Origin of the sequence: Flavobacterium sp. NRK F7 (assembly GCF_024054195.1) — a bacterium.
Taxonomy (GTDB): domain Bacteria; phylum Bacteroidota; class Bacteroidia; order Flavobacteriales; family Flavobacteriaceae; genus Flavobacterium.
Genome location: NZ_JAMXLB010000001.1, coordinates 1,428,292 through 1,485,962, shown reverse-complemented (window position 1 = coordinate 1,485,962; position 57,671 = coordinate 1,428,292). Strand labels below are relative to the sequence as shown.

At 32.8% G+C, this 57,671-nt stretch carries 48 protein-coding genes and 2 tRNA genes (1 of these 50 running past the window's edge); 35 read left to right on the top strand and 15 right to left on the bottom strand.

Annotation, left to right across the window (positions count from 1 at the left end):
- Both NHF47_RS06380 and NHF47_RS06375 read left to right on the top strand, forming a co-directional pair.
- Positions 1–3,036: the 3' portion of a GEVED domain-containing protein gene (locus NHF47_RS06380; protein ID WP_252764145.1), read on the top strand. The gene continues 1,932 nt to the left of window position 1, outside the view; 3,036 of the gene's 4,968 nt are visible here — the last part of the coding sequence; its start codon lies beyond the left edge, outside the window; the stop codon is at positions 3,034–3,036.
- Positions 3,037–3,208: 172 nt separating this feature from the next.
- Positions 3,209–4,609, top strand: coding sequence for a hypothetical protein (locus tag NHF47_RS06375; RefSeq protein WP_252764144.1), 1,401 nt, complete (start codon positions 3,209–3,211; stop codon positions 4,607–4,609).
- Here NHF47_RS06375 and NHF47_RS06370 read toward each other — a convergent pair.
- Entirely contained in the window at positions 4,606–4,932 is a 327-nt protein-coding gene (locus NHF47_RS06370; RefSeq protein ID WP_252764143.1) for a hypothetical protein, read from the bottom strand. The two genes, NHF47_RS06375 and NHF47_RS06370, sit on opposite strands and share 4 nt — an antisense overlap.
- Before the next feature lie 116 nt (positions 4,933–5,048).
- On the opposite strand from NHF47_RS06370, the gene NHF47_RS06365 reads away from it, so the two are divergent.
- The 11 genes from NHF47_RS06365 (at position 5,049) to NHF47_RS06315 (ending at position 19,974) form a co-directional block, all read left to right on the top strand.
- Positions 5,049–5,225, top strand: a complete 177-nt coding sequence (locus NHF47_RS06365; RefSeq protein ID WP_159780654.1) for a DUF5522 domain-containing protein — start codon at positions 5,049–5,051, stop codon at positions 5,223–5,225.
- Between the two features lie 187 nt (positions 5,226–5,412).
- A complete protein-coding gene (locus NHF47_RS06360; protein ID WP_252764142.1) occupies positions 5,413–7,398 on the top strand; it encodes a urocanate hydratase in 1,986 nt (661 codons plus the stop codon).
- Positions 7,399–7,489: 91 nt separating this feature from the next.
- Positions 7,490–8,020: a DUF4136 domain-containing protein gene (locus NHF47_RS06355; RefSeq protein ID WP_252764141.1), complete on the top strand. Its 531-nt coding sequence runs from the start codon at positions 7,490–7,492 to the stop codon at positions 8,018–8,020.
- Positions 8,021–8,611: 591 nt separating this feature from the next.
- Positions 8,612–9,514: a branched-chain amino acid transaminase gene (locus NHF47_RS06350; RefSeq protein WP_252764140.1), complete on the top strand. Its 903-nt coding sequence runs from the start codon at positions 8,612–8,614 to the stop codon at positions 9,512–9,514.
- A 4-nt stretch (positions 9,515–9,518) separates the two neighbouring features.
- Positions 9,519–11,198 (top strand): dihydroxy-acid dehydratase, encoded by a 1,680-nt coding sequence (ilvD, locus tag NHF47_RS06345; protein ID WP_252764139.1) that lies wholly within the window; start codon positions 9,519–9,521, stop codon positions 11,196–11,198.
- A gap of 11 nt (positions 11,199–11,209) precedes the next feature.
- The gene (ilvB, locus tag NHF47_RS06340; protein WP_252764138.1) at positions 11,210–12,958 is read left to right on the top strand and encodes a biosynthetic-type acetolactate synthase large subunit; all 1,749 of its coding nucleotides are present in this window, start codon (positions 11,210–11,212) and stop codon (positions 12,956–12,958) included.
- 2 nt (positions 12,959–12,960) lie between these two features.
- Positions 12,961–13,548 (top strand): acetolactate synthase small subunit, encoded by a 588-nt coding sequence (ilvN, locus tag NHF47_RS06335; protein ID WP_201297667.1) that lies wholly within the window; start codon positions 12,961–12,963, stop codon positions 13,546–13,548.
- A 179-nt stretch (positions 13,549–13,727) separates the two neighbouring features.
- On the top strand, positions 13,728–15,206 hold the full coding sequence (ilvC, locus tag NHF47_RS06330; RefSeq protein ID WP_252764137.1) for a ketol-acid reductoisomerase: 1,479 nt from the start codon (positions 13,728–13,730) through the stop codon (positions 15,204–15,206).
- A 163-nt stretch (positions 15,207–15,369) separates the two neighbouring features.
- Complete coding sequence (gene ilvA, locus NHF47_RS06325) at positions 15,370–16,614, top strand: threonine ammonia-lyase IlvA (RefSeq protein ID WP_252766064.1); 1,245 nt, start codon at positions 15,370–15,372, stop codon at positions 16,612–16,614.
- A 130-nt stretch (positions 16,615–16,744) separates the two neighbouring features.
- Complete coding sequence (locus NHF47_RS06320) at positions 16,745–17,794, top strand: DUF6340 family protein (protein ID WP_252764136.1); 1,050 nt, start codon at positions 16,745–16,747, stop codon at positions 17,792–17,794.
- A gap of 422 nt (positions 17,795–18,216) precedes the next feature.
- The gene (locus NHF47_RS06315) at positions 18,217–19,974 is read left to right on the top strand and encodes an aromatic amino acid hydroxylase (protein ID WP_252764135.1); all 1,758 of its coding nucleotides are present in this window, start codon (positions 18,217–18,219) and stop codon (positions 19,972–19,974) included.
- 127 nt (positions 19,975–20,101) lie between these two features.
- On the opposite strand, the gene NHF47_RS06310 is transcribed toward NHF47_RS06315, so the two are convergent.
- Entirely contained in the window at positions 20,102–21,724 is a 1,623-nt protein-coding gene (locus NHF47_RS06310; RefSeq protein WP_252764134.1) for a DUF4832 domain-containing protein, read from the bottom strand.
- Between the two features lie 97 nt (positions 21,725–21,821).
- On the opposite strand from NHF47_RS06310, the gene NHF47_RS06305 reads away from it, so the two are divergent.
- Positions 21,822–22,130 (top strand): rhodanese-like domain-containing protein, encoded by a 309-nt coding sequence (locus tag NHF47_RS06305; RefSeq protein ID WP_252764133.1) that lies wholly within the window; start codon positions 21,822–21,824, stop codon positions 22,128–22,130.
- 95 nt (positions 22,131–22,225) lie between these two features.
- On the opposite strand, the gene NHF47_RS06300 is transcribed toward NHF47_RS06305, so the two are convergent.
- Positions 22,226–22,855 (bottom strand): DUF4230 domain-containing protein, encoded by a 630-nt coding sequence (locus NHF47_RS06300; RefSeq protein WP_252764132.1) that lies wholly within the window; start codon positions 22,853–22,855, stop codon positions 22,226–22,228.
- A gap of 10 nt (positions 22,856–22,865) precedes the next feature.
- Complete coding sequence (locus tag NHF47_RS06295) at positions 22,866–23,810, bottom strand: GSCFA domain-containing protein (RefSeq protein ID WP_252764131.1); 945 nt, start codon at positions 23,808–23,810, stop codon at positions 22,866–22,868.
- A 92-nt stretch (positions 23,811–23,902) separates the two neighbouring features.
- On the opposite strand from NHF47_RS06295, the gene NHF47_RS06290 reads away from it, so the two are divergent.
- Both NHF47_RS06290 and NHF47_RS06285 read left to right on the top strand, forming a co-directional pair.
- Complete coding sequence (locus NHF47_RS06290) at positions 23,903–24,295, top strand: RidA family protein (RefSeq protein WP_252764130.1); 393 nt, start codon at positions 23,903–23,905, stop codon at positions 24,293–24,295.
- Between the two features lie 68 nt (positions 24,296–24,363).
- A complete protein-coding gene (locus tag NHF47_RS06285; RefSeq protein WP_252764129.1) occupies positions 24,364–24,972 on the top strand; it encodes a MarC family protein in 609 nt (202 codons plus the stop codon).
- A 67-nt stretch (positions 24,973–25,039) separates the two neighbouring features.
- Here NHF47_RS06285 and NHF47_RS06280 read toward each other — a convergent pair whose 3' ends face one another.
- Together NHF47_RS06280 and alaS are read right to left on the bottom strand one after the other, a co-directional pair.
- Positions 25,040–25,777: a hypothetical protein gene (locus tag NHF47_RS06280; RefSeq protein ID WP_252764128.1), complete on the bottom strand. Its 738-nt coding sequence runs from the start codon at positions 25,775–25,777 to the stop codon at positions 25,040–25,042.
- 19 nt (positions 25,778–25,796) lie between these two features.
- Entirely contained in the window at positions 25,797–28,433 is a 2,637-nt protein-coding gene (gene alaS / locus NHF47_RS06275) for an alanine--tRNA ligase (RefSeq protein ID WP_252764127.1), read from the bottom strand.
- 199 nt (positions 28,434–28,632) lie between these two features.
- Between alaS and NHF47_RS06270 the strand changes: the two genes are divergently transcribed.
- The 6 genes from NHF47_RS06270 (at position 28,633) to NHF47_RS06245 (ending at position 32,845) form a co-directional block, all read left to right on the top strand.
- Entirely contained in the window at positions 28,633–29,610 is a 978-nt protein-coding gene (locus NHF47_RS06270; protein WP_252764126.1) for a M23 family metallopeptidase, read from the top strand.
- Between the two features lie 5 nt (positions 29,611–29,615).
- The gene (locus NHF47_RS06265) at positions 29,616–29,948 is read left to right on the top strand and encodes a MerR family transcriptional regulator (protein WP_140997689.1); all 333 of its coding nucleotides are present in this window, start codon (positions 29,616–29,618) and stop codon (positions 29,946–29,948) included.
- An 11-nt stretch (positions 29,949–29,959) separates the two neighbouring features.
- Entirely contained in the window at positions 29,960–30,553 is a 594-nt protein-coding gene (locus NHF47_RS06260) for a LemA family protein (protein ID WP_252764125.1), read from the top strand.
- 7 nt (positions 30,554–30,560) lie between these two features.
- On the top strand, positions 30,561–30,998 hold the full coding sequence (locus NHF47_RS06255) for a TPM domain-containing protein (RefSeq protein ID WP_252764124.1): 438 nt from the start codon (positions 30,561–30,563) through the stop codon (positions 30,996–30,998).
- Positions 30,998–31,798 (top strand): YgcG family protein, encoded by an 801-nt coding sequence (locus NHF47_RS06250; protein ID WP_252764123.1) that lies wholly within the window; start codon positions 30,998–31,000, stop codon positions 31,796–31,798. The genes NHF47_RS06255 and NHF47_RS06250 overlap by 1 nt, the downstream gene beginning before the upstream one ends.
- A 150-nt stretch (positions 31,799–31,948) precedes the next feature.
- Entirely contained in the window at positions 31,949–32,845 is an 897-nt protein-coding gene (locus NHF47_RS06245; RefSeq protein ID WP_252764122.1) for a hypothetical protein, read from the top strand.
- A gap of 27 nt (positions 32,846–32,872) precedes the next feature.
- Here the strand turns inward: NHF47_RS06245 and NHF47_RS06240 are convergent, their stop codons facing one another.
- The 5 genes from NHF47_RS06240 to NHF47_RS06220 all read right to left on the bottom strand — a co-directional run bounded on the left by NHF47_RS06240 (position 32,873) and on the right by NHF47_RS06220 (position 40,037).
- Complete coding sequence (locus NHF47_RS06240; protein WP_252764121.1) at positions 32,873–35,656, bottom strand: outer membrane beta-barrel protein; 2,784 nt, start codon at positions 35,654–35,656, stop codon at positions 32,873–32,875.
- Positions 35,657–35,739: 83 nt separating this feature from the next.
- A complete protein-coding gene (gene leuB / locus NHF47_RS06235) occupies positions 35,740–36,861 on the bottom strand; it encodes a 3-isopropylmalate dehydrogenase (protein WP_252764120.1) in 1,122 nt (373 codons plus the stop codon).
- Between the two features lie 10 nt (positions 36,862–36,871).
- The gene (gene leuD, locus NHF47_RS06230; RefSeq protein WP_252764119.1) at positions 36,872–37,480 is read right to left on the bottom strand and encodes a 3-isopropylmalate dehydratase small subunit; all 609 of its coding nucleotides are present in this window, start codon (positions 37,478–37,480) and stop codon (positions 36,872–36,874) included.
- Positions 37,481–37,482: 2 nt separating this feature from the next.
- On the bottom strand, positions 37,483–38,868 hold the full coding sequence (gene leuC, locus NHF47_RS06225; RefSeq protein ID WP_252764118.1) for a 3-isopropylmalate dehydratase large subunit: 1,386 nt from the start codon (positions 38,866–38,868) through the stop codon (positions 37,483–37,485).
- Between the two features lie 2 nt (positions 38,869–38,870).
- On the bottom strand, positions 38,871–40,037 hold the full coding sequence (locus NHF47_RS06220; RefSeq protein WP_252764117.1) for a 2-isopropylmalate synthase: 1,167 nt from the start codon (positions 40,035–40,037) through the stop codon (positions 38,871–38,873).
- 155 nt (positions 40,038–40,192) lie between these two features.
- On the opposite strand from NHF47_RS06220, the gene NHF47_RS06215 reads away from it, so the two are divergent.
- The 3 genes from NHF47_RS06215 (at position 40,193) to NHF47_RS06205 (ending at position 44,869) form a co-directional block, all read left to right on the top strand.
- Entirely contained in the window at positions 40,193–41,737 is a 1,545-nt protein-coding gene (locus tag NHF47_RS06215) for a hypothetical protein (RefSeq protein ID WP_252764116.1), read from the top strand.
- Positions 41,738–41,890: 153 nt separating this feature from the next.
- The gene (locus NHF47_RS06210) at positions 41,891–43,780 is read left to right on the top strand and encodes a T9SS type A sorting domain-containing protein (RefSeq protein ID WP_252764115.1); all 1,890 of its coding nucleotides are present in this window, start codon (positions 41,891–41,893) and stop codon (positions 43,778–43,780) included.
- Between the two features lie 192 nt (positions 43,781–43,972).
- Positions 43,973–44,869: a T9SS type A sorting domain-containing protein gene (locus NHF47_RS06205; RefSeq protein ID WP_252764114.1), complete on the top strand. Its 897-nt coding sequence runs from the start codon at positions 43,973–43,975 to the stop codon at positions 44,867–44,869.
- A 61-nt stretch (positions 44,870–44,930) separates the two neighbouring features.
- On the opposite strand, the gene der is transcribed toward NHF47_RS06205, so the two are convergent.
- Entirely contained in the window at positions 44,931–46,241 is a 1,311-nt protein-coding gene (der, locus tag NHF47_RS06200) for a ribosome biogenesis GTPase Der (RefSeq protein WP_252764113.1), read from the bottom strand.
- Positions 46,242–46,396: 155 nt separating this feature from the next.
- Between der and NHF47_RS06195 the strand changes: the two genes are divergently transcribed.
- Positions 46,397–46,885, top strand: coding sequence for a hypothetical protein (locus NHF47_RS06195; RefSeq protein ID WP_252764112.1), 489 nt, complete (start codon positions 46,397–46,399; stop codon positions 46,883–46,885).
- On the opposite strand, the gene era is transcribed toward NHF47_RS06195, so the two are convergent.
- Positions 46,886–47,767: a GTPase Era gene (gene era, locus NHF47_RS06190; protein ID WP_252764111.1), complete on the bottom strand. Its 882-nt coding sequence runs from the start codon at positions 47,765–47,767 to the stop codon at positions 46,886–46,888.
- A 218-nt stretch (positions 47,768–47,985) separates the two neighbouring features.
- Here era and NHF47_RS06185 point away from each other — a divergent pair.
- The 7 genes from NHF47_RS06185 to NHF47_RS06155 all read left to right on the top strand — a co-directional run bounded on the left by NHF47_RS06185 (position 47,986) and on the right by NHF47_RS06155 (position 53,200).
- Positions 47,986–48,058: transfer RNA gene (locus NHF47_RS06185), tRNA-Met, on the top strand.
- Between the two features lie 33 nt (positions 48,059–48,091).
- A tRNA-Met gene (locus tag NHF47_RS06180) sits at positions 48,092–48,164 on the top strand.
- A 64-nt stretch (positions 48,165–48,228) separates the two neighbouring features.
- A complete protein-coding gene (locus tag NHF47_RS06175; RefSeq protein WP_252764110.1) occupies positions 48,229–49,440 on the top strand; it encodes a tyrosine-type recombinase/integrase in 1,212 nt (403 codons plus the stop codon).
- Positions 49,441–49,598: 158 nt separating this feature from the next.
- A complete protein-coding gene (locus NHF47_RS06170; RefSeq protein WP_252764109.1) occupies positions 49,599–50,681 on the top strand; it encodes an ATP-binding protein in 1,083 nt (360 codons plus the stop codon).
- Positions 50,674–51,351 carry a response regulator transcription factor gene (locus tag NHF47_RS06165; RefSeq protein ID WP_252764108.1) on the top strand — a complete coding sequence of 226 codons (678 nt, stop codon included), beginning with the start codon at positions 50,674–50,676 and terminating at the stop codon, positions 51,349–51,351. Before NHF47_RS06170 ends, NHF47_RS06165 begins: the two co-directional genes overlap by 8 nt.
- A gap of 159 nt (positions 51,352–51,510) precedes the next feature.
- Positions 51,511–51,858: a hypothetical protein gene (locus NHF47_RS06160; RefSeq protein WP_252764107.1), complete on the top strand. Its 348-nt coding sequence runs from the start codon at positions 51,511–51,513 to the stop codon at positions 51,856–51,858.
- A 4-nt stretch (positions 51,859–51,862) separates the two neighbouring features.
- Complete coding sequence (locus NHF47_RS06155) at positions 51,863–53,200, top strand: TrkH family potassium uptake protein (protein WP_252764106.1); 1,338 nt, start codon at positions 51,863–51,865, stop codon at positions 53,198–53,200.
- Positions 53,201–53,441: 241 nt separating this feature from the next.
- Here the strand turns inward: NHF47_RS06155 and NHF47_RS06150 are convergent, their stop codons facing one another.
- On the bottom strand, positions 53,442–54,665 hold the full coding sequence (locus NHF47_RS06150; RefSeq protein ID WP_252764105.1) for a right-handed parallel beta-helix repeat-containing protein: 1,224 nt from the start codon (positions 54,663–54,665) through the stop codon (positions 53,442–53,444).
- Between the two features lie 1,124 nt (positions 54,666–55,789).
- Between NHF47_RS06150 and NHF47_RS06145 the strand changes: the two genes are divergently transcribed.
- Positions 55,790–56,179 (top strand): DUF1398 domain-containing protein, encoded by a 390-nt coding sequence (locus NHF47_RS06145; protein WP_252764104.1) that lies wholly within the window; start codon positions 55,790–55,792, stop codon positions 56,177–56,179.
- 110 nt (positions 56,180–56,289) lie between these two features.
- Here NHF47_RS06145 and NHF47_RS06140 read toward each other — a convergent pair whose 3' ends face one another.
- The gene (locus NHF47_RS06140; RefSeq protein ID WP_252764103.1) at positions 56,290–56,967 is read right to left on the bottom strand and encodes a YceI family protein; all 678 of its coding nucleotides are present in this window, start codon (positions 56,965–56,967) and stop codon (positions 56,290–56,292) included.
- Between the two features lie 216 nt (positions 56,968–57,183).
- Here NHF47_RS06140 and NHF47_RS06135 point away from each other — a divergent pair, with 216 nt between their 5' ends.
- Positions 57,184–57,513: a YegP family protein gene (locus tag NHF47_RS06135; protein ID WP_252764102.1), complete on the top strand. Its 330-nt coding sequence runs from the start codon at positions 57,184–57,186 to the stop codon at positions 57,511–57,513.
- Positions 57,514–57,671 lie beyond the last annotated feature (158 nt).

Genomic DNA, 57,671 nt, shown 5'->3' with positions numbered 1-57,671 from the left:
GGAGAAACCGAAGATTACACCTTAAATTGTTTAGGTTCATTACCTTGTGCTGGAGGACCAACAAACATTATTGCCAATGTAACTTCTCAAACAGATGTGGCTATTTCTTGGACGGCAGGATCTCCAGTACCTGCAAATGGATATCAATATTATTTAGCTTCAACTGCTACTCCAGTTCCAAGCACTGGAACCACTGCAACTGGTTCTATAGGAAGTGGTTCAACTTCAATAACTTTAACTGGATTAACTCCAGGAAACACATATTACATTTGGATACGATCTAATTGCGGTGGCGGATTAGGCCAAGGAGCATGGGGTAACTATGTTCAATTTACTATGCCAACCTGCGATGTAGGTGATAGCCAAGGTACTACAACACTTGGTTGTCCGTCAGTGACATCAGGAGGTTTGAGTTTAAATGGTTCTGATCCAGCACCAATTAACTGTTCTGCTGCTTCTACTTGCGTAGATTTAGAAGCTACCTATTTAAATTTAGGAGATACTTCTACTTATAGTGTAGAATCGATACCTTACAATCCACCCTATCAATTTAGTTGTTTAAAAAATCCTGTAAGTGTAAATGTTGACGATATTTGGTCTCCAATTATCAATCTCCCTTTTGATTTTTGCTTTTATGGAAACACTTACAATCAATGTTTAATAGGATCTAATGGCGTAATTACATTTGATACAACAAACAACTTACCTGGAGACACTTGTAACTGGAGTTTCTCAGCAAACTTACCTGTAAGTGGAGATGGCGCTTTGATTGAAAATTCTATATTTGGTGTATTTCACGATATTGACCCTTCAGTTGGAGGCGAAGTTGGATGGGAATTAATCACTTTAAATACAGGATGTAGAGCACTTGTTGCTTCCTGGAACGATGTTCCAATGTATGATGAAAACTCCATTCTTTATACTGGTATGATGGTTCTTTATGAAAATACAAATGTAATTGAAGTATACATCCAAGAAAAGAACGTCGATAATTTTGGCGCCGGAACTTGGAATGACGGTAATGCGGTAGTGGGTATTCAAAATGCAGATGGTACAATAGCAACTGTCGCACCTAATAGAAATGGATTAGACAGTAATTGGGCTGTAACCAATGAAGCATGGCGTTTTGTACCAGATGGAACTTCAATTACCTCTATAAAATGGTATGAAGGCTCAGGAACAACTGGTCCAGTTGTAGGAACAACAGATCAAATAAATGTGTGCCCAACGGCCACTACGGTATATACTGCTGAAGTTACCTATACCTTATGTGGAGGAGCAACTTTAAAAGAAATTGATGAAACAACAGTTACTGTTAATGGCGGAAAAACTTGGACAGGTTCAGTCAGTACAAATTGGAATGATGGCAATAACTGGTCGCCAACTGGAATACCTACCTCTTCCGATTGTGTAATTATACCAGTTACAGCAAATGACCCAATCATTTCTGGCACAAACTATGAGGCTAATGGTTTAAACCTAACCATTCAAAATGGAGCTAATTTAACTGTTAACCCAACGAATAACATTACGATTACTAACTGGATCAACAACAATAGCTCAGGTATTTTAACTTTAGAAAATAGCTCAAGTTTAATTCAAATTAACAACGTCTCAAATACGGGGACAATGAATATGACAAGGGATGTTCAAGCAAAATTATACGATTATATTTATTGGTCATCTCCCGTATCAAATTTTGCAGTAAGTGATATAACTGGAAGTTACCGCTACAAATGGGAACCTACTTTACCAAGTATTTACGATAGTAATTACGGAAATTGGATTAGCACAAATGAAAACATGGTCATTGGCAAAGGATATATTGTAAGAACACCAAATACTTTCGCCACCTCTTTACAAACTTTAACGAGTACTTTTACAGGAACTCCAAATAATGGCACCATAACAACCCCCATTAAAAGAGATATTTATGACGGAATCAATTATATTGGACTTACGAATACACCTATAACCAAGGATGATGACAACTGGAATTTAATTGGCAACCCATATCCGTCAGCAATTGATGCTATCGATTTTTTAACCTTAAATACTAATATTGATGGTTTTATAAAAGTATGGACTCATGGAAATCTTCCAAGTTCAGCTGTTGCAGATCCATTTTATGAAAATTACCAATACAATTATTCTTTAAGCGATTATATTACGTATAACGCATCAGGAAGTTCTTCAGGACCAGGAGTATTTGGAGGCTATATTGCAGCAGGTCAAGCTTTCTTTGTTCTAATGAACCATTCAAGTATTCTAACAAATGAAAACGTTACATTTACAAATACTATGAGAAGTGCTAGCTATGATAATACTCAGTTCTTTAGAAATGGATCAAACCAAGAAGTTGAAAAAAATAGAATTTGGTTAGACTTAATTTCTGAAAATGGACAAAGTGTACGAACATTAGTTGGATATATTGAAGGCGCTACAAATACTATAGACAGACTTTATGATGCACCCGCACCTAATAAAAATAATTTTGATCTTTATTCTATAAACGAAAATAACAAATTAACAATACAAGGTAGAGGCCTACCATTTTTAACCACAGAGGTTATTCCATTAGGAATGTATCTAACTCAAGATGGACATCATACGATTGGTATTGGTGCCTTAGATGGTATTTTTGAAGACAACAACCAATCTATATTTCTAGAAGATCTTCAAAATAATTCCCTTCATGATTTACGAATAAGCCCGTACCGATTTTCAAGTTCAATGGGTTCTGTAGATAATCGTTTCCAATTAAGATTTACAGACAACACATTAAACAATAATGATTTTGAAAATAACGAATCTAATATCATTATCCTCTCAACTGATAATTTAGTTATTAAATCAACAAAAGACATTATTACAAGCGTACAAGTACACGATGTCTTAGGTAGAAACTTAGTAAATCTTAAAGAAGTAAACACTATGGAAACAATTATCTCAAACTTGCAAAAAAACAATGCACCCTTGTTTGTAGAGATAAAACTTAAAAATGGAAATTCAGTCACTAAAAAGATAATTTTTTAAAAAATAATAATTCTAAAACTACTATCCTCTTCTCAAAAAGAAGAGGATTTTTTTTACAAAAAAATCTCTCAATCAATCAAAATAAGTGCTTTTTTAACAAAAAAGGCAATTTATTTGTAATCATTTAAGATTTACAAACAATATTTTTACAGATAACCCAAAATAAAGTATCATGAAAAAACTTCTATTTCTCAGTTTTACTGTAATTAGCACCTTCACGTATTCGCAAGTAGGAATTGGAACTACAACTCCAAATGGAGCTTTAGAAATAACATCAACCACGCAAGGAATTGTCCCACCAAGAGTAGCATTAACGGCTTCAAATGTGGCTACTCCTGTAACAAACCCACAAGGAGGCGCCTTATTAGCTGGAACATTTGTATGGAATACGGCAACTGCTGGAGCTTCACCTAATAATGTTTCTCCTGGACTTTATTATTGGGATGGTTCAAAATGGGTTGCTTTTGCTGGAGCATCTGGCGGATTAGATTGGTCACTACAAGGAAACAGTGGCACAACACCTGGTACCAACTTTTTAGGAACAACAGATACTCAAAACGTTCATTTTTATACTAACAATTTAGAAAGAATGCGTATTTTAAGTGGTGGAACTATAGGAATTAACTCAGTCGGCTCAACTGCAAGTCAAGTAACTGTAGCTGGTGCTGGAACAAATGATGCCGTAGCAGGTACTGCAAATGATAACGTAGCGAATGCTTTTTGGGGTAGAAATGCCAATGCAACTGGAACTGCAGTTATTGGGGCAACAAATGGAATAACAGGAGTTTTCCCAACAAAAGGTGCTGGTGTAGCGGGTTCTGCAACAAATGGAGTTGGTATTTATGGCAGTACGGGTAACGGGGCGCCAAATAATGCAGCACACAATGGGAATTTTGCAGGTAGCTTTTCATTAGACACAGATAACAATGTTTCTACAAATAACAGTAGTGCTTTTGCAAGTATTGCAGGAAAAAACGAACAAGCCATTGCTGCTATTAGTGGCACAACTGTACGATTTTTATATGGTGGTTATTTTATAGGTGGTACCGCAGCGGGTGGCCAATCTTACAGTTATGTAGGTCTAAAATACAATCACGCCAATGATGCAACTGCTACAGGAGGAACCAATTATAAAATTGTAGGTAACGGAACCGTTTCTACATTAATTCCAGATGAAAATAACGAACCGAGAGTTATGTTTTGTCCAGAAGCTCCAGAAGTTTTATTTGAAGACTATGGTGTTGGGCAACTTACCAATGGAACCGCCTATATTGAGTTAGACAAAATAGTAGCTAAATCTCTTAAAATAGACGCAAATCATCCGCTCAAAGTTTTCATTCAATTAGAAGGAGAATGCAACGGTGTTTACGTTACTGAAAAGTCAGATAAAGGATTCAAAGTAAAAGAATTGAATAATGGAACGAGCAATGTAAGTTTCTCTTGGCATATTATTGGAAATCGTGCAGATACTGTAGATGCATCTGGTAAAGTCACTTCTCAATATCAAGACTTGCGATTACCTTATGGCCCAAAACCATTAGAAGAACCAAAATTAACTTCTAAAAAGAATTAAATATATTTTATCCAATTCCAAAAAGACCTCTTCTTTAAATAGTCGAGGTCTTCTTCATTCGCATAGGACTCTTTTTCAAAAGAAATATTTCTATAGGCATTTTTCCAACTTCTACACAGAAAATAACGCACAAGAAATTCCAATCCATACCACACAAAAAAAGGAAGCACTAACATTTCCAATTGCTGTTTAATATGAATTCGCTCATGATTAAGCAAAACAGCATTTCTTCCGTCTTCCTCTTGAGTTACAATAACAAAAGGATAAATCGTTATCCCTTTATAGCGTTTGTTAGTAAAAAAACGTACAACTAAAAGAATCATAGTATTGCATTTAATTCAAAAAACTACTCATATTTAAGTTAGAACTATAAGTAATCTTGGATAAAAATATTTATTTTTGGGGAATCTAAAAAGTATTTTAGATAAAGATTACAGTCATGAACAATAAAATAGACCCAAATACCCTTATTGAAGGAGAAGATTTTTATTATACTCCAGAAGGTTATAAATGTTTTACTGAAAAATACCACCTAAAAAGAGGCTATTGTTGCAAAAGTGGTTGTCGACACTGTCCTTATGGTTTTGACAAAAAAACAGGCACTATAAAAAAATAAAAATGGACATTACATTCGTTCGATATAAAATCACCATTTATAAAACCTATCACAGGTCAGATATTCGTTATCCCTAGTTGTTATTTTGGGCGTGCCCTCCATTTCATTTCGGTCGGGCTGTTCGCACTACAAGGTAGTTTGCTTCCATCCCTCACGCAAAACAAAAAATCAATAAAAATAACTTACAATGACTTTTAAAGAACAAATACTACAGGGAATTCCAAATGAATTACCTCCAGTTAAAACATATGAAACGCAAATCAATCACGCTCCTAAAAGAAAAGAAATTCTTTCAGATGCTGAAAAAAAAGTAGCTTTGCAAAATGCACTTCGCTATTTCGATCCCAAACATCATGCGACCTTGTTGCCAGAATTCAAGGACGAATTAGACAAATATGGCCGTATCTATATGTATCGTTTTCGTCCCGATTACGAAATGAAAGCACGTCCATTAGAAGACTACCCAGGAAAAAGCAATCAGGCTAAAGCCATCATGCTAATGATTCAAAATAATTTGGATTATGCTGTAGCACAACACCCGCATGAATTAATAACCTATGGTGGTAATGGAGCCGTTTTTCAAAATTGGGCACAGTATTTACTAACCATGCAATATTTGGCAGAAATGACTGACGAACAAACCTTAGTCATGTATTCAGGTCATCCCATGGGTTTATTTCCAAGTCATAAAGAAGCACCAAGAGTAGTGGTAACGAATGGAATGGTTATCCCTAATTACTCTAAACCCGATGATTGGGAAAAAATGAATGCTTTAGGGGTTTCTCAATACGGACAAATGACAGCCGGAAGTTATATGTACATTGGCCCACAAGGTATCGTTCACGGTACAACCATTACAGTATTAAATGGATTTAGAAAAATAAAAAAATCGCCACAAGGAAGTCTTTTTGTTACTTCTGGCTTAGGTGGTATGAGTGGCGCGCAACCTAAAGCAGGTAATATTGCCGGTTGTGTTACAGTTTGTGCAGAAGTCAACCCAAAAATCACACATATTCGTCATTCACAAGGCTGGATAAATGAAATCATAGAAAATATAGAGGATTTAGTACCTAGAGTTAAAAAAGCATTAGAAAATAAAGAAGTCATTTCAATTGCTTATTTAGGTAATGTCGTAGAGGTATGGGAACGTTTCGACACAGAGAACCTTCACATTGATTTAGGTTCAGATCAAACTTCTTTACACAATCCTTGGGCTGGAGGCTACTACCCTATTGGATTTACATTTGAAGAGTCTAATGAAATGATGGCAAACAATCCGCAACAATTCAAAGTAGAAGTTCAAAAAACGTTACGTCGCCATGCTGATGCAATTAATAAACATACAGCTAAAGGAACCTATTTTTTTGATTATGGTAATGCATTTTTACTAGAAGCTTCTCGAGCTGGGGCAGCTGTTATGAATGAAAATCCTACTTTAGGAAGAGAATTCAAATACCCTAGTTATGTGCAAGACATTATGGGACCTATGTGTTTTGACTATGGCTTCGGTCCTTTTAGATGGGTTTGTACTTCTGGAAAACCAGAAGATTTAGCTAAAACAGATGCAATTGCTTGTGCTGTTTTAGAAGAAATGATGCAATCTGCCCCAACAGAAATCCAACAGCAAATGGCAGACAACATTCAATGGATTAAAGGCGCTCAAGAAAATAAATTAGTAGTAGGTTCCCAAGCTAGAATATTATACGCTGATGCAGAAGGAAGAATAAAGATTGCAGAAGCTTTCAATCAAGCTATCGCAAAAGGAGAAATTGGTTATATTGTATTAGGAAGAGATCATCATGATGTTTCTGGAACCGATTCTCCATATAGAGAAACCTCAAATATTTATGATGGCTCCCGTTTTACTGCTGATATGGCTATTCAAAATGTAATTGGTGACAGCTTTAGAGGCGCTACTTGGGTATCCATTCATAATGGTGGTGGCGTTGGATGGGGTGAAGTAATTAATGGTGGTTTCGGCATGGTTCTTGATGGTAGTAAAGAAGCATCAAGACGTTTAGAATCGATGCTATTTTGGGATGTCAACAATGGAATTTCAAGAAGAAGCTGGGCTAGAAATGAAGGGGCTATTTTTGCAATAAAAAGAGCTATGGAGACGCAACCTTTATTGAAAGTTACCATCCCTAATATAGTTGATGAACGTTTGTTATAAGTTTAAAATGGCTTCATTGTTAAATTATTTAACCCAAACATTTTAAACAACTTGTAGAATAAGGTTAAATCATTTGCTAAAAAACACAATTATGAAAACATTAAAATTTATTACATTAGGATTACTATTTATCTTTGTTTCTTGCAGCTCTGTGAGAGTCAATGCCGATTATGATAAAAATGTAGACTTTGCTAATTATAACACTTATGCTTATTTAAAAAGTAGTATTGACAAAGCTGAAATATCGGATTTAGATAAAAAAAGAATTTTACGTTCCATTGATGAGGTAATGTCTAGCAAAGGGTTCGCAAAAAGCGATAACCCTAGTATGTTAATAAGTATCTTTACCAAAGAAAGAGAACGAGTAGATGTATACAATAACGCTGGCTTTGGCTGGGGTTGGGGTTGGGGTTGGAATCCGTATTGGGGAATGAATTACAACCGTGTCTACACTACGCCTGAAGGAACACTTTTTATCGACGTTATTGATGCTAAAACCAAAGAATTAGTATGGCAAGGTGAAGGCAGTGGTTATTTAACGAAAGATACCAATAAAAAAGACGAACGAATCATGGAATTCGTGTCAAAAATTTTAGCTCAGTACCCACCAACACACAAATAACAAGTCAATTATCATATTTTATAAAAAGAATTCGAAAAATGATTTTTATTTCAAAAAACATCACTTTTTGATATTAAAATTCATTATTTTAATAAAAATGATACCAAATCAAAAAAAACAAGTTAAACAATAGTTTTTTTGTTTACTTTTGTAAAAGTTAATAAAACACATGTATAAAAAGGTTATCATTATTGTCTCTATTAGTATTCCTCAAAAAGGATAGGAGACTTTATGCATAAACATATCAAAAGCCTCCTGCATTAGGAGGCTTTTTTTATTTTAAAATTATTATGATTCAAAACAATGTAATTATTGTCATTATTATCATTCGTCCCAAAAAACGAGTCAGGTAACTATGCAATTAAATTACAAAGCCTTTCTCGTAAAAACAGAAAGGCTTTTTTTTATTTATCCATTACAAAATCAATTTGGCAATTATACAAACTCATTTAACATCATAAAAAACAAAAACAAAAACAACTGAAAAACAGATACTTAAATAAAAAATATAGCTTTTAAATATTGTATAAGATTAAAAATCTAAAAATAATAAAAAACACATCCTAGTACATTTACATTAACAACAATAAAATGAATACAAAAAGCAATCCATACTATTCAACAGAATCATTTCTTTTTTATAATGGTGAATTTAAAAAAGCTTCTGAGACTACAACTGATCTTTACGGACAAACCTTACATTATGGTTATGGTGCCTTTGAAGGAATCAGATCTTATAAAACAGATGAAGGAACAAAAATTTTCAAAGCCGTTGAACATTATGAAAGATTAAAAAAATCTTGCGAATTAATTAATATTCCTTTTAAATATTCCCTTGAAGATTTAATCGAAAAATCATATCAATTATTAGAAATGAATAATCTCGATGATGCTTATCTTAGACCTATCGTTTTTTGCGACCCAAATATGAGTCTTACCAAACCCACAGGTGTAAATCTTATGATTTGTGCTTGGAAATGGGGAACCTATTTAGGTGATAATTTATTGCATCTTTCCGTTTCTTCTTATTGTAGACCACATCCAAAATCGATTAAAATTGAAGCTAAAGTTTGTGGACACTATATCAATTCTATTTTAGCTACCAATGAAGCAAAAAATAATGGTTTTGATGAAGCTTTACTTCTCGATTGTGAAGGATATGTGGCAGAAGGACCTGGTGCTAATCTTTTCTTCGAAAAAAATGGGGTACTCTACACTCCTCAATTAGGAAATATTTTACCTGGAATTACTCGTACTACGATAATTGAACTTTGCAACAATCACGGAATCAAAATTCAAGAAGGCCAATTTACGCTAGACCAATTATTCCAAGCTGACGCTGCTTTTTATTGCGGAACGGCAGCAGAAGTTATTGGTATTCAATCCATAGATAAAAAAGAGTTCCCTCTAGACTGGGAAAAGAGTCTTGGTAAAAAATTACAAACGGCTTACAAAAATTTAGTTACAGCAAACCAATTTTCATTACAAAATTAAAATCATGTCATTAAACAAACATAGCAAAACCGTTACACAAGATCCTACGCAACCAGCTGCTCAAGCCATGCTATATGGCATTGGTTTAACCGATGCACAATTAGCGCAACCTTTTATTGGAATTGCTTCCATGGGATATGATGGTAACACTTGTAATATGCATCTTAATCATCTCGCAACTTTAATTAAAAAAGAAATCAATGATACTGAAATGGTAGGCCTAATTTTTAACACTATTGGTATCAGTGATGGTATTACAAACGGAACTGATGGTATGCGTTATTCTTTAGTAAGTAGAGAAGTTATTGCAGACAGTATTGAAAGTGTGGTAGATGGCCATTATTATGATGCTGTAGTAGCCATTCCTGGTTGTGATAAAAACATGCCAGGTTCCATTATAGCCATGGGAAGATTAAACAGACCATCCATCATGGTTTATGGAGGCACTATTGCTCCAGGAAAATATCAGGGAAAAGACTTAAATATTGTCTCGGCTTTTGAAGCATTGGGAGAAAAAATCGCTGGAAAAATATCAGAAGAAGAGTTTAAAGGCATTATCAAAAATTCTTGTCCAGGTGCAGGTGCTTGCGGAGGTATGTATACGGCAAATACCATGGCAATTGCTATTGAAGCTTTAGGCATGAGCTTACCTTACTCGAGTTCCAATCCTGCGGTATCACAAGAAAAAATAGAAGAATGTGAAAAAGTAGCCCATTATATCAAATTGCTTTTAGAGAAAAACATTTGTCCGAAAGACATCATGACTTTTAAGGCTTTTGAAAATGCTATTACCACTTTAATTGCATTGGGAGGAAGTACTAATGCGGTCTTGCATATTATTGCAATGGCAAAAAGCGTTGGTGTAAAAATCACCCAAGATGATTTTCAAAGAATAAGCAATACAACACCCCTTATCGCAGATTTTAAACCAGGAGGTAATTATTTAATGCAAAATCTTCATGAAAAAGGAGGTGTCCCTATGGTATTAAAATACTTACTATCAAAAGGAATGTTGCATGGTGATTGCTTAACTGTCACTGGACAAACTCTTGCTGAGAACTTAAAAAATATACCAAATATTGATTTTGATAATCAAAATATCATCAAACCTATAGAAAATCCTATTAAAACTACAGGCCATTTACAAATTCTATATGGCAATTTAGCAGAAAAAGGTTCGGTAGCTAAAATTACAGGTAAAGAAGGCGAAAAATTCTCTGGTCCTGCCAAAGTTTTTGATGGTGAAAAAGAACTCATAAAAGGAATTGAGGATAAAAAAATACAACCTGGTGATGTGGTTGTTATTCGATATGTAGGGCCAAAAGGAGGTCCTGGAATGCCTGAAATGTTAAAACCCACTTCTGCCATTATTGGTGCGGGTTTAGGCAAAAGTGTCGCTTTAATTACAGATGGAAGATTTAGTGGTGGTACACACGGCTTTGTAGTAGGTCATATAGCTCCAGAAGCGTATGATGGCGGTACCATTGCATTGGTAAAAGATGGCGATCGCATTGAATTAGATGCAACAAACAATTCCATTCATCTGGCTATTTCAGAAACAGAATTAGAAAACAGAAGAAAAACTTTTGTCAAACCGCAACCTAAAGTTAAAAAAGGTGTTTTATACAAATATTTACAATTAGTAACAGATGCTTCAGAAGGCTGTGTTACAGACGAACTATAATTAAGAATACTATGGAAACAGTAGCGCAAACAACATTGGAAAACAACATTGGAAAAACCCATAATGTATCGGGTAGCTTAGCCGTTATAGATGCTTTACTATCGGAAGAAGTCACCACTGTTTTTGGATATCCAGGTGGTGCCATTATGCCTATTTATGATGCTTTATATGATTTTGGAGATAGTTTACAACATATCTTAGTTCGTCATGAACAAGGTGCTATTCATGCAGCTCAAGGATATGCTAGAGCCAGTGGTAAAACAGGTGTCGTTTTTGCTACTAGTGGTCCTGGAGCCACAAACTTAGTTACAGGTTTAGCTGATGCACAAATCGACTCAACTCCTATTGTTTGTATAACGGGCCAGGTTTTTGCCCATTTATTAGGTACGGATGCCTTTCAGGAAACCGATGTGATTAATATTACCACACCCATAACCAAATGGAACTATCAAGTAACAGATGCGAATGAAATTCCTGAAGTTTTAGCAAAAGCTTTCTATATCGCAAGTTCAGGAAGACCAGGGCCTGTTTTAATTGATATTACCAAAAATGCGCAATTGCAACTTTTTGAATATAAAGGGTATAGACAATGTGTTCATGTAAGAAGTTATCGTCCTGAACCGATTGTTCGTAAAGAATATATTGAACAAGCTGCAAAACTTATCAATCAAGCCCAAAAACCATTTGTGATTTTTGGTCAAGGTGTTATTTTAGGAAATGCTGAAAAAGAATTTTTAACTTTTATTGAAAAAGCAGGTATTCCAACTGCATGGACGATTATGGGAATGAGTGCTATTCCTACTGATCATCCTTTAGCTGTAGGTATGCTTGGCATGCATGGCAATTATGGCCCAAATTATCTTACGAATGAATGTGATGTTTTAATTGCCATCGGAATGCGTTTTGACGATCGCGTTACAGGTCGACTCGATAAATATGCGAAACAAGCACAAGTGATTCACTTGGATATTGATCCCGCTGAAATTGATAAAAACGTACAAACTACGGTTCCTGTGTGGGGAAATTGTAAAGAAACCTTACCCCTTTTAACCGAATTAATTGATACAAAAAACTATCCGGAATGGTTTGCTGAATTTGAAACAAAGAAAGAAAAGGAAACTACCCTATTAATTGAAAAAGAATTGAATCCTACTTCTGACCAATTAACCATGGGTGAGGTTATGAAAGTACTGAACGAATTAACGAATGGAGATGCCGTTATTGTTACCGATGTGGGCCAACATCAAATGGTGGCGTGTAGATATACCAAACAAAATCAATCAAGAAGTAATATTACTAGTGGTGGCTTAGGTACCATGGGATTTGCTATTCCAGCTGCAATTGGTGCCAAATTTGGTGCTCCCGAAAGACAAATTGTAGCCATTATGGGTGATGGTGGTGCCCAAATGAATATACAAGAACTAGGAACCATCATGCAATACCAACCTAATGTAAAAATACTCATCTTAAACAATAGCTTTTTAGGAATGGTAAGACAGTGGCAAGAGTTATTTCATGAAAAAAGATACTCGTTTACCGATATCCAAAGTCCGAATTTTGTAACGCTTGCAAGCGCTTACAATATTGCTGGAAAACAAATTTCTAAAAGAGACGAACTAAAAAGTAGCCTAAAAGAAATGTTAGACCATCCTGCATCGTATTTACTAGAAGTGGCTGTTTTACATGAAGATAATGTATTTCCAATGGTACCACAAGGAAAAGGTGTAGCTGAAATTGTTTTAAGTAAAGAAGAAATTTAATTATGAAGAAAGAGCATACATTAACCGTTTATACCGAAAATCAGGTAGGTCTTCTGAATAAAATAGCAATTATTTTTTCGAGAAGAAAAATCAATTTGGAAAGTTTTAATTCTTCTCCAAGTGAGATTGAAAAAATTTATCGTTTTACTATTGTCGTTATCGAAACTGAAGAAGTAGTTCGCAATCTGGTGAGACAAATTGAAAAAATTGTAGATGTTTTTAAGGTGTTTAACAATACGAATGATGAAATCATTTGGCAACAAATTGCTTTATATAAAGTACCTACTAGTGTGATTATGAAAGATGTAAAAGTAGAACGTCTGCTAAGACAATTTGGCGCTAATGCAGTGGTTATTCGAAATGATTATACCGTTTTTGAAGCCACAGGACAAGATGATGAAATTAACAATTTATTAAAAGAATTGGATAAATACGGCCTTATCGAATTTGTCAGAAGTTCTCGTATAGCAATTATTAAATCGAGTGAAGGAGTACATAAAAAAGTACTGGATATGCAAAAAAACGATCCTCGAAAATCACCTATTAACAATGAATACTTAAATCATAAAAGTAAGATTTTTCAAATGTAGTAGATAGAAGAAAATCTAACTATAATCAATAATCTTTTTAAAAATAAAGTCGTCAGTTCGAGTGTTTTTGTGAAGAGAAGCGCAACAAAAATGTATCGAGAACAAATAGAAAACTTCTCGATACGCTTCGCACTCGAAGTGACATATAAAAAATACAAACTAAATTAAAAAAAAGAATCATGTCAAATTATTTCAATGCCTTACCTCATCGTTTAAAAGTTCAAGAATTAGGAAAGTGCGATTTCATGAATAACACCGAATTTTCTGAAGGTGTAACCCAATTAAAAGGTAAAAAAATTGTCATTATTGGTTGTGGTGCCCAAGGTTTGGCCCAAGGCCAAAATATGAGAGATAGTGGCTTAGAGGTAGCGTATGCACTACGTAAAGAAGCTATTGAAGGGAAAAGAGCCTCATTTGTAAACGCTACCGAAAATGGCTTTGAAGTGGGAACTTTTGAAGAAATGATTCCAAAAGCCGATTTAGTTTCGAACTTAGCCCCAGACAAACAACATACGGATGTAGTTACTAAAGTAGTGCCTTTGATGAAAAAAGGAGCGTGTTTGTCTTACTCACATGGATTCAATATAGTAGAAGAAGGTACAAAAATAAGAGAAGACATTACCGTGATAATGATTGCTCCAAAATCACCAGCATCTGAAGTAAGAGCGGAATATTTAAGAGGTTTTGGTGTTCCAACATTAATTGCGGTTCACACCGATAATGACCCAAATGGCGAAGGTTTAGAAATTGCTAAAGCCTATTGTGTAGGAACAGGTGGACATAAAGCAGGTGTACTACTTTCTTCTTTTGTGGCGGAAGTAAAATCGGATTTAATGGGAGAACAAACCATTCTTTGTGGTTTATTACAAACGGGTTCGATTCTATCGTTCAACAAAATGGTGGAAAAAGGAATTGATGCCGGTTATGCTTCCAAATTAGTGCAATATGGTTGGGAAGTGATTACCGAAGCTTTAAAAATTGGTGGTATTACCAATATGATGGATCGTTTGTCTAATCCTGCAAAAATTGAAGCTTTTAAACTGGCAGAAGAATTAAAAACCATTATGACGCCTTTGTTTGAAAAACATATGGATGATATTTTATCCGGACATTTTTCAAAAACGATGATGGAAGATTGGGCGAATGGGGATAAAAATTTATTACAATGGAGAGCCGAAACAGGTGAAACTGATTTTGAAAAGACTCCAGCTTCTGAGGTAAAAATTAGCGAACAAGAATATTTTGATAACGCGCTTTTAATGGTGGCTTTTGTAAAAGCAGGTGTCGAATTGGCTTATGAAACCATGACGCTTTCTGGAATTAAAGAAGAATCCGCATATTATGAATCGCTACACGAAGCGCCTTTAATTGCGAATACTATTGCGCGTAAAAAATTATTCGAAATGAACCGAGTTATTTCGGATACTGCTGAATACGGTTGCTATTTGTTTGATCATGCGTGCAAACCTTTGTTAGCTGATTTTATGCAAAAAGTAGATACGAATCTTATTGGTAAAAACTATAATGATACGGCTTCGAATCAGGTGGATAATTTCGAATTGGTAAAAGTCAATGCTAGTATTCGAAATCATTCTATTGAAATTTGTGGAGCGAAATTACGAGCAGCCATGACTGCCATGAAAAAAATTGTAGCGTAATAACATTCATATAGTAGTATCACTTCGAGTTTCTCTATACTACGTTACAGGCGAAGTATAAAAAAAATTCTAAACCTTTTAAAAAAAAGGTTCTCGACTGCGCTCGAACTGACAACCAAATAAATTAAAAAAACTGATTTTAAGAATCATGCTTACAACAACAATGACATTATTTGAAGAAGTATTGGAAGCTAAAAAGCAATTTGAAGAGGTGGTCTTCCCTACTCCTTTATTACCCAATCGAAATTTATCTCATAGCTTTCAAGCCAATGTGCTTCTCAAAAGAGAAGATTTACAAGTGGTGCGTTCCTACAAAATCCGAGGCGCTTATAATAAAATGAGTGCTTTAACGGAAACGGAAAAAAAGCAAGGAATTGTTTGTGCTAGTGCTGGCAATCATGCACAAGGTGTGGCTTATTCTTGTCATTTATTACAAATTCATGGCAAAATTTTCATGCCTAAAACTACTCCCAAACAAAAAATCAAACAGGTGCAACTTTTTGGTCAGGATTTCATTGAAATTATTTTAACAGGAGATACTTTTGACGATGCTTATGCTTCCGCGAATGCTAATTGTCTCGCTGAAAATAAAATTTTCATTCATCCTTTCGATGATGTAAAAGTTATTGCGGGTCAAGGTACGGTTGGTCTAGAAATTTTAGAAGATTCAAAAACGAAAATCGATTATGTCTTTGTTCCTATTGGTGGTGGTGGTTTGGCTTCCGGACTTTCAACAGTTTTTAAAGAATTAAGCCCGAATACTAAAATCATTGGTGTAGAACCTGCTGGTGCTCCTTCTATGAAAGTATCTATTGAAAAAGGAGAAAACACCCGTTTAGATGACATCGACAAATTTGTAGATGGCGCTGCTGTGAAACAGGTAGGACACCACAATTATACCATTTGTAAAGAAAATTTAGACGATATTATTCTCGTTCCTGAAGGAAAAGTATGTTCTACCATTTTACAATTATACAATGAAGAAGCCATGGTGGTGGAACCTGCAGGTGCTTTAACAATTGCCGCTTTGGACTTTTACAAAGACAAAATTAAAGGCAAAAATGTGGTTTGCATCGTAAGTGGTAGTAATAATGATATCGAACGAACTGCAGAAATTAAAGAGCGCTCTCTGTTATATGAAGGGTTGAAACACTATTTCATGATTCAGTTTCCACAAAGACCTGGTGCTTTAAAAGAATTTGTAAATGAAATTCTAGGCGAAGATGATGACATTACGTATTTTCAATTCAAACAAAAAAACAATCGGGAATCAGGACCAGTGATCGTCGGACTAGAATTAAAAAATAAAGCAGACATTGCTCCTATTTTAGAAAAAATGAAAATAAAAGGTTTTGAATTTCATTACCTCAACGAAAAGGAGGATTTATTCGCACAGCTGATAGGCTAATAATTCTCTGGGTTTGGTTTAGTCAATAAGCTTCACAGGAAACTGTGAGGCTTTTTTGTTGGGTTACTAAACACTTGTTATTCCAAAAAAATAATTATTTTTATAACCTTAACCCCAAAGAATCAAAGCAATGCAACAAAAATACTTCTTATTCCTGAGCGCATTTTTTATTTTGACTTTACTTTCTTCTTGTAGTGCTACCAATGGTTTAACCTTAAGCGTTACCGAACCAGCTCCTGTTTTATTAAACAAAGAATCTAAAAATATTGGTATCCTAAACAGAAGTATTCCAGATAAAAAATATGAAATCGTAGATGCTTTAGATAAAATCTTAACTGCTGAAGGTAAGGAATTGGATAAAAAAGGGAGTGAAATGGCGATTGCGAGTTTGCAAATGGAACTTCAAAAAAATGATAAATTAAATACCATCATGCTATTGGATACCATCGCTTCAAAAAAATACGGTATGGATCAATTCAGTGCTGCGCTACCTTGGTCAACCGTTGAAGCTATTTGTGCGGCTAACAATATCGATGTTATTTACGAACTTTCCTTTTATGACACCGATTCCAAAATTAATTATGCTACTACTACTTCTGAAGTAAAAAATGCCTTTGGTTTAAAGGTCCCTTTATTGGAACATATCGTTACTGTAAATACGTTGATTAAATCGGGATGGCGCATTTATGACAACAAGTATAAAACCATTGTAGATGAATATGCAACTACGAATACCGTCACTTTAAAAGGAAGAGGCATTAATCCTGTGAAAGCCTTTGAAACTATTACAACCCGTAAAGAAGCCGTTTTAGAAATTAGTAAAGATATTGGTCAAAAATACGCTTGGCAATTGTTGCCTTATCGAATACGAGTTTCCCGAGATTATTATGTAAAAGGCACGAATAATTTTGAAATTGCCAAAAGAAGAGCACAAGCAGGACAATGGGATGGCGCAGCCGAATTATGGTTGGTCGAAACCAATAATCCAGATAGCAAAATTGCGGGTCGCGCTTGCTATAATATGGGCATTAGTAGTGAAATTAATGGCGATCTCGACAAAGCGATAGAATGGACCACCAAATCCTACACCGATTATGGAGACAAAAATGCCCTTCGTTATTTGAATATTTTAAAAAACAGAAAAAGAAAACAAGAACAGTTGGAAAGAGAGAACAATTAGGAATCGTCTTTTCAACAGGTATCGTACTGCATAAAAAAAGTGTGCTATTAATTTTCAAAAATAGCACACTCTGGTCTTAAAACTAAACTACTATGGCAATGTATAGTAGTTAATACAAAAAGCAGGCCAGTTTTTTTTATTTTAGAAATAATTCGTAAAAAAAGGTATTGAATAGTTGTGTCAATTTATTTTCAAAAAACATTTTGCAACACTTTTTGTGTCAATTTATTTTAGAAAATCATTTTGCCACAGTTTGTGTGACAATCTCAAATTTTTAAAATAATTGACACCAGTTTACAAACTTTCATCAAATTAAATACAAGCAAACTATTTTTACACATTCCTCAAAAAATCTCCTTTTTTACATCCCAAAATCTGCTAAAAAATTCGTATTTTTACGGATATATTAATTTATGTGCATTATGGAAGCATCTTTTGAAAGCAATCCTTTGATAGACAGGTTACCGAAACATTTAAAACAGTTTATAAAACCACAAGATTATAAAGATTACACGCCTATTAACCAAGCGGTTTGGCGTTATGTAATGCGTAAAAACGTGGATTATTTGTCTAAAGTTGCACATGAATCGTATTTAGAAGGTCTAGAAAAAACAGGTTTGGAAATTGAAAACATTCCAAATATGTATGGCATGAACCGTATTCTAAAAGAAATTGGTTGGGCAGCCGTTGCTGTAGATGGTTTTATTCCTCCCAATGCTTTTATGGAATTTCAAGCCTACAATGTTTTGGTTATTGCTTCCGATATTCGTCAATTAGAACACATCGAATACACACCCGCTCCCGATATTATTCATGAAGGTGCTGGCCATGCTCCTATTATTGCCAATCCAGAATATGCAGAATACTTGCGTCGTTTTGGTGAAATTGGTTGTAAAGCCATTTCTTCTGCTCACGATCACGAAATGTATGAAGCCGTGCGTTTGCTTTCTATCTTAAAAGAAGCAGAAGATACACCTGAAGCTGAAATAAAAGCAGCAGAAGATCGTGTAGAATACCTACAAAATAACATGGGTGAATTGTCGGAAATGGCGCGCATCCGAAACTTACATTGGTGGACGGTTGAATACGGTTTAATTGGTACCGTTGAAAATCCTAAAATTTATGGTGCTGGATTGTTATCGTCTATAGGGGAAAGTGCTTGGTGTATGACCGATAATGTGAAGAAAATTCCTTATTCAATTGTCGCAGCCGACCAAAGTTTTGACATTACAAAGCCACAACCCCAACTTTTTGTAACTCCTGATTTTGCACATTTGAGTTTGGTTTTAGAAGAGTTTGCCAATACCATGGCCTTGCGAAAAGGAGGTCCGAAAGGCGTTCAAAAACTAATTGATTCCAAAGCATTAGGAACTATTGAATTAAGTACGGGTTTACAAATTTCAGGGGTGTTTACCAATGTTATTGAAGACGAAGGAAAATCGGTTTATGTACAAACTACTGGACCCACTGCACTCTCCTATCGAGAAAAAGAACTCGTGGGTCATGGTACAGAATATCATGCAGAAGGTTTTGGTAGCCCAATTGGTATGCTAAAAGGAATTAACTTGGCTATTGAAGATATGGGGCCAAGAGATTTACGTGCGTATGATATTTATGAAGGCGAACAAGTAACCTTAGAATTTGAAGGTAATATTGTGGTTTCTGGAGAAATTGTTACGGGAACTCGAAATTTACAAGGAGAAATTGTCATTATCAAATTCAAAAATTGTACGGTTACGCATAAGGATACGGTTTTATTTCAACCCGAATGGGGTATTTATGATATGGCTGTAGGTAAAAAAATCACCTCCGCATTTAGTGGTCCTGCAGATGTGAACAGTTTTGATATGATTACACACGTTCCTTCTTCTACAACGATAAAAGCAAAAGTATCGGAAGAAAGAAAAGAATTAGAAATTTTATATCAAAGTGTGCGTGACATTCGTGAAGGAAAGACAGCTACTACTACTTTAAAAGAAGCTTTTGGTGCCGTAAGTGCCAACCATCCTAACGATTGGTTACTAAGTGTAGAAATTGCGGAATTAGTTTACCAAGCGAATGATAACGAGTTTTTAGATAAAATCGTCAATCATTTAGAATTCGTAAAAAACAAACGCCCAGAAGTAGCGCATTTAATACAGAACGGATTAGACTTGATCTTTGAAAAAGATTTGGTTTAATTGTAAAATTAGACTATTTGAATTTTACTAAATAAAGATTCTTGCATAGTCACATCGAGCGCAGTCGAGATGTTAAAACTCATCTCGACTGCGCTCGATGTGACAAAATAACTATAAATAATGCGTCTTACTGCTTATTAATTTTCTTAACAATTTTACCGTTTTGCGTTTCAAGATGTAAAAAATAAGTTCCTGTTGGTAAAAATGAAACATCAATTACATTTCCATTTGCTTTCACAAAAACGCGTTGGCCTACCGTATTAAAAAGTTGCATTCTCATAATTCTTTCACTAGTACTAACGGTAATTGTAGCAGACGCTGGATTAGGATAAACTTTTACATCATCTTTATCGAAAGAAGTAGTTTTCAAACTTCCTACTGTAACGGTTTGTGCTAAATTATTCATGCCACTGCTCGCTTCCCAAACGACATCATTCGCTAAACGAATGGAATATTTTGGAATAGTATGCAAAGAGGGCTCATCATCAGGAATAAAAAGATAACTGGAGTAATCTCCTGTAGGTAATGTTCCTAAATCGAACGTTTCATTAAGTGCTATTGAATTTTCCCATTCTCTAATATCTGTATTCATTACATATAAATTATTTTGTAGAGTGGTAGTATTTTGAAGTACTAAATAAACAGGTCTCGCTTTAAAAACGCGGGCATAACCCTGATTCGTTAAATTAATTTGTACATTCAAATTAGTTCCTTGCAATTCAAAAATAGAATTCGTCAAAACAAAACGATAACCTAATTTCCTTTTTATGTCATCAATATGATTGGAATTTGTCCAATTGGTAATATTTTGTTCAAAATAATCCCGGTTCAACAAAGACCAATTGGTATAATCCAATTCTAAAACCGCATTGGCTCCATCGGTTCTCGGTGCGTTTAATCCATTAGTTTCTCCAGACATGGGCACATATTGGGTTTCATTACTTAAATACACATAATCAGGCGTACCTACTGGATTTTCATACTGACTATTCACTTCATAAGTCCCTTGATCGCCATAATCGTTTAAAAAAGCATCATTAAAAAAACCAATTCGTGCCAAAGCCGTATTTTGATAAGCCGTAGCGGGAGTAAGTGGTGTGTTGCCATACATTGATTTTTTTAATAACGGATATCGTAATTGAATGGGTATTTCTACAGGAGTAGCATTTAACATGGCATCTACAACTTCTTTACGATTGAGCCATTGTGTTGTAGTAATAGTACCTTCGGTTCCAAACTCGCTGGAATTGGTATAATACCATTCACCCCAAGTCCCTATAAAACCCGCTTGATGCGTAACTATAATATCTTTATTTTGATATAAAAGCGGTTGTAACTGACTAATATGCGATAGAATTTGTGCTTTTGAAGCCTGTTGTGGCGTACTTCCTTCTGCATTGGAATACGAAAAACGAACAATACATTTAAAGCCAGCTGCTTTGATTCTATCAAAATCCAATTGCATATTACTCAAATAGGTGGCATTGATATTGGTTGTTAAAAAATCTTCCAAAAGAAAATACCGAAAGATTACGCTCACTTTATCCGTTCCAGTGTACCAATTATTCAATTCGGAAATACTAATATTACTATAATTGGGTGTGGTTGCATAATTGGCATTGGTAATCGAATATTTCTGAAATCCTCGCTCTGGATTCGCAAAAATAGCATTAGAAGCGGTGTAATTCACCGTGTTTTGTGACCATAAGGAATGACACAAAACAACTAAGAGTAGTTGTATTTTTTTCATAATTTAGGATGTTGTTTGTTTCTGTATAACGCCAATTCGTAACAATTGTTACAATTCGGTAAGAAATAGCGACTTACATTTGTATAAAAAAGAAAATATGGGATTATTAGATATATTAGGATTAGGAAATAAATCCAATGAGATTAAAGAATTTATGGAAAAAGGTGCTGTTATTTTAGATGTTAGAACGAAAGAGGAATACAATGAAGGACACATTAAAGGTTCTAAAAATATTGCTTTACAAAGTTTAGATTCAAAAATAGGAGAAATAAAAAAGTGGAACAAACCTGTGATTGCTTGTTGTCGTTCTGGAATGCGCAGTGCGCAAGCTACTTCTTTATTAAAACAAAACGGTATCGAATGTATTAATGGTGGTGGATGGACGAGTTTGCAAAGTAAATTGTAAATCAACTATTTTATAAAACCAAATGTACCTAGAAGTAATTTTTGGGTACATTTTTTTGTTTGAGAAAGAAACTACTAATAGTATTCTAAAACAACTTATAACTTTAAATCGGTTTCTTTTTGAATTACATTTCCTTTGTATTGTAAGGTCCAACCCATAGAATTGGTTACCACTAACATTTTGGTAAGTTCAGAAAGCAATCTGTTTTGAGCGTTGCTCTTTAGCGTGGAATTTTCAATTTTTTTAGCTAAACTTTCTTTGGCACTTTTCGCAATCTTATTGTAATCGTCTCCTGTAAAAGCATTAAAGGTAGAAGATTCTGTATTGTAGTATTTGATATCGGGGGAAATTTTGATTTCTTCTTTGGGAATATGAGTAATGGTTACAATTTTACGTTCAGCATCGATATCATAAGTCACTTTACTCAAATCGAAACCCACCGTTACATCTGCATTAATAACTACTAAAGCTTTTTTATCAAAAGTTATTCCAGGAATATAGGTTTTTTTTCTGTCTTTGTAAGTTAGTACTTCTGCAAAATGGCCTTCTGTAACTACTAACTTTCCAACATTTTTAATTTGTTGTTGAATGAGATTGGTATCATTCTCTAAAGTGGTTTCTCGGGAAGGTGTCGTAAAATATTTGTAACCAAAGAAAAGCACCAATCCCAATAAAATAAGGACTAACCATTTTCTTATCTCTGAAAGAGTTGTAAAAAATCCCATAGTTTGATTTTTAAAATTGTACAGAAGGTAATTTCTTCTGCAAATTACTAATTTTTTGCTGGGTAGTATTTACAAAATTCACATGATTTGCACTCAATGGATTAAAAGGTTTGTGTGCAAGCGCTTTTTGGATAGTTGCTACCTCATCCATAATTTCATAAACAGTTGCATCTATTACGGTTTCTTTAAATCGTTGCCAAATATATTGAATGGCAATGGCATTAGGATGCAACATATCTTCCGCATAAAAACGATAATCTCTTAGTTCATCTAATACAATTTCGTAAGAAGGAAAATAAGCTATGTTTAGCAAAGTTTTACTCGTATAAACAGCACTGAGTAGATGCGCTTTACTTACATTATTTTCTACAAAACCATCCTTAGCATGTCGTACGGGTGAAACGGTACATATAAATTGGACCTCTTTATTAATTTGTTGAACCAAAGTGACTATATTCTCTACACTCTTTTGAATGGTTGCTACCGACAATAATTCTTTTGTAAATTGATTTTGCGGTACTTTATGGCAATTGGCCACCACTCTTTCAGAAGCCTTATTTTGATACACCCAAGCCGTTCCTAAAGTAATGATACAATGTGTTAACGAACGTATCTGCGAATGAACATCATTAAGAATCGAATTCAATTGCTTTAAAAATTCGTCTTTATTAGGATGCGAAAGTTCCGAATGCACTTCAAAACAATGCCACGCTTCGTTGTGAAAAAAAATATCGTTTTCTGTAAAAGCAACTTGATTCACAATCCGATGTACAATTCGTTCAAGAGAAACGGGATTAAAAATAATACCAAAAGGATTGGTTACAGTGGAAAATTTATAATAATGGAATTTTTCATCCATATTATCTGCAAAACAAGAACCTAATGACAATATGTTACTGTCATAACTTATAGGCTTACTAAATTTTTCAATGGGTATTTTGGTAGTGAATTGCATATTTTGTACAAATGAATTCAAATTTAATTTAGTTTAAACTAAAAAACTAATTTTTCATTATTAACTTTGACAGTTAAACTTTTAAATTAAATATGAGCCGTATATCAAAAGAATATTGTAGTCCGAATGAAGGGTTTTCTCAAACTGTCGCTGTGACTACAGGAAGTATTAAAACATTGTATATTTCAGGACAAATTGGAGAAGGAATTGATTTAGAAATGCAAACTAGAGCAACATTTAAGAATTTAGAAAACGAATTAAAAACGTGTAAAGCTACATTCAAAGATGTAGTTAAAATGAATACTTACATTGTAAACTTAAATCCCGAAATAGATTTACCAATTTTTAGACAAGTACGAAAAGAATTTTTGGGATATGATAACTACCCTGCAAGTACTTTAGTAGGTGTTCAAACTTTAGGAAAAAAAGAATGGCTCATTGAAATTGAAGCCATTGCAGTGCTTGCAAATCATGAAAACAGTTAACAAAAAGATAATGAGTTGTATATTTTAAAACGAATAATTACATTTATAAAATAGCAATGGAAATATACATGAAAGAAATTATTACAACACTATTATTTTTAATTGCAGTAATTGATCCATTGGGTTCCATTCCTGTTTATTTAGAAGCGACCAAAAACTTTAATAAAAGAGAAAAGCAAAAAGTAGCCAAAAGAGCATCATTTATTGCTTTTTGTATTCTTCTCTTTTTCATTGTGATTGGACAAATCATACTGGAAGTCATGGAAATCACATTAGATGCTTTTCAAATTTCAGGAGGTGTTATTCTTTTCCTTTTTGCTTTAACCATGATTTTTGGAAATGGTAAACCCGAATCCGAAAAACATTTGATTAAAGATTTCAAACACGTTACAATTTTTCCAGTTGCGATTCCTTCTATTGCTTCACCTGGTGCGATTATGGCTGTGGTTTTAATGACCGACAATCATATGTATAGCATTCAACAACAAGCCATAACTACTTTTCTCGTTTTAGTAGTTATAGTTCTTACGATGTTTCTTCTACTAACTGCCAATGTGGTTCAAAAAAAGATAGGCGAATATGGAATTACTGTTATTAGTAAAATTATGGGCTTGATTCTTGCTTCTTATGCGGTACAAAATATATTAAGTGGCTTAAAAGCCTTTTTTAATTTGTAATAAACCTTATAAATCAATAAAAAAGACCTCTTAGGAAACTAAGAGGTCTTTTTTATTTGAATATATTTTAATAAAAATAGTTAACTATTGTAGGTGAAGTACTTCCTGTTGTAGTTGTAATTACTGATGAAGGAAAATCATTTGAATTATAGGTAAACACATTATCAAACCCATTTACTAAATTATTATTTCCATCATACACACGTCTAGAAATAACATTATTTTTATTCCCATGAAAATTAGAAATGAGCTTATCATACCCTGTAACATTTTTAAGAATACCATTTTTATCATCATACACATATTCTGTTGTTGAGTATAAATTGGCACCATTAAAAATTTCAACTTTAGAAACATTTCCTTCATTGTTCAAATAAGTAAAACCACTTTGAGTTAAATTAGTTTGACTTGTAAGTGACCCATTATAGGTTTGAAAAGAAACAGAACCATTTACATTATGTGTATAAACCATTTTAGACCCTAGATTATCTTGATAATACAATAAAATCTCCTGAATCATTTTATGATTGGAATCATATGTATATTGACTTTCAGAAATTACTAAATTAGTCCCAGTATAGTATTTTTTTATATTTACAATCAAATCTCCTGAATATGTAAAAACTTCTTCAATGTCATCCACTATAATTTTTGAAAGTTTATTTCCAGTATATTTATATTGAAAAGTGGTGCCATTTGCTTCTGTTCTTTTTACCAATACAGCATTAGAATTTGATCCATCATCTGAATTACAACTTAATATAAAAAGGCTAGACAATAGTAGTAGTAAAAACTTTCTTTTCATGGTGTTTGAATTTAATAAATTATTTAATAAAATCGACTGCTTTATCTAAAGCTTCTTGAATTCCATTCACATTTTTTCCACCAGCCGTGGCGAAAAAAGGTTGTCCACCACCACCACCTTGGATGTATTTTCCTAATTCGCGAACTACCTGACCTGCATTCAAACCTTTATCAGCTACTAATTCTTTAGAAATATAACAGGTTAACATCGGCTTGTCTTCTGAAGCGGTTGCTATAACTAAAAATAAGTTGGTTTTGTTATTTCCCAGTTCATATGCTAAATCTTTTGCTCCATTGGCATCTAAATCTACTTGAGTCGCTAAAAACTGAACACCATTTACTTCTTTTATTTGAGCTTCTAATTCCCCTTTTAACCGTTTCGCCTTATCTTTTACTAATTGCTCTACTTGTTTTTTCAATTTAGCATTATCCTCTTGCAAAGAACTAACCGCTTTTAAAACGTCTTGTGGGTTTTTCAAGCTTTCTTTAATTTCAGCTAACGTATTTTCTTGAGAAGCAAAGAAATCTTTTACAGCATCACCCGTAATGGCTTCAATTCTTCGAATTCCAGCTGCTACTGCTCCTTCAGATATAATTTTAAAATACCAAATATCCGCTGTATTCGACACGTGAATTCCTCCACATAACTCCATTGAATCTCCAAATTTAATGGCACGCACATTGTCTCCATATTTCTCACCAAACAAAGCCATTGCTCCTTCATCTAACGCTTGTTGGATTGGAATACTTCTTCTTTCTATTAAAGGGATGTGTTCTTGAATTCTTTGGTTTACAAAAGCTTCTACTTGTTTCAATTCTTCCTCAGTTACTTTCGAAAAATGAGAAAAGTCAAAACGTAAATAATTTGGGTTTACCAAGGACCCTTTTTGCTCTACATGCGTTCCTAAAATCGTTCGCAAAGCCAAATGCATCAAATGTGTAGCTGAGTGGTTTTTTGAAGAAGCCGTTCTTAAATCGGTATTTACTTTAGCAACAAAAGCAGCATTTACGTTTTCAGGTAACTGTTTCGCAATGTGCAAAATTAAGTTATTCTCTTTTTTGGTATCGATAATTTCAATTGTCTCATTAGCAGAAACTAAAACACCTCTATCTCCAACTTGTCCTCCTCCTTCTGGGTAAAATGGCGTTGCATCTAATACAATTTGGTACAAAACACCGTCTTTTTTAGAATCTACTTTACGAATACGCGTTATTTTTACCTTATTTTCCGTTTGATCATAGCCAACAAAAGATTCCGTATTTCCTGCTACCAAAATTTTCCAATCATCGGTAGATACTTCTGAAGCCGCTCGAGAACGGTCTTTTTGTTTTTTCAATTCTATTTCGAACTCCTCTTCATTATACGTCATCCCTTTTTCTTTCAAAATAAGAGCTGTTAAATCTTTCGGAAATCCAAAAGTATCATATAACTCAAATGCTTTTACTCCTGAAACTTCATTTCCTTTTGTATCAGCTACAACCACTTCTAACAATTGTAATCCTTGCTCTAAAGTTCTTAAGAAAGAAGCTTCTTCTTCACGAATCACGTTCGTAACTAAAACTTGTTGTTTTTTTATTTCTGGAAAAAATTCGCCCATTTGGTTCGCCAAAACTTCCACCAATTGATAAATGAACGGTTCTTTGGTATCTAAAAAAGTAAACCCATAACGAATCGCACGACGCAAAATTCTACGAATCACATAACCTGCACCATTGTTTGAAGGCAATTGTCCGTCTGCAATTGCAAAAGCAACTGCTCTCACATGGTCAACAATAACACGAATCGCAATATTGATTTTATTTTGTTCCTCAGTTATATTTTTAACTTCATTAGAAGTATATTTTAACCCTGTAATGGCTTCCACTTTATGAATAAGTGGTGTAAATACATCGGTATCATAATTGGAAGTTACGCCTTGCATCGCCATACACAAACGTTCAAAGCCCATTCCTGTATCCACATGTTGTGCAGGTAATTTTTCTAAGGAACCATCTGCTTTACGATTGAATTCCATAAAGACATTGTTCCAAATTTCCACCACTTGAGGATGATCTGCATTTACTAAATCACGACCTGCTACTTTTGCTCTTTCTTCATCCGAACGCAAATCGATATGTATCTCAGAACAAGGACCGCACGGACCTTGGTCACCCATTTCCCAAAAATTATCTTTTTTATTACCTAAAATAATTCGGTCTTCCGAAACAAATTGTTTCCAAATATCGAATGCTTCTTGATCGAAAGGTACATTTTCAGCTTCGTTTCCTTCAAAAACAGATACATACAAACGATCTTTGTCTAATTTTAATACTTCTGTTAAAAATTCCCAAGCCCATGGCAACGCTTCCTTTTTAAAATAATCTCCAAATGACCAGTTCCCTAGCATTTCAAACATGGTATGATGATAGGTGTCAAAACCTACATCTTCTAAATCATTATGTTTACCTGAAACACGCAGACACTTTTGTGTATCGGCTATACGTTTACTTTTAGGAGTTCCGTTCCCTAAAAAATATTCTTTGAATTGGGCCATACCAGAATTATTAAACATTAAGGTAGGATCATCTTTTAGCACAATAGGTGCAGAAGGCACAATTAAGTGATCTTTACTTTCAAAGAATTGTAAATACGCTTTGCGAATGTCTTGTGATTTCATTTAAATAATTTTAAATATTTTTTTGGTTCCTTTTCGGTTCCTCTTTTACCATTAAGAATCAAATAGATGCATTTTAGCCATACAAAAAATCACAAAGTTTCGTTATAAAAAAACAATTAGAATGAAACATTTTTTAATTTTGTTCGTATAACTAACGTATACACCTTTTAATTTGGTGCAAAAATAGTAATTTTAAAACATGTCTAAAGTAAAATATTATTACGATTCTGAAAATTTAGCCTATAAAAGAATAAAACCGCAACGTCGTAAAAAATTTGCTTATGCTTTTCTGTTTTTATTAGCTGCTGCTCTATTTGGTTTTTTGTGTTTAATTTTATTGATTAACACACCTTATTTTGAAACTCCAAAAGACAAATTATTAACCAGTGAGCTTGAAACCATGAAATTAAATTACAAGCTTTTAAACAAAAAAATGGATTTGATGGATGAAGTTTTAAATGCCATTGAAGACCGTGACAATAATATTTATCGTATTTATTTCAACACATCACCTATTAAAGACGAAGAAAGAAAAGCTGGTTTTGGTGGCGTGAATCGATATAAAGATTTAAAAGGCTATGATAATTCGGAGTTAGTAGTGAACACCACCAAAAGAGTCGATCAATTAACCAAAGAATTAGTCATTCAATCCAAATCTTTGGATGAAATTATCGTTTTGGCCAAACAAAAAGAAAAATTATTAGCCGCTATTCCAGCAATACAACCTGTAAAAAACGAAGATTTAAAACGTATGGCTTCTGGTTTTGGGTATCGAAGTGACCCTTTTACTAAAGTTAGAAAATTTCATTATGGAATGGATTTTACTTCACCAACAGGAACTGCTATTTATGCAACAGGTGATGGTGTGGTCTTAAAGGCCGATAATTCGCTTTCGGGTTATGGGAATCATATTGAAATTAATCATGGTTATGGTTATGTTACTTTATATGCTCACTTGAGTAAATATAATTGTAAACCAGGTCAAAAAGTAAAACGAGGAGATATCATTGGTTATGTAGGAAGTACGGGACGAAGTGAAGCACCCCATTTGCATTATGAAGTTATCAAAAATGGAGAAAAAGTGAATCCTATTAATTTTTATTACGGAAGTATTTCCGCAGAAGAATATATTGCGATTTCCAATTTAGCAACCCAAGAAAATCAATCTTTAGACTAATATACATGCATATCGATTTACCAGAAAACAAATTGTATTATAGTATTGGAGAAATTGCCAAAGCTTTTGATGTAAACACCTCATTGATTCGATTTTGGGAAAAAGAATTTGATATTTTAAAACCTAAGAAAAACGCAAAAGGCAATCGAAAATTTACACCTGAAGATGTTAAAAACTTACAATTAATTTTTCATCTGGTAAAAGAACGCGGCTTTACATTAGAAGGAGCTAAAATTCATTTGAAAGAAAACCAAAAGAAAACCTTAGACACTTTTGAAATTATTAGAAAATTAGAACACGTAAAAACACAATTATTACAAATTAAAAATCAACTTTAAAACAGAAAATTATGAAAAAATTCTTACCGTGGTTACTTATTGGAGGTTTACTTATAATTGGAATATTTTGGTACATCGGTGTTAAAAATGGTGCCGTTACTGTAAATGAACAAGTAAAAAAATCTTGGGGAAATGTAGAAACTTCCTACCAAAGAAGAAATGATTTAATTGGCAACTTAGTAAAAACTGTTAAAGGTGCAGCTGATTTTGAGAAATCAACTTTAGAAGCTGTGGTGAATGCTAGAGCTAAAGCTACTGCTACCACAATTGACCCATCAAATATTACTCCAGAGCAATTAAAAGCCTTTAACGATGCGCAAAGCGGCGTAAGTTCAGCATTATCTCGTTTATTAGTAACCGTTGAAAGTTATCCTGATTTAAAAGCGAATCAAAATTTCTTAAAACTACAAGACGAATTAGCGAGTACAGAAAACCAAATTCTAACAGCTCGCACTCGTTTTAATGAGGCGGTAGAAGAATACAACAACTATGTATTAAAAATGCCAAGAAGTATCGTTTTGTCTGATTATAAAGAAAAAGCGTATTTCGATGCTGTTGCAGGTGCTGAAAAGCCAGTAGATGTAGAATTTGATTTTAGTAAATAAAAATAAGATGTCAAAAACAGAAGATTTTTTAACAGCTCAAGAAGAACAAGAAATTGTTCAAGCCATAGTTGCTGCTGAAAAAGATACATCTGGTGAAATCCGAGTACATATTGAAGAGCATACTGAAAAACCTCCGCTCGAAAGAGCTCAGGAGGTTTTTTTAGCTCTTAATATGCAAAACACTAAAGATCGTAATGGTGTGCTATTTTATGTAGGAGTAGCCAATAAACATTTTGCCATCTTAGGCGATGAAGGCATTAACAATGTTGCAGGAGCAGATTTTTGGAATTCTACCAAAGATATTGTTATTGAACATTTCAAAAACAATCAAAACAAAGACGGTTTAGTAAAAGGGATTATCGAAGCAGGTAAGCGTTTGAAAGACTATTTTCCGTATCAATCAGACGATATTAACGAATTACCTAATGAAATTTCAAAAGGATAATGATACAATTTATATTTAAATCAATCCAATACTTCTTAGCCATTGCTTTATTTCTAATTCATGCTTTGGGTTTTGCACAATTTGATATTCCCAAAAAACCTACCTTTCAAACGGCTGTTTATGATTATGCTGAAGTACTAAACGAGCAGGAAGAAAAACAATTAGAAAATAAATTAGTTCACTTTTCTGATTCTACCACTACTCAAATTGTTATTGTCACCATTGCTGATTTAAAAGGAGAAAGTATTGGTATTTTAGCTCCAAAATGGGCGCAAGAATGGGGAATTGGTCAAGCCAAAGAAGACAATGGAGTTATTATTCTACTATCTAAAAATGATCGAGAAATATGGATTTCGCCTGGATATGGATTAGAAGACAAGTTAACTGCTGGAATAACTGGTGAACTGGTTCGTAATGTTATCATTCCTGAATTTAAAGCAGGTAGTTACTATCGAGGTTTAGATAAAGGTACAACGGCAATCTTTGAAATCATAAAAGGAACGTATAAAGGGACTCGAAAAGGCAAAAGTGGCAGTGGTTTTCCAATAGCTTTTTTTATCATTTTCTTTATCATACTCATGATTATTATTTCCAGAGGTAGAAACAATGGTAGAAATGGAGGTTCAGGAAGATCTTCAGGTTCCGATTTAATGGATATGATTATATTAAGCAGTCTTGGTCGTGGAAGTGGCGGTGGCAGTTTTGGTGGTGGTTCATCAGGCGGTTTTGGAGGCGGTGGCTTCGGTGGCGGCTTTGGCGGAGGCGGTTTCTCTGGTGGTGGAGCAGGCGGAAGTTGGTAACATTCCTTAACGTATAAAAAATAAAAAACACCTTTTGTCAAGGTGTTTTTTTATGCTATTAAAAATATAAATTAACTTTTTGTAATAAATATTTTATAAATAACGATATTTGTAAGGTTTATTAAAAAGTATGTCCCCAAATTTCGATAAATGAAAAAAACGTTATTAACCTATAGTTTGTTTCTATTCACGTATGGTTCTTTTTCTCAAGAACTATCCAATGGCCAATTAAACAGCAATTGTGTTGGCAATGGCTTTACAGCTCCTTCCTGTGTTTCTAGTTGGTTTGCCAGTCATGGAAATCCTTTTGTACAAGGTACTATTCCTAAAAACACTTGGGCAAAACTAACCACTAATGAAGAAGGTTTAGAAGGTATTTTTACCCATTACGAATTTATTCCAGGTAAAACCTATCAAGTTTCTTTTAAAGTAAAAATCACAACCACTATAGGTGCAGTTGATAAAATACTTACTAGTGCCAATGTAAAAGCCGTTACGGATTTAACGTCCAATTTCAATACAAAAAATCCAATTTCACCAAATGATAGTGAAATTATTTGGACTAAAAACATTACTCAAAATAGTAAGGATTGGGAAAGCGTATCTATTTCATTTACGCCTCAAAAAAGCAATTCCCAATTATGGTTTTACACCTCAATAACTACTGGAAAAAGCATACCGACCAATAAGTATTCTCAATTTGAAATTGATGATATTAGTATTACAACTTCAGGTCAAAAAAAAGTAACTGTTACTGAAAAAAAGGAAAGTACTGTTGTTACTACCAATTCGTACAGAGCTTTAGAATATATTTTTCCAGAGCATGTTTCAAAAAATGATTTTTTAAATATTCGAATTAATTCAGGAGAAATAAGCGACATAAAAATTACAGATTTAGCGGGTAACACCTTTACATCCGAATTTAAAGTTCTAAGTAAAAACTACATTACTTTTCAACTTAGAAAAGAACTTTATGAAGGCACCTATGTGGTTAAAGCTACCAAAAAAGATGGAACAATAATCACAAAAAATATTACTATTAAATAAAAAAGGTGCTCTGTGGAGCACCTTTTTTTAATGTATCATGAAACGATTTCCATCTTTCTTTTTACCACCAAATTTTTCCAACTTATATGTTAAAGAGAACATCACATATTGTTGTAAAACGGTATTTTCTTCATCTGTAATGGCAGTGGGTGTAATGGTTCGTGTAGCATTCACATTTTGGTTTAACAAATCATACACTTTTACTTTAGCTAATAATTGTTCGTTAAAGAAATTATAACCTAAACTCACATTCCACAAATAAAAGTCTTTTTGAAAACCATTTGCAATATTTGAATTATATGTATATCCAAAATCATTTCCTAAAACTACATTTTTAGGCCAATAGGTAGTCGCTTCCAGTTTAAAAATATGTCTGAACGTATTGGTTTTATCGATTACATAATTTTCAAAAGAAGTAGAATTATAAGTATAACGATACGAAGGAGCAATAGTAACTAAATCATCGATGGACCAAGAAAGGTTTGCTCTAGGATTCAATTGTATTCCTTTTGCTTGATATAAAGTAGCATTGGTTAAACCTTGATTAAAATCATAATTTACACCAATTCCAAATCCATACTTAAAGGTTCTCTTCTCTTTTTTATAGGATTTATTGACACTAAAACCCGTATAAAAATTATACGTTTGATCTATATTTTGATACGTTGTATTCGCTTTAAAATCGGCATCATAAACCGTTGAGCTTACAATTTGATTTTTGCGTAAACTTCCTCCAAAATAACTATAAAAACCAGAACGTGTTGCATAATCGTAATTATTGAAATTCATATACAAATTATGATTTTCTACTGGCTTTAAGAAAGCATTACCCGTAATGGTATTTAAGGGATTGGCTAAATTTTCAAAAGGCAACAATTGCTCTGCAGAAGGTAAATTTACATTATAGGTATAACGACTGTAAATCGATTTGGATTTGGCTACCTTATAATTGATATAAGCTCTTACATTAGGATACATATAATTGTTCTTTAATGTAGTAATCGTACTTAGATAAGTGGATTGATTGTCATAATTTAAAAAATCAGTCCCAAAATCGAGATTGAATCTGTATTTACTTTTGGTAATACTAATACCAACCGAACCATTAAAGGTATTGTTTCTTGAAAAAATTTGATTGGATAGCAAATCATTATAATCGGTATATGCATTTGTGACAGCATCAAAATCAAAAGTAGTTTTAGCGTTTCTAAAGCGTTGGGTTTTAAAAGAAGTTTCAAAGCTCAATTTTAAAGAATCGGTAATAGGTTCTGAATAACCCACTTCAAGTTCTAACATGTCCATTTTATCAGTATCCAATCGATTTTGATTTCTACTATCATCTGGATTTCCTGATTGATAAAAAACGGTATTAGTATTCGTATTTAAATTGGTTTCATTATCACTATATTCATTATTCATCGTAAAACTTACGCCTCTACCCTTGCGCTTTAGTTTTTTATAGAGATATAGATTATTGGTAAAACTAGAACGTTCCACATCTTGAAAATTATTTGTTGTATTTTCATTTAACAAGGCATTTGCACTATCAAAAGAACTAGAAAAACTAGTGTATTGATCTAACGTTTTATTTTTAGATATATTAGGGGATAAATATAATGTTGTTGTAGAATCTATTTTTACTTCTAAATCGAAGTTAATAGCATGTCCCGTATTGTCTGTTTTTGCATTCGACTCTGAATTGGTACTTGTATTCCCCGTAGGTAAAAGATTAATTCTACCCGTTCGATTTCTATTTTCAGTGATGGAATTTGTATAATAATAACTTCCATTAGGATCAACTTTTTTATTGAACCATTCGTCAGAAAAGTTGACACCAAGCATATTCGATTTTGTAATTCCTGAATTACCACCAAAACGCATTCCGTTGATTCCGAAACTACCATTACTATTGATGTAAACCGATTGATTTCTTCCGCCACCCATATTATCAAATATCTCATCCATAGAAAAGCCAACAGAGTTAATATTATTGGAAGAACCTAAAACACTTATTTTTTGAGTATCCTTAAAATAATTGAACAAAACACTCGATTCATAGCGATCATCGGTTCCATAACCTGCAGTTGCTTTACCAAATAAGCCTTTGTTTTTATCTTCTTGAATGGTAAGGTTAATGGTACTTGTATTGTCTGATGCAGTTTGCCCCGATAATTCCTCTTTTTTGGTTTTTGTATCGGTTACCTGTACTTTTTCAATCATTTCAGCAGGTAAATTTTGAGTGGCTATTTTTCCATCTTTTCCAAAAAAAGGTTTCCCATTCACTAAAATATTATTCACCTCTTTCCCATTCACCGTAATCTTACCATCAGTATCAATTTCAACACCTGGTAATTGTTTTAATAACTTTTCAACATTCGCATCTGGAGCCACTTTAAAAGATGAGGCATTAAACTCTAAGGTATCTGCTTTTACTGAAATCGGTGGAATTTCTGATTTAACCACTACTTCTTTTAATGAGGAAACATTTTCCTGTAATCCAATTGTACCTAAATCGATATCTTTTTGAAGAGAAGCAAATTGCTTTTTATAATCCAAGTAACCCGTGTACGAAACTCGTAATATTACAGGATAATCTAGTGTTTTTATTTTAAAGTTAAAATTTCCATTTTTATCAGAAATGGTATAATCGACAACAGTAGAATCACTTACTCTAGAAAAATAAACGGTTGCAGATTCTAAAGGTAATTTTAAGTTTTCGTCTATTAATTTTCCAGAAACAGCAACGGTACTTTGACTAAAAACAATACCACTTAACAACAAAACAAACAGGGACAAGTAAATTTTAAGCATAAAAAAATCGCGATTAATAACTAACCGCGAAATAAAGTTATTTCTTACAGTTTAAAAAGAAATAAACCCTTTTTAACTTAATTTTAAATATAAACAGACTTTCCTAATTTAATATTTTCAAAATGTGACCCTCCTATGGTTACATCTTGACTATCAATTAACTTTACGATAACATCACCTATTTCTGATGTACTTGATGGATTTTCTTTATTTAAATCTACTGTTCCAATATTTTCATTTAACATCGTTTCCACCGCTTTATAAATTAACCTCGCTTCATCATGTAAAGAAAATTGTTCTAATAACATCGCTGCACTTAAAATTGAAGCTACAGGATTGGCAATATTTTTACCCGTTGCTTGTGGATATGAACCATGAATAGGTTCAAACAAAGCGGTACCATTTCCAACTGAAGCTGAGGCTAACAAACCTATGGAACCACCAATAACACTTCCTTCATCAGAAATAATATCACCAAACATATTTTCTGTTAAAATGACATCAAACTGACTTGGATTTAAAATCATTTGCATAGCTGCATTATCTACAAATAGAAAGTCCAAAGCTACGTCTGGATAGTGTTTTGCTAAAGAAGTGACAACACGTCTCCACAATCTTGAAGTTTCTAAAACATTAGCTTTGTCTACCAAAGTTACTTTCTTACGTCTTTGTTGTGCCGCTTTAAACGCTAAATGCGCAATTCTTTCAATTTCATACTGTGCATACTCACATAAATCGGAAGCTACTGTTCCCTCTTCATTGAGTTGTTTTTCACCAAAATAAATTCCTCCAGTTAATTCTCTGTAAATAACCATATCCGTTCCTTGAATGATTTCTTTCTTTAATGGAGATTTTTCAAGTAACGAATCATAAGCTGTAATCGGACGAATATTAGCAAACAAACCTAATTCTTTTCTCAATTTCAACAAACCTTGTTCTGGTCTAACTTTTGCATCTGGATTGTTATCGTATTTTGGGTCACCAATTGCGCCAAAAAGAACAGCATCACTATTTTTACAGAGTGCTAATGTTTCTTCTGGTAATGGATTTCCAGTTTGATCAATAGCAATAGCCCCAACTAAAGCTTCTTTAAATTGAAAATCATGTCCGAAAGCATCTGCAATGGACTGTAATACTTTTACGGATTCTTTCGTTACCTCAGGACCTATACCATCTCCAGATAACACGGCTATTTTCATCTTCATAATAATTTCTTTAAATAACTATGGATTGTGTTTTATTTCTATTTGCTTCAAAAGCTTCAATTTTATCTTTATTACTTACTAAAAAGTCGATATCATCATACCCATTAATGAGACATAGTTTTTTATATGCATCAATTTCAAAAGTCTCTTGTAAACCTACATCCTTTACAGCAATGGTTTGTTTCTCTAAATCAATTATAAGTTCGGTTTCAGGATTTTGAGTAATTAAAGTTAAAACCTCTTTTAAAAACTCAGGGGAAACTTGGATGGGTAACAATCCATTATTTAGCGCATTTCCTTTAAAAATATCGGCAAAATAGCTAGAAACAATCACTTTAAAACCATAATCTGTTAAAGCCCAAGCCGCATGTTCTCTACTACTTCCACAACCAAAATTATCTCCTGCCACTAATATTTTTCCAGAATATTTAGGATTATTAAGTACAAAAGAACTAATAGGTTCATTATTTTCAAGAAAACGCCAATCTCTAAAAAGATTATTTCCAAAACCAACCTTGTTGGTAACCTTAAGAAATCTAGCAGGAATAATTTGATCGGTATCAATATTTTCTACTGGTAATGGAACCGCTTTAGAATAAAGTGTAGTGAATTTCTCCATGATTAATTCAGATGTTTTGTAATATCAATAATTTTACCTTCTACTGCTATGGCAGCTGCAACTAAAGGACTCGATAATAGGGTACGAGCACCTTGTCCTTGTCTTCCTTCAAAATTTCTATTTGAAGTAGACACACAATATTCTCCAGCTGGAATTTTGTCATCATTCATTGCTAAACATGCGGAACAACCGGGTTGACGAATTTCAAAACCAGCTTTTTCAAAAATAGCAGTTAATCCTTCTTCCTGAATTTGTTTGGCTACTTGTTGTGAACCAGGAACAATTAAGGCATTTACATGAGCCGCTTTTTGTTTGCCATTAATATATTGAGCCGCAATTCTGAAATCTTCAATTCTAGAATTAGTACAACTTCCTATAAAAACATAATTAATGGGGTTCTCTAGTAACGATTCTCCTTTACGGAAGCCCATATAATCTAAAGCTTTTGCAAATGATTCATCTTCCAACACTGGTATACGTTCATTAATTTTAATTCCCATCCCTGGATTGGTCCCATAGGTAATCATGGGAGCAATATCTGCTGCATCAAAAGTATACTCTTTATCAAAAACAGCACCTTCATCTGTTGGTAACGTTTTCCAATACGCTATTTTCTCCTCTAATTCATTTCCTTTTGGTGCAAATGTTCTTCCTTTTATGTATTCAAATGTAATATCGTCTGGAGCAATCATGCCTCCTCTTGCTCCCATTTCAATACTCATATTACAAACGGTCATTCTTCCTTCCATAGACATCTCCTGAAAAACATTCCCTGCATATTCACAGAAATAGCCTGTTCCTGCATTGGTTCCAATTTTTGAAATGATGTATAAAATAACATCTTTTGGAGTAACACCTTTGGCTAACTTTCCATTAACACTGACGCGAAGACTTTTGGGCTTATTTAATAACAAACACTGACTGGCAAACACTTGTGCCACCTGACTCGTTCCAATACCAAAAGCAATGGTTCCAAAAGCTCCATGAGTAGAAGTGTGACTGTCACCACAAACCATAGTCATGCCTGGTAACGTAATTCCTAATTCAGGAGCAATAACATGTACAATACCTTGATATTGATGTCCTAAATCGTATAAGGTAATATTATTTTTCTCGCAGTTTTTTGTTAACTGTTCCAATTGATTTTTCGACAAAAGATCTTTTATCGGCAAATGTTGATTTTTTGTAGGTACATTATGATCTGCAGTCGCGACAATTTGCTTTGGTCTAAAAATAGGAATCTGACGTTCTTCCAATTCAGCGAAAGCTTGTGGACTCGTAACTTCATGTATTAAATGTTTATCTATATATAGAATTTGAGGTCCATTAGGCACTTCACTTACCACATGACTATCCCACACTTTATCAAATAAGGTTTTCTTTTCCATATTTATGCTACGATTCCAATTTTATTATTTTCTATAATTCTATGCACGTCTTCATCTACCACTTCTTTCTTTCTATCAGCTACTTTTAGAAATTCCTGATATACTACATCCAATTGTAATTTGGTTAATTCGTACCCAATTTTTTTTGCTCTGTAAGCTAACGCTGCCCTTCCACTTCTAGCTGTTAAAATAATGGATGATTCAGTCACGCCCACATCTTCCGGATTAATTATTTCATACGTTTCACGATTTTTAATTACTCCATCTTGATGAATTCCAGAGCTGTGTGCAAAAGCATTGGCTCCGACAATAGCTTTGTTAGGTTGTACTAGCATCCCCATACTTTCAGAAACTAAATGACTCATTTCATTTAATAATTTAGAATTGATAGTAGTATCTAAACCTAAAGTAGGATGCTGTCTTAAAATCATGACCACTTCCTCCAAAGAGGTGTTTCCTGCTCGCTCCCCTATACCATTAATCGTACATTCAACCTGTCTTGCACCATTTATAACGCCTGCAATAGAATTGGCTGTAGCCAAACCTAAATCATTATGACAATGACATGATAAAATAGCTCTTTCTATGCCTTTCACATGCGCTGTTAAATATTTTATTTTTGCTCCATATTCTTCAGGCAAACAATATCCTGTTGTATCTGGAATATTTAAAACCGTAGCTCCTGCAGCCACTACTTCAGAACAAACTTGAGCTAAAAAAACATTATCAGTTCTTCCTGCGTCTTCTGCATAAAACTCCACATCATCAACAAATTTTTTAGCAAAAGAAACTGCTTTAACTGCTCGCTCGATTATTTCGTCTTTAGAAGCATTGAACTTGTATTTTATATGCGAATCTGACGTACCTATTCCAGTGTGTATTCTTGGCTTTTTTGCATATCTTAAAGCTTGCGCAGCTACTTCAATATCCTTTTCAACAGCTCTAGTCAAACCACACACAGTTGCATTCTTAACAATTTTGGCAATCGCTTCCACAGCTTCAAAATCTCCTGGACTTGAAATCGGAAAACCTGCTTCAATTACATCTACCCCTAATTCATCTAAACGTTTAGCAATAATTAGTTTTTGCTCTTTGTTTAGTTTACAGCCTGGAACTTGTTCTCCATCGCGCAAGGTGGTATCGAAAATTTGTACTTTCCCTTTCTCCATAAAAGAATTATTAAACTTAATTTTAATTTATGAATACAAATTTATACTTTGCTTCATGTAAAGGGGGTTTTTAAATTTTTCTTTTACAGTATTAAAACTATTTTTTTATTTTACAACAATCTGATTTACAAAAACTTAACAACTGCTTTTTTACAATGGCAAACGTATCAAAAGACAATTTATTCATCTTAATCAAATCGCTTTCAAGATCAGAAAAGCGACAGTTTAAATTATATGCCAATCGATTAGATGTAAATGTAAATGCCAAATTTCTTTTACTTTTTAATCTTTTAGACAAAATGGATAGTTATAATGAAGAAGCTATTTTAAATAGTAAAATAGTAACTAAACTTCAGCTTTCCAACTTAAAAGCACATTTATACAAACAGATTTTGGTGAGCTTACGAATGAATCCTGTAAACCAAAATAATCGTATTTTAATCCGAGAACAACTTGATTTTGCAACAATTTTATACCATAAAGGCTTATACAAACAAAGCTTGAAAATTTTAGAAAAAGCCAAAATAGCAGCGTTAGAAAACGAAGAAAAAAATATTGCCTATGAAATTGTAGAACTTGAGAAAGTTATTGAATCACAGTACATCACGCGAAGTATTGTAGGTCGAGCAGACGAACTTACCACTCAAGCTAAAAAATTAAGCAAAGAAAATGTTATTGCCAGTAAACTTTCTAATCTTTCACTTCAATTATATAGCATTATGCTGAAGAGTGGTTATGCAAAAAGTGATGCTGAAATGCAAGAAATTACTCTGTATTTTAATAAAGAATTACCCCATTGTACTATCACTGATTTAGGATTTAGAGAAAAACTATGGCTTTATAAAGCGCATTTATGGTATAGTTTTTTGATTCAAGATTTTTTATCTTGCTATAAGTATGCTAAAAAATGGGTAGATTTATTTTATGACAACCCAAAAATGATTTATTTAAATCCGGTTTGGTATATTAAAGGAGTTACTTATTTATTAGAATGTTTGTATTTAATCAAACACAAAACCTTATTTAAAGAAACCCTTGATAAACTTGAAGAAACAATAGCTCTAGATGCTTTTCCAAAAAATGACAATGTCAGTATACTTAGCTTTTTATGTATCTATAATAGTAAATTAAATTTACACTTCATTGAAGGCACCTTTGACCAAGGCTTAGCTCTTATTGATCCAGTACTTAAAAAAATAAAAACAGATGAGGATAAAATAGACGAACACCATGTGATGGTCTTCTATTATAAAATAGCCTGCATGTATTTTGGTGTGGGTAACAATATAAAATGTATTGAATACTTACAAAAAATTATCGATAACAGAAATTTAACCATGCGCGAAGATCTCATGTGTTTTGCACGAGTCTTGAGTTTAGTTGCACATTATGAAGCTAGTTTAGACTATAAATTAGAATTACAATTGAAAAGTACCTATAAATTTTTAATCAAAATGAATGACTTACATGAAGTTCAACGCGAAATGATTAAATTTTTAAGAAATTTAGGTAGCATTTATCCGCATCAATTAAAAGGAGAGTTCAAAAAATTGCACAGTCGATTGAAAAAATATGAAGATCATCCTTACGAAAGAAGAGCCTTTTTATATTTAGATATTATTTCATGGTTAGAAAGCAAAATTGAAAACAGACCTATAATGACTATTATTAAAGAAAAAGGCTCCGCAACCATTCGATAAAAAATAAATTAAATTAATTAGTGTTAAAAAAGGGTGTTTTTCCCCTTTCAATTAACGTTGATTCATAAAATACTTTGTTTACAGAAGTTAGCATCTTTGTCCTGTGATCACAAACAAAATATTTTACAACAAACAATTAATTAATTTAATACAATGAAAAAATTATATACAATCTTAATTATTTTTATATGGAGCTTTACGAATGCTCAATGTATAATGAATGGTTCCTTAGATGCAACTTGTCTTAGCAACAATGGTATTACATGTATTGGAAATTGGCAAGCAACACATGGATCTCCAAGTTCGTCTGGAGTAGTAAACTCTAATACTTGGGTGTGGATGTGGTCTCATTCCAACAGAGGTGAAGGTATTTATACCAATTATAATTTCGTCCAAGGCCAAAATTATCAAATCTCTTTCGACATCAGAACAGACACTAATATTAGCAACCCAAATAACACAGTGCTTAATTCATTGGTCTTAGTAAAAGCATTTAATGGTTTAACTACTTCTAGTGGCGATGCTGTTCCTGCCAATTTAATAAGCAATGGACAAGTTATTTTACAAAGTACAATTGCTACTTATAGAAGTAATAATTGGACAAGAGTTACAATTAATTATGTTCCTAGTCAAAATTATTCTCAATTATGTTTCTTTCCCTTTATGAATGCTGATTCAAGACCAAATGGAAGCGCGCAAGTAGAAATGGAAATTGATAATATTGAGGTGATTCCTCCAGTAACTTCTGTTTTTCATTTTCAGGATGCCAACAATAATGTAAAAACAGATTTTTGTCAAGGAGAAAGCATCTTTTTAAACGGAACTGCTTCCTTTGGAGAAGACCAATATTATTTAGATGTTTGGAGAAGACCTATTGGTTCTACAGCTGCATTTCAATGGCAAGCTAGAAAAGGCACTAATGGTTGGACACCAGGTCAATTAGGAGTCTTAAATTTAACTTCTATTTTTGGCGGACAAGGATACACTTTTGTACAAGGTTATGAATATCAGGTTAAAGTTGCTACAGCATCTAGTCCTTGTGTAGGTTGGGTTCCTACCACTCATGAATTCAGGGTAGTAAGCGCTGGTGGTTCACCAAACTTTACTTACACTTCTTCTTGTGCGGCTAATGGTACTATATCTGTTACTGTAACTGCAACAGATACCACTGTAGGCTTAAATCACTGGTGGGGATTAATGGAAACTGCTGTTTCTGGATCGACTACCGATACAAATACGATTGGACAAATTGGAGGCATTCAAAATGGTACTTCTGTAACCTTCACAGGATTAACAAGAGATAAATTCTATTATATTAAGCATGGTGTATATAATAGTTGTCAACCTTGGTCGGAAATGAGAATTGCGTTACCACAAAATGTATATTGGAGTAATTATACTACCGATTTCAATTTCACAAATATTTCTTATAATGGCAGTTCGGTTTCTGTAACAGTTGAAGCACTTCAAAATCCAGTTTTTGTAAACCACCATTGGTCTATTTCCTATGCTCCAAATGGAAATACCACAGGAAATAATCCTGTACCTGGAAACCCAATTATTTGTTGTACAGCTGCACCAGCAACTTTCAACAACGGTTTAACTGTGAATACTTGGTATTACATTAAACATGGCATTTGGAATGATTGTGCTCCTTGGAATGAAACTAGAAAAGCTTTTAGAATCTATATTCAAGGTAAACTAGCGAACGGTAATCCCGATTACGCAATAGAAACTTTAGACATTAAAGACACTGAACCTTATCCTTATGAAAAAAAGGCAACAGTTACAGCAAATGAATTTTTAATGTATCCAAACCCTATTCAAAAAGGTAGGACTTGTTCTGTCAGTATCGATTCAAATAACATAAAAGAAGTTATTTTAGTTGATTTATTAGGCAAATCGGAAACCATTCCTTTTGAAGTAAAAGACGCAAATACGATTACATTTCCAATATCAGAAAACAAATCGAAAGGTATTTACGTGGTCAAAATGATAACTAAAAAGGATAGCTTACTTACCCAAAAACTAGTCATCGAATAACATTGGATTTAAAACAACTTAATGAGAGTGAGGATTATTATTTCCTCACTCTCTTATTGGATTAAAAACTACCCATTAAAAAAAGGGTGATTTTCCCCTTTAATTTCGGGAGATTTCTTACCGCTTTATTTTACAATAGTTTGAATATTTGCATATCGAAAATAACAAATAAAAATCTAATTATAAATAAACATGAGAACAACATTATTATTGGCGACTTTTTTACTTACTTCTTTTTTTGGTATTTCTCAAAATCTTACCAATGGCAGTTTGAGCGGAAACTGTATCGGAAATGGTTTTAGCGCACCAAGCTGTATTAAAGGTTGGGCTGCTAGTCATGGAACTCCTGTAGTTTCTGGAAACTTAAACACAAATACTTGGGCAACGTTACGTGTTACAAAAGAAAATGGTGGTGGTATTTATACAAACTATGCTTTTGAAGTTGGAAAAAAATATGAAATCTCGTTTAAGGTAAAGGCGGTTACCAATTTAAATGCAGAAGAAATTAAAGCACAAAATCCATCTGTCAATGTAAGAACTGCGAGCAATTTATCAAATACTACTTCAGATAAGCTACCTAAAATTGAAGAAACAAGTGAATTAGCATGGGCTTTTGAAGTAAATAAGGCAAAATCATTTTGGCAAATTGTACGTTTCACTTTTATTCCTATCCAAAATAATGCCCAACTTTGGTTTTATCCTTCTGTAGACAATGCTACTAAATTAGGAATGAGCAGTATGGTGCAAATGGAGATTGATGACATTACGGTTCAAGAATTAAGAGACAATCATTTGGTACATTTTCAAAGTACATCTCAAACGTATTCTGATGATTTTGTAGAATCGGTAGTCGTAGTTTCAAATCCAATTTTTAGAGGACGTGTTTCTAAAATTTTTACCAATGATAGTAATTTAAAAGAAATCAGCTTGATTGACTTATCTGGAAATATCAAAAATATAAACTTTACTATTGCAAATAAAGAAACTATCAATTTCGTTTTAGATGAAGCTACAGCACCAACGATTTATACTTTGAAAATGACACATCAAAATGGTAAAATTATTACCAAAAAAATAATAGTGCAATAATAAGAATGAGGTTGTTGTACTAAACGAAAGAGCTTTCAGTTATTGAAAGCTCTTTTTATTTTTATTTTTGTCTGAAATAAATATCGATAGGTACTCCAGAAAAATTATATTGTTCGCGTAATTTATTTTCAATAAAACGTTTGTAAGGCTCTTTAATATATTGAGGTAAATTAGCAAAAAACACAAATTGAGGAGTTGGCGTTGGCAACTGCATACAATATTTAATTTTTACATATTTCCCTTTTATAGCTGGTGGTGGATAGGCTTCAATTATAGGTAGCATTAAATCATTGAACTTAGAAGTTGCAATACGTTGCTTTCTGTTTTCATACACTTCTACTGCCACTTCTAAAGCCTTTAATAAACGTTGCTTCGTTAAAGCCGACACAAATAAAATAGGCACATCGGTAAAGGGTTGTAACTCCTCACGTATTTTTCTTTCATAATCACGTGTAGACATAGTATCTTTTTCAATTAAATCCCATTTATTTACTAAGATTACAATACCCTTTCTATTTTTTTCGGCCAACCAAAATATATTCTGATCTTGACCTTCAAAACCTCTAGTAGCATCAATCATTAAGATACACACATCGCTATGTTCAATCGCTCGAACCGAACGCATTACCGAATAAAACTCTAAATCTTCTTTTACTTTTGCTTTTCTTCGAATTCCTGCTGTGTCAACCAGTTTAAATTCGAAACCAAAACGATTATAAGTGGTATCAATCGCATCTCTTGTCGTTCCAGCAATATCGGTCACTACAAAACGATCTTCACCAATTAATGCATTTATAAATGAAGATTTACCAGCATTTGGTCTTCCCACTACTGTAAATTTTGGTAACGGATTTTCTTCTTCAGAAACTTCTGGTAATTCAGGTAAAACCTCAACCAATTTATCTAACAATTCTCCAGTACCACTTCCGTTCATTCCTGCAATGGTAAAATATTCGCCTAGACCAAGCGCATAAAACTCCACAGCATCTTTTTCACGAGCTCCATTATCCACTTTATTAACAGCTAATAAAATAGGCTTGGTTACTTTTCGAAGTAATTTTGCTACTTCTTCATCCATTGGAGTAACTCCTTCTTCAACATCTACTACAAAAATAATAGCATCCGCTTCATCAATAGCTAATTCAACCTGACGTCTAATTTCTCCTTCGAAAATATCATCCGAACCTTTAATATATCCTCCTGTATCAATTACAGAAAAGGCTTTTCCATTCCACTCACTTTTACCATAATTTCGATCTCTGGTAACACCACTCACAGAATCCACAATCGCATCTCTACGTTGTATTAAACGGTTGAAAAAAGTTGATTTTCCAACATTGGGTCTACCTACTATGGCTACAATATTATTCATTCCTTATTTTTTTGAAAGTGCAAAGATAATCATTTAGATTTTAGAAAAATGCATTTGCTTTTTCTATTTAATCTCTTTATTTACAGCACAATAAATTCAAACCTATTCTTTTATTTTAATATTTTTTTGTAGATTAGTACTGAAAACCCCTGCTTATGGAGAAAAACATTACCCTACGACTTCGTTTTTATACTGTAGCCAATAAACCAATGGATGTGGTATTACATGAATTTGAAAAATTAAAATCGGAAATTGAACCCGATTATAAAATAAAAATTTCTGACCATCATATTTGGCTCAGTTTAGGTGTCTTAAAAAGAGAAAAATATTCGCCGCATCTGCATTTGCAATTAGAACGCATGGAAGATGGTAACACGGCTGTAAATGGTCTTTATGGACCAGATCCCGTGTTATGGACCCTTTTTATTTTCTTACATTTTTTAGTAGCTGTATTTTTCTTTATTGCAGGTGTTTCTGCCTACTCTAAAGCTAGCTTAGGGCAACCTTTTAAAATTGAAATCATTATTATGACTACCTTGGTAATGGCTTGGTTTCTCCTATATTATATGGCTCGAAAAAATAGAAAAAAAGGAATCCCAGAAATGTATCAATTACAAAGTTTAATGGAACGAATAGTTCATTAACTATTTTTGGTTGTAACCAAATCTTCTCAGTTGATTCATGTTACTTCTCCAATCCTTGTTGACTTTGACATAAGTTTCTAAAAAGATTTGTTTGCCAAAGAATTTTTCTAAATCTTCTCTGGCTTGCGTTCCCACTTTTTTAAGTGCTGCCCCTTTGTGTCCAATAATTATTCCTTTTTGAGTATCTCTTTCTACCATAATTACCGCTCGAATACGAATAATTTTCTCGTCTTCTTTGAATTCTTCAGTATCAATTTCTACAGCATACGGGATTTCTTTATCATAATTCAGTAAGATTTTCTCTCTAATCGTTTCATTTACAAAAAAGCGTTCAGGCTTATCGGTTAAAGAATCTTTTGGATAATATGGCGGTGATACGGGTAACAATTCAATAATGCGATCAAAAACAGCTTGCACATTAAAGTTTTCCAATGCAGAAATTGCAAAAATCTCCGCATTAGGTACTTTTTCAGCCCACATGGTAACTTGTTCTTCCAATTGTTCTTGATTGGATTTATCTATTTTATTTAACAATAATAAAACAGGTATTTTTGAATGAATAATTTTATTAAAGAAACTCTCGTCTTTTAATTCTTTCTCTCCTATTTCTACCATGTATAACAAAACATCTGCATCTTCAAACGCATTTTTTACAAAACCCATCATTGAGTTTTGCAATTCATAAGCGGGTTTAATAATCCCTGGTGTATCGGATAAAATCATTTGAAAATCATCTCCATTCACTATTCCTAAGATACGGTGACGTGTAGTTTGAGCTTTACTTGTAATGATTGACAGTCGCTCACCCACTAAGGCATTCATTAATGTTGACTTTCCAACATTGGGATTACCAATAATATTTACAAAACCTGCTTTATGCATGAGATTTATCTTTTAAATTAAATTTATGTAACCGAATGTCCACTGGACATCCTTCTCTTAATATCAAATCAATAATATTTACAAAACCTGCTTTATGTTCCATAATTCATTATTTATGATGCAAAGGTAGTTATATCAGATGAATACAAGAAATTTTAATTTTTTTATGGTTTTTTCTTGTTTTTCAATATAATCGTTGTATTTTTGCACTCACAAATCGCGGGATAGAGCAGTAGGCAGCTCGTCGGGCTCATAACCCGAAGGTCACAGGTTCGAGTCCTGTTCCCGCTACTAAGAAATTTTATTGAAATTACAAACGCACATCGCGGGATAGAGCAGTAGGCAGCTCGTCGGGCTCATAACCCGAAGGTCACAGGTTCGAGTCCTGTTCCCGCTACTAAGCTCGGCTTAAAAACAATAAAATTCTATGCGGTTTTGAAGAAATTTAAAACCGCTTTTTTATGCCCATAAGTAAGGAAATTTTACAAAATGCATACGATAACGCATACGATTTTAAAATTTTGAAAGACTACTCAGAACCAAAAATTTACGATGCAAAAGGCGATTTAAATAAACGCTGGTATGTGTATTACTCTTACCGTAATCCCATTACAAAAAAATTAGAACGACAAACTCCTATCTATGCAGGAGTAAATAATTACAAAACTTTAAAGGAACGCAAAGAAGCTGCAAAAAATCTTAGAGATGCTATTTCTAAAATTTTAAAGAATGGCTTTAATCCTTATTCTGATCTATTAGAAGACAAAAAGGACTATTCTATTAAAGAATGTATTTCACTTGTATTTGACTTAAAGAAAGCTACGCTATCTGAAAAAAGTTATTCTGATTTTAAGAGCCGAATTAATCGTTTTACAAAATGGTTATTTAGTAATACTGGATTAACGGAAGACAATTCGATACATTTTATTAGTAAAAAAATTGTAATTACTTATCTCAATCAAGTTCTTGAAGAAAGTTCGTCCAGGAATAGAAATAACACTCGTATTTGCTTATCAATGTTTTATGGTGCTTTGGAAGACAATGAAATTGTTAAGGCAAACTTTGTCAGTAAAATTAACGTTTTAAAAACTTCACCTGAAAGAAACAAAACCTATTCTAAAAAACAGGAAGCAGCTATCTTTGAAAAATTAGAACATGATTTGATATTAAAACTATTCGTTCAATTCATTTCTTACAACTTTTTAAGACCTATAGAAGTTATTCGACTTAAAATAAAAGACATTAATCTTGAAGAGAAAAAAGTATTTGTCCGGGCGAAAAATAAAATTGACAAAGTCAAAATCATTCCTGATATTTTAATCCAAGAATTACCCAACTTGAATAACCTGGATCAAGAACATTATTTATTTACTCCAAAAGCAATTGGTGGCCAATGGACCGCAAGAGAAACAAACAAACGTGATTATTTTTCGAAACGTTTTAATGATGTAATTAAAAAGCCTCTTAACCTTGGGAAAGATTATGGTTTGTATAGTTTTAGACATACCTATATTACAAAGCTGTACAACGAACTGGTTAAAGATGCTACTCCATTTGAAGCTAAAAGTAAATTGATGTTGATTACTGGTCATACAACCATGACAGCTTTGGAGAAATATCTACGAGATATCGATGCAGCACTACCTGAAGATTATAGCGATTTAATTAAATAGCCTTCTACCCTATTCTATAAAATTATCCACTTGTTTTGTAAAAAAAGTCCGGCACTTGCTTATGGAGCTAAATAGAATTATTAATTCCACAATTCTATTTTCAAATCTAAATTTTTATAAAATATTTATATTGGAATAATTAACTTTGAAATAAAAAATTGGAATTACTAAAAACAAGAACCTACAGTAAAAAGAATCAGTACTTTATAAGTATTCTTCTTATTGTTTTAACCTCAATTGCTTGCTATCTTTCTGTAGATATCATAGGCTTTAGAACCGTAGCTTTGATTTTACTTTTAGCAGTTTCGCTTAATGCAATTTTGTTCGATATTTTTCCAGTTATGCTTTCCGCCCTCTTAAGTGCGTTAATTTGGAACTTCTTTTTTATACCCCCTATATTAACCTTACATATTGGCTCTCCTGAAGACGGATTAATGTTTCTTATGTATTTTGTAATTGCTTTGATAAATGTGGTTTTAACGAATAAAGTTAGAGAAGTGGAAAGAAAAAAGAGAGATGAAGAAGAAAAAGTAAAAACAATACAATTATACAACACCTTATTTAATTCACTTTCGCACGAATTAAAAACCCCAATATCTACAATTATTGGAGCAATTGATACCATAAAAGATAATCAAACCAAAATATCAGAAAACAATAAAAACGAATTATATACTGAAATTGAAATTGCTAGTAATAGATTAAATAGACAAGTTGAAAATCTTTTGAATATGAGTCGACTTGAAGCTGGTTTTATTCAACCTAGAAAAGATTGGTGTGATTTGAATGAGCTTATTTTTACAGTTTTAAGAACTTTAAAAGACGAGTCAATGTATCATATAATTGAATTTACTCCTAATGAAGAAATTCCATTGGCTAAAATAGACTCAGGCTTAACGGAACAAATAGTTTATAATTTAATTTATAACGCACTTCAGTACACTCCAACAAACTCAACTATAAAAATTAAATTGGATTATAACAATGACAATTGTATTATTACAATTTCCGATAATGGCAAAGGATTCCCAGAAAATGAAATTGCTTTTGTCTTTGATAAATTCTATCGTTTAAATAATACCGCTGCTGGAGGAACTGGTTTAGGTCTTTCAATAGTCAAAGGTTTTGTTGAAGCAATGAATGGAGAGATACAATTAGAAAATTTATCTAAAGGTGGTGCCAAATTTACAATTCAAATACCTTGTGATTTTTCAATAAATACAGAATTAGAAAATGAATAAAGCAGAGATATTAATCATTGACGACGAACCTCAAATTAGAAAATTACTTCAAATAAACTTAGAAAGTAACGATTATAAAGTAATTCAAGCAAGTAATGGAAAAGAAGGTTTAATGTTAGCTGCAAATCATCCTCCTGATGTCATATTACTTGATATAGGTTTACCTGATAAAAGCGGCCACGAGGTTCTAAAAGAATTAAGAGAGTGGTACAACAAACCAATTATTATTCTGTCTGTACAAGATAATGAAACGGATATTATTTCAGCGCTTGACAACGGTGCAACCGACTATCTAACCAAACCTTTTAGAACAGGTGAATTACTGGCAAGAATTCGCTCTGCAATTCGTAGAAGTCAAAACACTACTAATAATTCAAGTATAATTTGTGGTGATATCGAAATTGATTTTGTTGCTAGAATTGTAAAAAGAAAAGGAGAAATAGTAAAACTTACTTCTACAGAATATAACTTATTAATCTTATTTGCTAAAAATGAAGGTAAAGTTCTAACGCATCAATTTATTCTAAAAGAAATTTGGGGATATGGCTATCAAACTGAAACACAATATTTGAGAGTATTTGTAGGCACATTGCGAAAAAAAATAGAAGAAAACTATAATAACCCACAACATATTATTACTGAAAGCGGTGTTGGATATCGCTTTGAATAATCTTTATAAAATCTTTATATAACCCTATTAAACCTTGATTTTTTATTTATCACTTTCAACGGAACTTTGTAGTATCAAAAACAAAGAGATGTTAAAGGGTGATTGAATAAAAAAATCCATTTATCCCTTCCAAACATTTCATTTTTAGACTTCTAAATAATGAATAATAAAATACCCATGACCGAAAAAATAGCAGGTGAAATTGTAAAAATCTGCTTTGATGTCTCAGAATTTTCAAAACTTTATGATCAAGAGCATCCCAAAAACCCTTCAAAACTATTTGAAATTAGTGAAGAAATAAAAAAAGGGTTCAAATGGTTTACTAATATCGATAGTGAGAATGAAATGTATTTGAAAACAAATGAATATATCCATTCCGTTAACAAAGCATTGGAGTTATACCAGGATTCAAATGTTGTAATGAAAAACAAAGACAAAATAATACTTCAACTTACTCAATTACAACTCCATCTTTCAAATCTTAAAAAAGAATTTTCAACTAAGTAAAATCATGAGAAATATAACCAAAAGATATAGAAAATTTCAATTATCGTTATCTCCACAACAAAACTTACTTTATGGTTTTTTAACTTACACTTTTATTGGATGCATATTACTTTGTTTACCAATTTGTCACAAACAATTTGTCAATCCAATAGATAACCTTTTTACTGCAACTTCGGCAATTTCAACTACAGGTTTAGTTACTGTAAGTATTTTTGATTCTTATAACTGGTTGGGTCAATTCATTGTAATGTTGTTGATTCAAATTGGTGGTATTGGTTATATGACCTTTACCTCTTTTGTGTTATTATCTAAAAAAAGTCCATTAACGCATTGGCATCAAAGAGTCTTAAATGCAGAGTTTTCTATGCCAAAAGGCTTTGAAATAAAGGATTTTTTAAAATCTGTAATTATCTTTACAATAGTAATTGAAACTCTTGGTGCATTATGCTTCTATATTGCTTTCACTCAAGAAGGAGTTGAACATAATTTTGCAATGTGGAGTAGTATTTTTCACAGTGTTTCTTCATTCTGTACAGCTGGTTTTGGACTCTATAATGATAGTTTCGAGCAATTTGCAGACAATACATCTATTAATACTATAATTTCTGTATTATCTATTTGTGGTTCATTAGGTTTTATTGTTGTTACCGATTTTTGGAATCGTTTTTCAGGGAAAACAAAAACAATTACCTACACCACAAAGATAATTTTTGGAGTAATTACTTTGCTGCTTACTTTTGGGACTATCATGTTTTATTTTTTTGAACCTTCAATAAATAATTTACAAGATAGTAAACTAATGGCTTCATTTTTCCAATCTATGTCAGCTTTAACTACTGTTGGTTTCAATACCATACCTATTGGAAAACTATCTTTAGTAATTCAACTTGTTCTTATATTTCTAATGTATGTTGGTGCTTCCCCATCAGGGACAGGTGGTGGAATGAAATCTACAACATTGACAGCACTTATTGCGATAATGTGGAATAGAATACGAAACAACAAACAAGTTACTTTCTTTGGAAAAGTAATTCCAATTGAAAGGCTTTATGTAGCTACCTCGGTATTCATACTGTATGCTTCCGTATTATTTGTATCTACTTTCTTACTAGCTCTTACCGAAAACTTACCTCTTGATAAAATTTTATTTGAAACTACTTCTGCCATAGGAACAGTTGGTCTGAGTACTGGAATAACAGGCAGCTTAACCGCATTTGGGAAAATAAATTTAATAATGGTAATGTTTATCGGTCGATTAGGTGTTTTAACTTTTGGATTGGCAATTCTGGCTAAAAGAAAAGGAATTAAAACAAAAATGGACGAATGTGATTTAGCTGTTTAAATCTCTAAACCAACTCCCTACTAAAAAAGTATACTTCAATTCTCCAAATAAAATACATTTACGTCTATTTTTACTGAAAATATAGGCGTAAATATTTTATAATAACATTTATTTTGAAGATTATAGTAATTTAATTAAATATCCTTCCACCCTATTCTATAAAAATCATCTACCTGTTTTATAAAAAATTGGTGTGGTATTTCTTTATGACGTTTAAAAAGTATTCTTAACTTCCATTCATTCACTGATTCAAAATCCAACCAGACAACTCATAATTATAAACATCTGTATGAGAATTATATGCTACAGTATTATTAAAAATTTCTGCATTATCAACATCGTTGCTATGAATCCCGCTTTTCCCGTTGTCATAACAAATATTATTTTCAACTCGTATAATACCATTAAAACCATTATACGTTGTACCACTTCTTAGAAGAGCAATTCCTTTTCCTTCATCAATTCCCGTTGTACAAATTGTTTTACTCTGCACCCATGAATACAATTCGTTGTAGTTACTGTATACTAAATTGCCTTTAATCAATATTTTTTGAACGTTATTATTTATACCTGAATTTGCAGTTAATCCTTCTATTACAAACCCGTGAGTTCCGACAGATGCTCTAGAAGAGTTATGATGCACTTGATTCTTTATTAGAGTAACGTAATCAGAAGCTGTCACTCGAATACCTCCTCCAGGAAAATGATGCACTTCGCAATTTAAAATTTCGATATTATTAGAGAGATTAACTAAAATTCCTTTTGAATCAAATAAATTAGGCCGTTGCACATTTAAACCACTAATATCTGGAAGTCCAGAATAAGTAATATGACTGGTTAATACATTTGGAGGAATATCTGAACAACTCCCTAAACTATAAGCTGTACATATCTCTTGTTTACGATCTCCATAAATCCAATTTCCACCTGAATCATAACGATAAGTACCCCAATACATCCAAGCCAATTGCAGTGGTATTTTTTCAGAAACCCCAACAATTTCTATATCTTGAATTCTTATAAAACTACAATTTCTGATATTTAGAGCAATATCGCCATCACATTCAAAAATAACTTCTTCATTGTTATAAGGTTGAATCGTTATCCAAGCGGAAGTATTTCCATTAATGTTATTTAAACGAGCAACACTTCCGTTGTTACCTACATCTTTCCAAACAACATCTCCAATATTTTCAGGATTGTAATCTGCTGAAGTTAATGCAGAAAATGTTGTAAAAGTAGGATTTCGATAAATTCCATTTCGAATAAAAATAAAAACACTTGTAGAAGGATTACTTTGTATAAAGTTATTTGCAATTGTTGCCGCTTTGGAGATTGTTGCATAAGGATTTCCAAGAGTTCCATTTCCAGAAACGTCGTTTCCAGATAAAGAGACAAAATAGGCTTGTTGCGAAAAAGTAAAAATACTACTGAGAAAAAATAAGTAAAGTACAATTGTTTTCATTGGATTTCATTTTACCCAAAATTAATTCTTTAATCATCAATAAGTTTCTTATTATCATCAAGATAGGTTTAATAATCGTCAATTATAATTTCGTGTTACCTTTATTTAAAAAATATTTTAAATAAGATGATTTTCAATGATAACTTGGATTAAAAATAATTTCTAATTTCTAACTCTTTTTCAATTCAATTATTTCTTTTATATTTACAATCAAGTTTAGACTTATTATTATTTAAGTCTATTAAAAGACACCCATCATTACAATTGATGGGTTTTTTATTTTTACTATTCTTAGAACCCAAAAAAAGCAAAAAACTATAATGAAATTATCTGAGTATATAAAAAAGAGAAATGGAGTTCCTATAGTACATTCTAAATCACTTCAAAATAACCTAAAAAGATCACTAGGAGCTAAAAATTTTTCAACCTTTTGGAACTTTTGGAATCCAATTTTTAGCTATTATCTTGGTACAAAAATATTTAAACCCTTAAAAAAAATATTTCCCATAGGATTTTCTCTAGTTCTGACATTTGTTTTCTGTGGTCTAATTCATGATTTAGTAACGACTGTAGTAAGAGCAAAAATTTCGCTATTTTTTACGGTTTGGTTTTTTATAATGGGAATTTTGGTTGTCCTCTCAAAACAAATCGATTATGACTTATCGCATAAGAAATGGATTCTAAGAGCATTCGTAAATCTATCCCTAATTGGTGTTTGTTTATTTTTTACTATTGTTTTAAATAGATTCCTTCATTTTTATTAAAATGTACAGAAGAAATAAAAAAGCCCCTTAAAACGGGGCTTACAAAAGTGGACTATCTAATCACAATGATAATCTTCATTCAGTTATTTGGTTAACAGCCGTAAAATTAACATCTACCAGAAATAGTATCGTCATAAAATCTATTAACTTATCCCAATAATTGCCCTAATTATTAAAGGGATGGCACGGATTAGATAAGGAACACTTTTAAATCAAACTTTAATTTCTGCTAATCAAATTTATTAAAAATTTCAATAGCAATTCTTAAAATAAAATTAAGATTATATTTGTAATTACTTTTCTTTTAAAAAAAAGCCATTTTATAAACTAAGGTTATTTCACAAATAAATCTAAAAAAATATGTTTACTCTTGAACAAATCAAAACAGCTCATGGAAAAGTGAAATCAGGTGCTGATTTCCCTTCTTATATAAAAGAGATTAAAGCATTAGGCGTTACACATTATGAATCTTATGTTCCTGATGGTCATGTTGATTATCATGGATTAAATAATTATATTGTAAAAGCACCTAAAAAGTATGCACCTAAACCCGTTTCAGATGAAGTTAAAATAGACCAATTTAAATCTGAATTACTGGCACACCAACAAGGAAAGACCGATTATCTTACGTTCATTACAATGTGTGCTGAAACAGGTATTGAAAAATGGCAAATTTGCTTGAATAAAATGACTTGCACTTATTTTGATAAAACAGGGAAAGAAGTCTTACTAGAGCAAATACCTCAATAATATAAAACTTAATTATTAGAAAGATACATCAATTTATTTCTAAATCAATACAACAAAAAAAGACATCTAATTTGATGTCTTTTTATATTTAAAATAGTGGTTAAAACTTCTTATTTAGTTGCTTTAACAGCTACACTAATTTCGATGTCTTTACTAATCATCCATTCAGCAGGATCAGCTTCTGTAGTACCAAATTTAATACCCCAATCTGCACGATTCACTGTGAAATCTGCTAAAACAGTTACCGTATTGTCTACTACATCTATTTTAGCTGGGAAAGATACATTCATAGTGTTTCCTAATAAAGTTAGATTACCACTTAACATTTTGTTAGCACCTACAACTCCTTCTCCTTCTGCAACAGGAGCAGTTAGGTCTTCCACTTTAGTAATTTTAAAATCTGCCGTTTTATTATTCTCTACGTTAAAGAAATCAGCATTTTTTAAATGCGCTTCTAAATCCGCTGCTTTTTTTCCTTCTTCTGTAACTGAAGCTGGATCAACTTTTAAAGACTCCATATCAATAACAAAGCTACCTGCATTCACAGCATCTCCAGAAACTGAAATTTCACCAGTTTGAATACTTAAAGTTCCCCAGCGTGGAGCAAAACCACCTTTGTGAAACGCTTTCCATTTTACAACAGAAGCTGTAGTATCTACAGCAAATACATTTTCTGTTGTTGCTGCTACTTCTTGCTCTTCAGTTGTTGTCGTGTCTGTTTTTTTATCTCCACACGATACTAAAATAAAACCTGCTGCTACTAAAGCAAATAAACCCTTTTTTGTCATAATGTTCGTTTTAAATTATTTTATTTTTTTGAATGGAACAAATTACGGAATTTCAAATGAAAACAAAAGTTAATCTAGATTAAGAAATGAATAAAAACAAGATTTTTTAAATAATCTTTGAATTATAAAGCATTCCATTTGAAAATCATTTTTATAGTAACCCAATTTTTAGTACATTTAAAAGATAAATTTTATCTTAACTTAAAAAGTATCACTATGGGAAAATTTGTAATCTCAAAAAGAACTAATGGAGAATTTCAATTTAATTTAAAAGCTACTAACGGACAAGTTATTTTAGCGAGTGAAGGTTATGCAACCAAAGCCAACTGTCAAAACGGTATTGAATCTGTAAAAAAGAATTCGCAAATAGAGGAACGTTTTGAAAAGAAAACTTCTTCTAATGGAAAAGCTTATTTCTCTCTTAAAGCTTCTAACGGCCAAATTATTGGTTCTAGTGAAATGTATGAAAGCACAGCAGCTCGCGATAACGGAATTGAATCGGTTAAAAAAAATGCTCCTGATGCAACTGTTGAAGATTTGAGCTAACAACTTAGGATATCACTTTATTTAAAAGCTATTGTTTTTCAATAGCTTTTTTTATTTTATAAAAAATTGTATTTCAAACACTTAACTGTAATAACAAAATATTTTTTAACTTTTCTGTAACATTTTTAATTACTTCAACGTAAAACTACTATCAAAGA

What these genes read in the sequence shown, in the direction of transcription:
- ilvA (WP_252766064.1), top strand. Translation starts at nt 15,370, where the DNA reads ATGACATTATTTGAAGAAGTATTGGAAGCTAAAAAGCAATTTGAAGAG.
- NHF47_RS06280 (WP_252764128.1), bottom strand. Translation starts at nt 25,777, where the DNA reads ATGAAAAGAAAGTTTTTACTACTACTATTGTCTAGCCTTTTTATATTA.
- NHF47_RS06215 (WP_252764116.1), top strand. Translation starts at nt 40,193, where the DNA reads ATGGCAAACGTATCAAAAGACAATTTATTCATCTTAATCAAATCGCTT.
- era (WP_252764111.1), bottom strand. Translation starts at nt 47,767, where the DNA reads ATGCATAAAGCAGGTTTTGTAAATATTATTGGTAATCCCAATGTTGGA.
- NHF47_RS06310 (WP_252764134.1), bottom strand. Translation starts at nt 21,724, where the DNA reads ATGAAAAAAATACAACTACTCTTAGTTGTTTTGTGTCATTCCTTATGG.
- leuB (WP_252764120.1), bottom strand. Translation starts at nt 36,861, where the DNA reads ATGAAGATGAAAATAGCCGTGTTATCTGGAGATGGTATAGGTCCTGAG.
- NHF47_RS06305 (WP_252764133.1), top strand. Translation starts at nt 21,822, where the DNA reads ATGGGATTATTAGATATATTAGGATTAGGAAATAAATCCAATGAGATT.
- NHF47_RS06290 (WP_252764130.1), top strand. Translation starts at nt 23,903, where the DNA reads ATGAGCCGTATATCAAAAGAATATTGTAGTCCGAATGAAGGGTTTTCT.
- NHF47_RS06140 (WP_252764103.1), bottom strand. Translation starts at nt 56,967, where the DNA reads ATGACAAAAAAGGGTTTATTTGCTTTAGTAGCAGCAGGTTTTATTTTA.
- NHF47_RS06145 (WP_252764104.1), top strand. Translation starts at nt 55,790, where the DNA reads ATGTTTACTCTTGAACAAATCAAAACAGCTCATGGAAAAGTGAAATCA.
- NHF47_RS06370 (WP_252764143.1), bottom strand. Translation starts at nt 4,932, where the DNA reads ATGATTCTTTTAGTTGTACGTTTTTTTACTAACAAACGCTATAAAGGG.
- NHF47_RS06260 (WP_252764125.1), top strand. Translation starts at nt 29,960, where the DNA reads ATGAAAAAATTCTTACCGTGGTTACTTATTGGAGGTTTACTTATAATT.
- NHF47_RS06250 (WP_252764123.1), top strand. Translation starts at nt 30,998, where the DNA reads ATGATACAATTTATATTTAAATCAATCCAATACTTCTTAGCCATTGCT.
- NHF47_RS06210 (WP_252764115.1), top strand. Translation starts at nt 41,891, where the DNA reads ATGAAAAAATTATATACAATCTTAATTATTTTTATATGGAGCTTTACG.
- NHF47_RS06375 (WP_252764144.1), top strand. Translation starts at nt 3,209, where the DNA reads ATGAAAAAACTTCTATTTCTCAGTTTTACTGTAATTAGCACCTTCACG.
- NHF47_RS06350 (WP_252764140.1), top strand. Translation starts at nt 8,612, where the DNA reads ATGAATACAAAAAGCAATCCATACTATTCAACAGAATCATTTCTTTTT.
- NHF47_RS06265 (WP_140997689.1), top strand. Translation starts at nt 29,616, where the DNA reads ATGCATATCGATTTACCAGAAAACAAATTGTATTATAGTATTGGAGAA.
- NHF47_RS06240 (WP_252764121.1), bottom strand. Translation starts at nt 35,656, where the DNA reads ATGCTTAAAATTTACTTGTCCCTGTTTGTTTTGTTGTTAAGTGGTATT.
- NHF47_RS06285 (WP_252764129.1), top strand. Translation starts at nt 24,364, where the DNA reads ATGAAAGAAATTATTACAACACTATTATTTTTAATTGCAGTAATTGAT.
- NHF47_RS06255 (WP_252764124.1), top strand. Translation starts at nt 30,561, where the DNA reads ATGTCAAAAACAGAAGATTTTTTAACAGCTCAAGAAGAACAAGAAATT.
- NHF47_RS06175 (WP_252764110.1), top strand. Translation starts at nt 48,229, where the DNA reads ATGCCCATAAGTAAGGAAATTTTACAAAATGCATACGATAACGCATAC.
- NHF47_RS06270 (WP_252764126.1), top strand. Translation starts at nt 28,633, where the DNA reads ATGTCTAAAGTAAAATATTATTACGATTCTGAAAATTTAGCCTATAAA.
- NHF47_RS06365 (WP_159780654.1), top strand. Translation starts at nt 5,049, where the DNA reads ATGAACAATAAAATAGACCCAAATACCCTTATTGAAGGAGAAGATTTT.
- NHF47_RS06160 (WP_252764107.1), top strand. Translation starts at nt 51,511, where the DNA reads ATGAATAATAAAATACCCATGACCGAAAAAATAGCAGGTGAAATTGTA.
- ilvN (WP_201297667.1), top strand. Translation starts at nt 12,961, where the DNA reads ATGAAGAAAGAGCATACATTAACCGTTTATACCGAAAATCAGGTAGGT.
- NHF47_RS06135 (WP_252764102.1), top strand. Translation starts at nt 57,184, where the DNA reads ATGGGAAAATTTGTAATCTCAAAAAGAACTAATGGAGAATTTCAATTT.
- NHF47_RS06150 (WP_252764105.1), bottom strand. Translation starts at nt 54,665, where the DNA reads ATGAAAACAATTGTACTTTACTTATTTTTTCTCAGTAGTATTTTTACT.
- leuD (WP_252764119.1), bottom strand. Translation starts at nt 37,480, where the DNA reads ATGGAGAAATTCACTACACTTTATTCTAAAGCGGTTCCATTACCAGTA.
- NHF47_RS06300 (WP_252764132.1), bottom strand. Translation starts at nt 22,855, where the DNA reads ATGGGATTTTTTACAACTCTTTCAGAGATAAGAAAATGGTTAGTCCTT.
- NHF47_RS06155 (WP_252764106.1), top strand. Translation starts at nt 51,863, where the DNA reads ATGAGAAATATAACCAAAAGATATAGAAAATTTCAATTATCGTTATCT.
- NHF47_RS06315 (WP_252764135.1), top strand. Translation starts at nt 18,217, where the DNA reads ATGGAAGCATCTTTTGAAAGCAATCCTTTGATAGACAGGTTACCGAAA.
- NHF47_RS06195 (WP_252764112.1), top strand. Translation starts at nt 46,397, where the DNA reads ATGGAGAAAAACATTACCCTACGACTTCGTTTTTATACTGTAGCCAAT.
- ilvD (WP_252764139.1), top strand. Translation starts at nt 9,519, where the DNA reads ATGTCATTAAACAAACATAGCAAAACCGTTACACAAGATCCTACGCAA.
- NHF47_RS06220 (WP_252764117.1), bottom strand. Translation starts at nt 40,037, where the DNA reads ATGGAGAAAGGGAAAGTACAAATTTTCGATACCACCTTGCGCGATGGA.
- NHF47_RS06295 (WP_252764131.1), bottom strand. Translation starts at nt 23,810, where the DNA reads ATGCAATTCACTACCAAAATACCCATTGAAAAATTTAGTAAGCCTATA.
- der (WP_252764113.1), bottom strand. Translation starts at nt 46,241, where the DNA reads ATGAATAATATTGTAGCCATAGTAGGTAGACCCAATGTTGGAAAATCA.
- NHF47_RS06245 (WP_252764122.1), top strand. Translation starts at nt 31,949, where the DNA reads ATGAAAAAAACGTTATTAACCTATAGTTTGTTTCTATTCACGTATGGT.
- NHF47_RS06205 (WP_252764114.1), top strand. Translation starts at nt 43,973, where the DNA reads ATGAGAACAACATTATTATTGGCGACTTTTTTACTTACTTCTTTTTTT.
- alaS (WP_252764127.1), bottom strand. Translation starts at nt 28,433, where the DNA reads ATGAAATCACAAGACATTCGCAAAGCGTATTTACAATTCTTTGAAAGT.
- NHF47_RS06355 (WP_252764141.1), top strand. Translation starts at nt 7,490, where the DNA reads ATGAAAACATTAAAATTTATTACATTAGGATTACTATTTATCTTTGTT.
- ilvC (WP_252764137.1), top strand. Translation starts at nt 13,728, where the DNA reads ATGTCAAATTATTTCAATGCCTTACCTCATCGTTTAAAAGTTCAAGAA.
- NHF47_RS06165 (WP_252764108.1), top strand. Translation starts at nt 50,674, where the DNA reads ATGAATAAAGCAGAGATATTAATCATTGACGACGAACCTCAAATTAGA.
- NHF47_RS06360 (WP_252764142.1), top strand. Translation starts at nt 5,413, where the DNA reads ATGACTTTTAAAGAACAAATACTACAGGGAATTCCAAATGAATTACCT.
- leuC (WP_252764118.1), bottom strand. Translation starts at nt 38,868, where the DNA reads ATGGAAAAGAAAACCTTATTTGATAAAGTGTGGGATAGTCATGTGGTA.
- NHF47_RS06320 (WP_252764136.1), top strand. Translation starts at nt 16,745, where the DNA reads ATGCAACAAAAATACTTCTTATTCCTGAGCGCATTTTTTATTTTGACT.
- ilvB (WP_252764138.1), top strand. Translation starts at nt 11,210, where the DNA reads ATGGAAACAGTAGCGCAAACAACATTGGAAAACAACATTGGAAAAACC.